This is a genomic window from Arthrobacter sp. 05T45, from assembly GCF_056395875.1.
On sequence record NZ_JBFTKI010000003.1, the window covers coordinates 1 to 56,580 of the forward strand.

Below are 56,580 nucleotides of genomic sequence, written 5' to 3' on the forward strand. Positions count from 1 at the left end.
CCACGGTTGATCGGGTTTATCACCGCCTACGCCTCCGGGACACAGCGGCCCGGTTCGTCCAACGTGAACTTCCTCGCCGGCCAGACAGTCGCGAACTCCGTCACCGTACCGGTCGGCGCCGACGGCAAGGTCACCTTGTTCAACCGCTCYTACGGCACCACGCATCTCATTGCCGACGTCTCCGGCTATTACCTGCCCGGGGCATCCAGAAACTCGGCTCTCACCTGGGGCGACAACCGCTTCAGCCAGCTCGGCAACGGCACGACGCCCTACCGTTCCACCCCGGCTGCCGTGAGCGGGCTGAGGGGAGTCAAAGTCCTTGCAGGGGCCGGGGGTACGAGTTACGCGCTGCTGTCCGACGGGACCCTGCGTGCGTGGGGCTCGAACGAGTACGGCCAGCTCGGCAACGGCACCACCAGCAGCAGCACAACGCCTGTCCAGGTCAGCGGCCTCACCGGCGTAACGTCCATCGCCGCCGACTGGTCCACGGCCTATGCGCTTCTGAAGGACGGGACCGTTCGATCCTGGGGTTCCAACACGAGTGGCGAGCTCGGCAACGGCTCGGTCTACGCGAGCAGCAGTCCCGTCCAGGTCAAGGGCCTCACCGGCGTTACCGCCCTCACCGCAGGCTCCGGCGCCGCCTACGCGCAGCTAAAGGACGGGACCGTCCGGTCCTGGGGCTACAACTGGGGCGGCCAGCTCGGCAACGGCACCACCGCCAACAGCTACGTGCCCGTCCAGGTCAAAGGGCTCACCGGTGTAAGGTCCATCGCTGTCGGGTCGTCCACGGCCTACGCGCTGCTGAACGACGGAACCGTTCGCGCCTGGGGGTTCGACAACGGGGGCCAGCTCGGCAACGGCGGCGGCGCAGACGACGGCCGCACTCCGGTCCAGGTCCAGGGCCTCACCGGGGTCACGACGCTCACGGCTGACGGTGGAGTCACCTACGCGCTGCTGAAAGACGGGACCGTCCGTGCCTGGGGCTATGGCTCGAGCGGCCAGCTCGGCAACGGCACCACCGGCAACAGCAACGTTCCCGTCCAAGTCAAAGGACTCAACGCGGTCGCTTCCATCACGGCCGGAGGAGGTACTGCCTACGCGCGGCTGTTGGACGGGACGGTCCGTGCCTGGGGCGGCAACTGGTACGGCCAGCTCGGCAACGGCACCACCGGCGACAGCAACGTGCCAGTCCAGGTCGACGGGCTCACCGGCGTTAGCGCCGTCACTGCCGCCATCGGCACCGCATACGCGCTGCTAAACGACGGGACAATCCGCGCCTGGGGCGGTAACCGAGTCGGCCAGCTCGGCAACGGCACCCACGCCGACCGCAACATCCCCGGCCCGGTCAAGACGATCTCCGGCGCCACCTCCATCACCGCCACTGCGTTCTCGGTCTTCACTCTGCTCGCGGACGGGACTGTCCGTGCCTGGGGCGACAACTACGACCGGCAGCTCGGCGTCAGTGGCACAGCGCCGTTTAGCAGCTTGCCTGTGGGCATTTCGGGGTTGTCGGGTGTGGCCATGGCCGCACAGGGCGCCGCTACCAAATATGCACTCCTGGCTGACGGCACAGTCTGGGCGTGGGGCAGCAACTCGAACGGCCAGCTCGGCAGCGGCATGGCCATCTACGACTCGAGTGTTCCGGTCCGGGTCCGGGGCATCACGGGAGCCGTGTCGGTCATGGCGGACGGCGGCACTGCCTATGCGCTGCTGGCGGACGGGACCGTCCTGGCGTGGGGAGAGAACTCCAGGGGCCAGCTCGGCAACGGCACAACGACCGACAGCAGCACGCCCGTCCCGGTTCAGGGCCTGGCCGGCGTCAGCTCCATCACGGCGAGCAACGGCACCGCCTACGCGCGGCTGTTGGACGGAACCGTCCGCGCGTGGGGCGGCAATCAATTCGGCCAGCTCGGCGACGGCACGACGGACCGCCGCAGCATCCCCGTCCAGGCCAAGGGTCTCAGCGGGGTGACGTCGTTGAAGGTCAGCCTGTCAGAGTATGTGGTGGTCTATGCGGTGCTGGGCGACGGTACCGTCCGCGCCTGGGGGAGCGGCACTTCCGGTGAGCTCGGCACTGGCACGATGACCGACAGCACAGTGCCGGTCCAGGTCGCCGGCCTCGCCGGCGTGGCCTCCATCGCGACGGGCAAAGGCACCGCCTACGCACTGCTGAAGGACGGAACGGTCCGCGTCTGGGGCAGCGGCGGGTACGGCCAGCTCGGCAACGGCACCAACGACGACGCCAGCACGCCTATCCCGGTCAAGGGCATTATTGGGGCCACCTCCATCGCGGCAGGAGAGTCCGCCGCCTACGCGCTGCTGCGCGACGGCACCGTTCGCGCCTGGGGCAACAATAGGCTCGGCGAGCTCGGTGACGGCACCACCAGCTACACCGGTGCCCCCGTCCAGGTCAAAGGACTTACGGGCGTGACATCCATCACGGTCAACGGACGCGCAATATTCGCTTTGATGAGCGACAAATCCGTCCGGGCCTGGGGTGCCGGCCCCCATGGGCAGCTCGGCAACGGCGCCACTGCCGGCACGAGCACGCCCGTCGAGGTCCCCGGCCTCATTGGTGTTGCGAGCCTCTGGCCCTAGGTGAAGCCGCCACGGACGTTGCCAACGGCCGGCCGCCGTCGGCGGTCTGGTCGCAGATTCGCGCAGAGCCTAGAATCGGGCTAGGCGCACCGGGCCAAGGCACCGGCCGGACACGCCCGCCGGAGATCACGTCCATGTTCCAGCGGTGCCGATAGGGGAGGCCCGCCATGGCAGTCATCAACAGGACCATCAGTTCGCTGCCGCGGGAACGCGCGTCCCGCGGGGAGTCCTGACCGCCATGGACACCATGGGAAAACTTGAAACGGAACAAAAGTACGACGCCGGGACCTCTGCGGCGCTGCCGGATCTGCAGGAAATCGAGGGTGTGGACCACGTCGCGGAGCCTGTGACGGATCAGCTTGAGGCTGTGTACTTCGATACTCCGGCCCTGGTCCTCGCGGCACGGCGCATTACCCTGCGGCGCCGCACGGGCGGGGCGGACGAGGGCTGGCACCTCAAGCTTCCCGCCGGGGCGGACCAGCGGGAGGAGATCCATGCGCCGCTGGGGCAGCCGGAGACCGTTCCGGAAGAACTGTCCGACCATCTGCAGGTCCTCATCCGGGGCGACGAACTCGTGCCCGTCGCCCGGCTGAGTACGCGGCGCACCACCTACCGGCTTTACGGGCCGGGCGGTGAGCATTTGGCCGACTTCGCCGACGACCACGTTCACGCCGAGGCCCTGCGGCCGCCGGGGCCGGCCGTCGACTGGCGTGAATGGGAGCTCGAACTCGTCCACGGTACAGCGGGGCTCTTTGAGGCTGCCGCCGCGACTCTGACGTCTACCGGAGCCGGCCACTCCGCTTATCCTTCCAAGATCGCCCGTGCCCTGGGCGATGCCTGGCCGGCCGAGTTCAGTCCCCGGACTCCAAAGCCCCGGAAGAAGGGACCGGCGGTCGACGTCGTGACCGCCTATTTAGACGCGCGGATTGGCGACTTCATCGCCAATGATCCGGGTGTGCGGATTGGCACACCGGATTCCGTCCACAAGATGCGGTCCGCGACCCGCCGGGCGCGCTCCGCCCTGGCCACCTACCGCAAACTCTTCAAACGCTCAGCGGTGCGGGAACTCCAGGCTGAACTGAAGTGGCTGGGCCAGATCCTGGGTCCGGCCCGCGATGCCGAAGTCATGCTGGAGCGGCTTCGCCAGCACATCCTGGAGCTCCCGGAAGAACAGAGGTCCGGCCTCTTGGCCCAGATGATCGATCAGGAGCTGGTCGCAGCCCACGACGCAGGCTACAGAAACGTCCTGGAGACCCTCCGGACCGGCCGCTACTTCCGTCTCCTGGGCTCCCTGGAGGACTTCCGGGACCACCCGCCTGCCAAGCCACGCGCCTTCCGGCCCGCGCGCAAGGTGACGGCCAAGCTGGTCAACAAGGCCGCAAAGCGGGTGGAGCGTGCCCGGAAGGCCGTCAAAGGCTCGGCCGACACGGCCGCGCGCGACACAGCGCTGCACGAGGTCCGAAAAGACGCCAAGCGCCTCCGCCACGCGGGTGAGTCGGTCTTGGAGATCCACGGCAAGCGCGCCGCCAAACTCACCAAAGCGGCCGGACGGCTCCAGACAGTGCTCGGCGACCATCAGGACAGCGTCATGGCGACCGCCCTCCTGCGCAGACTCGCGGCCACCCCGGACCGGCCCGCCGATACCGACCTCGGCTTCGAGGGTTTGCTGGAGATGGAAGAACGCATTGCCCGGAAGACGGAGAACAAAGCCCGCAAGGCAGGGAAGAAGCTTCGCCGCTTGCGGCTGCGACCCTGATCCTGGACGCGTCGAGCGTCGAGTGCTGCATCGCCGTCGATGAAGCTGAGGACCTCGCGGCCGTGTTCGTCCATGCCCAGTGCCTGGGGGGACCTCAGCGCCGCCAGCATTACTTTGTGCCCTCCGAAGATGGACCGTGACGTTCCACCGCCAGCGGGCGCATCCGTGTCAGGATCAGTCATGACCGACCGCCTGATGCTCCTCGACACCGCGTCGCTGTACTTTCGCGCGTTCTACGGCGTGCCCGACACGATCCGCCGCGCCGACGGCACCCCGGTAAACGCTGTTCGCGGGCTGCTCGACATGATCGCACGGCTCACCACCGACTACGGTGCGACGCATCTCGTCGCGTGCTGGGACGACGATTGGCGCCCGCAGTGGCGGGTAGACCTCATCCCGAGCTACAAGGCGCATCGGGTCGCCGAGGAGGTGGCAGGCGCCCCCGATGTGGAGGTGGTGCCGGACGCGCTCGAGGCGCAGATTCCGATGATCCGCCGCGTGCTCGAGCTCGCCGGCATCGCCGTCGTCGGGGCTGCCGACCACGAGGCCGACGACGTCATCGGCACCTACGCCAGCCACGCCGAGCTTCCGGTCGACGTGGTGACGGGCGACCGCGACCTCTTCCAGATCGTCGACGACGCCCGTCAGGTGCGGGTGGTCTACACCGCGCGCGGCATGAAGAACCTCGAAGTCCTGACCGACGCCGACGTCGTCGGCAAGTACCGTGTGCTGCCCGTGCAGTATGCCGACTACGCGACCCTGCGCGGCGACACCTCCGACGGGCTGCCAGGCGTCGCCGGCATCGGGGAGAAGACCGCCGCGTCGCTGCTCGGCGAGTACGGCACGCTCGACGGGCTGCTCGCGGCTGCCGCGGACGCAGGGAGCGGGCTGTCCACCGCAGTGCGGTCCAAACTCGCCGCGGCGGCGGACTACCTCACGGTCGCGCCCACCGTCGTGAAGATCGTGCGAGACCTGGAACTGCCGACGCTTGAGGAGGCAGGCGCGCAGTTGCGCCCTGTCTCCGGCGGTTCGCGGGCCGAGCTTGAGCGTCTCGCCACAGAATGGAACCTCGGCGGTTCGGTCAGCCGGCTCCTTGAGGCATTCGACCTGCGTCGCTAGGGAAGTCCCTGGGGTGTGTGGGCAAATGCCGGGGCGAAGGCGCGATCCGGACCGCACCTCCGCCCTCCGGCGGCCTGTTTTCAGTGTTTCTTGAAAGCGTCCTTGACCTTTTCGCCGGCCTGCTTCAGGTCTGCTTTGACCTGATGGCTCTTGCCCTCGGCCTTCATCTTGTCGTCGCCGGTGGCTTTGCCGGCCGCCTCTTTGCCTTTGCCGTGGAGTTTCTCGGCGGCATTGTGGATCTTGTCACTCAGGCCCATGATGAACCTCCTTATTTATGTCGCCCCCGCGACGTGAATGCCATGGAGGCCACACTTAATTGTAGGGACGGAACCGTGGAAAGCGGGGGCCATTTGGGTTGGTCCGGGCCATTCCCGGCGTCGGGACAACAATCCAGGTCAGGCGATCACGGTTCCAGAATACAAATGCCGCCATCCGGAGTTATTCGGGCACGGACCATTGGCAGCGGTGGCAGTGCGCCGGCAGAAGCGGCGGTGTTAGTCGGCAAGAATGCGGTAGAGCGCGCGGCGGGCGTCATCGATTACCGTCATTGCGGCACTGCGTTGTTCCTCGGTTGCCGAGAAGCGGAATTGGTGGATGACTCCCATGAGTTTTCCGACGCTTTGGTGAAACGCCGGCCCGGATCCCTCCGGGTCGGTGTTCCAGGCGTTCCCCAGCTCCTCGGCGTGATCGGCCACGTAGGCCTTGCCCGCATCGGTGAGGGTGAACTCGGTGCGGCGGCCATCGCCTACGGGCGCAATGAGCTCTTCATCGACGAGCTGCTGGAGCGTCGGGTAGACGGACCCCGGGCTCGGACGCCAGGCGCCCGAGGTTTTTTCCGCAATGGTCTTGATCAGCCCGTAGCCGTTGGACGGTGATTCGGCCAAGAGGGACAGAATCGCCGAACGAACATCGCCCCTGCTGGCCCGCCGCGACCCGCCGGGGCCAAAACCCGGTCCGAAGCCCGGTCCGAACCCGCGGCCCGGTCCGAAACCACCGTGTCCGTGGGGGCCGCGGCGGCTCCTGCCGCGCCCGAAGCGTGCCTGGGCGGGTCCGCCGTCCGTGAATTTTTCGTCATGCATGCCTTTCATAGCGGCATCGACCTTCCCAATCAGTTGAAATCAATAATGGTCGCCGATTGTTCGGCGATAATTAACGATATATCGGTGAGTATCGGCGGTCAAGAGTCGATTCACCCCGGCGTCCGCTGACTCACGGACGCTGCCAGCCGCTGCCGTACAGGTCACGGATACAGCAGGTCATCGAGCAGCCGTTGCACATGCTCGGGCCGTTCGATGTTCGCGAAGTGGCCGCAATGCGGGAGTGTCACCATCTGGACGCGTGGGATTATCGCGGCCAGCCGGAGCAGGTCGGAGGGTGGAGTGAACACATCGCTGTCCCCGCGGATCGCCAGCACTGGACACAAAATGCCCCGCCACTGGCCAAAATCGTAGTGCGCCGCGGCCCGGGCTGCCGCGGAGAAACATGCCGGCCGGGCGTCCTCGCCAAGCCCTCTAAGCACCCCCGCGGAGATGGATGCGGGTTCTGCGAAAAACGGGGACAACAGCGGCCGCATCACGGCGGTAGACCCGATTGCACGGACCAGCGCGGGCCCTGCCGGGCCGAGGGCTGCTGCGGCGCGCATGGCCAGCAGCATGCCCAGAAACATCGGGAACCGGAACAGGCTGCGCAGTGGCTTGCCGGCCGCTTCGGACACGCCGAACGTGGTCGCCGAAATCGCGGTCACGCTGGCGGTCCGCCCGGGCCACGCCGCGGCGATGTGCAATGCCAGGAAGCCTCCCATGGAGTGGCCCACCAGGTTCCACCTCCGGTAGCCGAGCGAGGTCAAAGTACCGGTGACGGCGCGTGCCATCGCTTCGATGCTCAAATTCGCCATCCGGGCGTCCTGCGTGGACTCGCCCCAGCCCGGCAGGTCTATCAGCACCCGGTCATGTGCCGCTGCCGGGTGAAGAAGCTCCCGGAAGGACGTCCAGGAGCCCGCGGCGCCGTGGAGGTAGACATCCGCCGTCCCGGATACGGCGTGCGGGCCTCCGGTGCCTTCCTGGACATGCACCGTGCAGGGGCCCAGCTCCGTGGCAAGGGTGCGCCGCCGCAGCGTGGCAGCCCCCGTACTTGCGGTTTCCTGCTGAACACCCATGGTCACCTTCTGTTCGTGGTCTTTGAAGGTGATTCGGAGCGGCGGGGGTGCAGGACCGGACGCGAGGCTCGAGGCGGTGGAGGCCGGTGCGGATCAGGGCCTCCGAGGCCGCCGTTATCCGTGGCTCGGGGGAGGCGGTGGTCCGGCCGTCGCGGCCTGGCCGAACGTGGGGACCGTTGTCACGGATCCCACGTTCGGGAGTGCGTGGCGGGTGGCGTGCTCGATTTCGTCGTGGATTGTGGCAAGTTCGCCCAGGTCGGTGATCGTGGTCAGGGGGATGGAGACCTCGACGTGAAGCCGGTGGCCGGACCAGCGCAGCCGGGATGTTGCGCCCGCGGGGGCGTGGGCAGTGACAACCGCCGCCAGGCGTTCCGTAAGGTTCGGGTCCACGCCGTCCATGAGCCTGCGCCCGATGTCGCGAATGGTTCCCCAGAGGAGCACGGCGATGGCTGCGGAGATGAGCAGGCCCACGATCGGATCTGCAAGCGGAAATCCGAGCCATATGCCGATGACTCCGGCGACGACGGCCAGCGAGGTGAAGCCGTCGGTGCGGGCATGAATGCCATCGGCGACGAGCGCGGCGGACCCGATCCGCCGTCCCACGCGGATCCTGTAGATCGCGACCAGTTCGTTGCCGGCAAAGCCCACGAGGCCGGCGGCGAGCACCCAGCCCAGGTTCTGGACGGGTTGGGGTTCGAAGAAGCGCCGGATGGATTCGACGGCGGCCACCACGGCGGAGAGCGCGATCATCGCCACAATGAACAGCCCTGCGAGGTCCTCGGCGCGGCCGAAACCGTAGGTGTACGTCCGGGTCGCGCGGCGGCGTCCGAGCAGAAAGGCGATCCACAGCGGAACGGCGGTCAGGGCATCGGAAAAATTGTGGACCGTGTCCGCCAGCAACGCCACGGAGCCACTGATGAGGACGATGACCAGCTGGAACAGCGACGTGGCCCCCAGTCCGAGCAGGGAGACCTTGACGGCGCGAATGCCCTGGGAACTTGTCTCCAGGACGGAGTCGATCGAGTCGGCCGAGTCATGGGAGTGGGGCACGAAGAGCTCCTGCAGCCACCCCTTGAAACCGGTCGCGTGGACATGGCCGTGCGGGCCGTGGTCGTGGTGATGGCCGTCGTCGTGGGCATGTCCGTGCGCGTGCGGGTGGACATCGTGGCCGGGGTGCGGGGGCCGGTTCATGCGCCGGCCTCCCTTGTGGGGCTGTGCGGGGCTGTGCTGTGATGCGGGGCCGTGCCGAGGGTGTGTTCGGCCTGGTGGATGGCGTCGGCCACGAGCTGCCAGGCGTGCCCGTCCTGCAGGCGGTAGTAGACCTTGGTGCCTTCCTGGCGGGTGGCGACCATGCGCGCCAGCCGCATCTTGGCCAGATGCTGGGAGACCGCAGCCGCCGATTTCCCGGCCTTTTCGGCCAGCACGTTGACGGGCAGTTCACCGTGGCGCAGGGCCAGGATGAGCCTGACCCGGGTGGCGTCGGCCAGCATGGCAAACACCTCCACGGCCAGCTCGACGTACTGGCTGTCCGCGGTGAGCGCGCAAGCCTCATTATCTGCATTCATACGCAGATACTTACATATAACCCCGCTCCACTCAAGACGATCGAATCAACGGGATACCGTTAGTGGCCATCAGGACGATTCCGGCGCGTCCGGATGCCGAAGGCTCAACTGCTTGGCGTGGAAGTCGAAATGAAGCGTGGGGTAGGCGTAAACATCGTTGAGCGTCATCAGCGGCGTGAAGAAGGGGTCCCACCTGTCGGGGAACGGCATCGACCTGGCGAGGGACTGCGGGTTCTCATGTTCGAGCCGGCGGGAGAGCGCGGCGATGGTTTTATCCAGTTTCCGGCTCATCCTGCGCCTGTTGTAGACGAGGGCGGCGGCCCGGGAGCCCCAGTAGTTCACCACATCAAAAGGACCGGTGCCCGCGTTGAGGACAGCAGCGAATGCCCGGCCCGCCGGGCGGGGGAGCCGGCTGACGACGTGGACCAGCGGAAGCAAGGCGCGGACCACCATGTAGCCGAAGACCATGTGGAAGAGCAGTTCCTCGTTGGTCCAGCGGGTGCCCGTACTTTTGCGGCCGAGGTCCTTGGGCGCCGCGTCCTGCAGCAGGGCGTCGAGGTGGCGGCGGGCGCGGCTGTACCCGGCCAGGATCTCTTCCTTCGTCGGGTCCACGATGTGCACTCCGGTGTCGCGGGCCCGGTCAGTTTCCAGCCAGCTCCGCATGCAGTTTCCGGACCCGGGCCATGATGTCGTCCCGGACCAGGCGCATGCGCTCCATGCCTTCGATGCCGCGTTCGGAGGGCTCGTCCGTATCCCAGAACTCGAGCCGCTGGCCCTCGCGGGGCTCGACCTTAGCCTGGTTGCCCAAGACGATGACGACGTCGGCCGCGTCCAGGACCTCGTCGGTGACGGGCTTGGGGTATTCGCCGGTGATGCCGATGCCGAGTTCATTCAGAGACTCCACGGCCTGGGGGTTCAGCGACTGACCGGGCTTGGTCCCGGCGGAGTGCACCGTGACGCTCCCATCGGCCAGATGGTTCATCAAACCTGCGGCGAGCTGGGACTTTCCGCCGTTCTTGCTGCAAACGAACAGGACGGTGGGCGTTTTCGTGGTCTCGGTCATGCGTTTGATTCTTCCTTCTCTGAGCTGGGTTGGTGGAGCAGTGATGCGGCCGGTCGGTCTTCGCCGGAGCGTCCGTGGGACAGTCCGGTGGGGAAGCCGACGAGCACCGGCTCGGGAGCGGCGCAGCACGAGGACTCTGATGCGGTGGCGGCGGCCGCCGGAACGTCGCAGCTGGTGCCGGCGTCGGAGGAGCAGACGCCGGTTTCGGGGAGTTCGAGCTGGACGGTGTCCGCGGCCTCGCGGTCGCCGGCCAGGGCCGCGGCGACGGAGCGGACCTGTTCGTAGCCGGTGGCGAGCAGGAATGTTGGCGCACGGCCGTAGGACTTCATGCCGACGATGTAGAAGTCCTTGTCCGGGTGGGCCAGGAGCCTGGCGCCGTGCGGTGCAACAGTGCCGCAGGAGTGGAACTCCGGATCGATGAGCGGGCCGAGCTCCACGGGTGCTTCGACGGCCGGGTCGAGGTTCAGGCGGAGTTCGCGCAGGATGTCCAGGTCCGGGCGGAAGCCGGTGCAGGGGACGACGACGTCGGCCTCGAGGGTGCGTCCGTCAACGGATTCCACGGTCACGCCGGAATCCAGGGCTTTGAGGGAAGCAATGCCGAAACCGCTGTGCAGTTCGATGGTCCCGGCCTCGACGAGGCGGCGCAGGCGGGCACCGAGCTGGCCGCGGGCGGGCAGCCCGTCAGCGTCGCCGCCGCCGTAGACTTTCTCGGCGGACGCGCCGCGGACCGCCCAGAGGATCCGGGTGCCCGGTTCGTCCTTGGCCAGGTCCGCGAGGCTGATCAGGGTGTTGGCGGCGGAGTGGCCGGCGCCGACGACCAGGACACGGCGTCCGGCGAAAGCGCCACGGTCACGGCCCGTCACGTCAGGGAGCGGCGAGGAGATCCGGTCCGCGGCGGAGTCCTCGCCGATGGCGGTAAGCCCGGAGGTCCCCAGCGGGTTGCGGGTGGACCAGGTGCCCGAGGCGTCAATGACCCCGGCCACGGTGTGGTCGCGGGTTCCCCCGTCCTGGTGCTGGACGCGGACGACGAACGGTGTGATCTCGCGGTTACGGGTGTGGGTCTTGTCCATGCCTGTGCGGGTGACGGCGATGACTCTGGCGCCGGTCTGCAGCCGGGAGCTGATGGCCGGGAGCGCGGCCAGCGGGGCCAGGTACCGATCGATGAGTTCCCCGCCGTAGGGCAGCGCGGTGGGCCGGGGCGCCTCCCAGCCAGCGGCTTCGAGCAGGCGAACGGCGGCGGCATCGATGTTGAACCGCCACGGTGAGAACAGCCGGATGTGGCGCCACTGCTCGATCGCGGCGCCGGCGGAGGGGCCGGCTTCGAAGATCAGCGGTTCGAGTCCGCGTTCGATCAGGTGGGCCGCGGCGGCCAGTCCCACGGGGCCGGCGCCGATCACGGCAACGGGAAGGTTCTTCGTCAAATCCATGGGTGTCCTCTTTCATCCGTTGTGGTGTTGCGGTTGTTTTCGGTTGGCCCTGCCGGCCGGGGTTGGGCCGGCAGGCGCCGGTGTTGGGTTAGCAGCAGTCCTGATCCTCGTCGTCGCAGCATCCGTCGCTGCAGCATCCGGTGTTCATTCAGCTCACCCCCTCTCCGTCCTCTGTCAGACGTGTGGTGCTGGCCCTTACTTGGCGGCAGGGGTCAGGGACTCGATCAGGTCCTCGATGCGGGTCTTGATCTCGTCGCGGATCGGGCGTACGGCTTCCACGCCCTGGCCTGCCGGATCCTCCAGGACCCAGTCCTCGTAGCGCTTGCCGGGGAAGTAGGGGCATTCGTCGCCGCAGCCCATCGTGATCACGACGTCGGATTCCTTCACGGCCTCCGTGGTGAGGATCTTCGGGATTTCGGCGGACATGTCGATGCCGAGCTCCGCCATGGCCTCCACGGCTGCCGGGTTGACCTTGTCCGCGGGCTGGGATCCGGCGGAGCGGACCTCGATCCGGCCCTCCCCGAGGGTGGTGAGGAAGGCGGCGGCCATCTGGGAGCGGCCGGCGTTGTGGACGCAGACGAAGAGGACGGAGGGCTTCTTGGCGGTTTCTGTGCTCACGGGGTTTCTCCTGGAATCAATGAGGTGAGTGGGCGATACAGTCTGGAGTCTTGCGCCCGGTTTGAAACTCTCAACCGAACATTGATGATGATCGATATAGAGAGTATCGGGCTATAGATTGATGAATGTCAATATTTGTTTTCGGCGGATTTCTGCGACGGACCTAGGCGGCGGTTACGCGGGGTGCAAGGTCATTGATGCGGCGGGTGATGTCGTTGAACGCCATGTCGAAAGCTTCTTTGGTGCCCGGGCGCAGCGGGTCCGGCACCGACCAGTGGATTCCAGCCAATCCGGGCAGTTCCTCGTGGGCCTTGTCGCAGACGGTCACGATGAAGTCGCCCTCGTCTGCCACCTGCTCCAGCCTGCGCGGAGGAAGCTCTGGGAGGTCCAGGCCATGACGGCGGGCGACGTCGATAGCGCCTTGGGCGATGCGGTCTGCGGGATGCGTTCCCGCCGACGTCGAGGGAATTTCACTGACCTGCTGCCAGAGAGCAACGGCCAGTTGGGACCTGGCGCTGTTTCGTGTGCAGACAAACAGGACGCGGCGCGCCCCGTGTTCGGCCCCCGGCACCAGGCCCTGCAGGGCGCCGGCAGCAAGCCGGATATAGCTGCGGCGCCTGTCGGCTTCGGAGCGGTGGCGGGTTGCCAGTCCGGCATCTTCCAGCGTGCGCAAATGGTGGGACAGCAGATTCGACGGCATCCCCAGCTCCGCCTGCAGCTCCGTCGGGGAGAAGTCCCCGAGGGTCAGCAGATCAACGATGCGCAGCCGCGCAGGATCGCCGAGGGCTGCGTGCCTGGCTGCCCGCGCCCGAAAGCCCTCTGCTGCCTCAATATTCATTGGTTCAATTTTGACTGAGCTAATTCTTTCGGTCAAGCTGTTGCCATGATTTCCAACCAGCCGCCGCTGTGGCGCCGCGCCATCGCCGAACTGCTCGGTACCAGCCTGCTCGTGGCCATCGTCGTCGGCTCCGGGATCGCCGCGCAGCAGCTCTCACCCAGTGACGTTGGCCTGCAGCTGCTGCAGAACAGCACCGCCACAGTGCTGGGCCTGACGGTGCTGATCCTGGTGCTCGGGCCTGTGAGCGGCGCGCATTTCAACCCCGTGGTCTCCCTCGCCGACTGGATCCTGGGCCGCCGCGCCGGTACCGGCCTGACCCTGCCGGAGCTGGGCACCTATGTGGTTGCCCAGACCGTGGGTGCGGTCAGCGGCAGTATGGTCGCGAACGCCATGTTTGAGGTGGGCACCTCCATCTCGTCCAAGGAGCGCGCAACACCGGGGCATCTCCTGGGTGAAGTTGTCGCCACTGCGGGACTGGTCCTGCTGATCTTCGCCTTGGCTGCCACCTCCCGCGGCGTCCTTGCCGCGCCGGCGGTGGGCGCCTACATCGGAGCCGCGTACTGGTTCACGTCCTCGACCTCGTTCGCGAATCCGGCAGTGACGGTGGGCCGCATCTTCAGCGACACCTTCGCCGGCATCGCACCGGCCTCAGTTCCAGGCTACGTTCTGGCGCAGCTGATCGGCGCAGCAATAGGAATTGGCCTTCTCCTCATCCTGTTCCCGGCCGCGGCCCGCATCGCGGACGGCGTCGTCCTGGCGCACAGTGCCGAAACCGCCCGCTCCTAGCCTTGGCCGGCGGCCGAACAATGCCGCCCCCACCCAAAGCGGATCTGCGCCGGGTCGACCGACCCGAGCTCCCGCGCCCATACATTGATGATTGTCAATATCAGGGCATAATGGGTACATGAAGTTGTTGCCTGTACTCGAGCCGGCCACGGATGAATCCTGCTGCACCCCGGCAGGGCCCCCTGCCCTGGGTGCCGAGGAAGCCCAGCAGAGGGCCCTGGTTTTCAAGGCGCTGGCCGACCCGAACCGGCTCCGGCTGCTCTCCATCGTCAAAGCTGGCGAGTCAGGGGAGGCATGCGTCTGCGACCTCACCGAGCCGCTGGACCTGGGCCAGCCCACGGTCTCCCACCACCTGAAGGTCCTGGTCGAGGCCGGGCTGCTGCACCGTGAAAAGCGCGGCACCTGGGCCTACTACTCCCTGGTGCCCGGCGCGCTCGAGCAGACGGCCAGGCTCCTGGCGACGCTGTGACCGCGCAACAGTCCGCGGTGACGATCCGCTCCATGCACGAGGACGATTGGGCGGCCGTCCGGGGAATCTACCGCGAAGGAATCGCCACCGGCCACGCCACCTTTGAGGCGGAAGTGCCGGACTGGGAACGCTTCACCAGTTCCCGGCTTCCCGCGCACCGCCTCGTCGCCGAGGCTCCCGAGGGCGGGATCCTTGGCTGGGCGGCCGTCGCCGCGGTGTCAGCGCGGCCCGTTTATGCCGGCGTGGTCGAACACTCCGTCTACGTCGCCGCGGAAGCCCGCGGCAAGGGAGTCGGGGCCGCGCTGCTTCAGGCCTTGGCCGCATCGACCGAACGATGCGGGATCTGGACGATCCAGGCCAGTGTCTTCCCCGAAAACGAAGCAAGCCTGAAGCTCCACCTCGCGAACGGATTTGCCGTCGTCGGCCGGCGGAACCGCATTGCCCGCATGAGCTACGGCCCCAGCGAAGGGCAATGGCGGGACGCGGTGCTGATCGAGCGGCGCTCCCCGGTCGTCTAGGACCCCGCCCCGCCGAACCGCTGGAAGGATGCGCTTTGCTGGGCAAGCCGGCGCATGGCCAGGAGTACCGGTTCCATCAGCAGTGTCCCAAGAACCACGTGCCTCATTGCGGCCTCGGCCGAATCGGTGGGGACACTTTCGAGGTCGGCCGCGGCGATGTCCCGCATTGCCGCGGCGTAGCGGTCCAAGAGCGCAGCCGGCGCATCGAACCCGGCATCTGAGAGCCCGCGCAGGGCCTCCACCAGGGCGGCCTGCGTATCGCGGTCGCATGTCTCCGCGCCCCATCCCCAGCGGTCCAGGAGCCGCTGTGCCGAGGAAAGGTCGACGTCGTCCGGTGCGGTCCGGGTGACCGCGTGGTGCGCAATTCCGAGCAGATCGTGGCCTGACTCCGGCGGGCTCTCCAGGCCAAGCAGCACCTGGCGGGTGGCGCTGATGCTGAGCCCGGCGGTCCCAATGAGTGCCCGGATGAGCTTCAGCCGCCGAACATGCGAGTCGTCGTAGCGGGCCTGCGTCGCGGACGTCAGCACGCCCTCGTGAAGCAATTTCTCCCGAAGGTAGTACTTGATGGTGGCCACCGGAATCTCAGTAGCGGCGGCCAGCTGTGAGATGCGCAAAGATTCTCCTTGACTTGGATAGTCGCACTCGCCAATATTGGGGAGTAGTGGTATCCAGTTAGGAGAAAAGTATGGCACGCATCAATGCTGGACGTTTCACTCACCGCCATTCCGGTGATTTGGTGGTCTTCCTCATCGGCATGCGCATCAACAGTCCCTGGCGTCCGGATCTCTGGCTGCCGGTGTTCCTTGCGATGCCCCGGATGCTGACCGAACTCTTCCGGGAGCCGGGGTCCGGCCTCCTTGGTTGCCGGTTTGCCCTCGGAGCCGGCGGGCCGGTCATTGTGCAGTACTGGGACTCGGTGGACAAGCTGTATGCCTACGCAAGTGCGCCCCAATCCGAGCACAGGCCCGCGTGGGCTGCCTTCAACCGCCAGGCAAGGAAGGCCCCAAAAGCTGTCGGCATCTGGCATGAGACCTTCCAGGTAAGCAGGGCCGAGAGCATGTATGTTTCTATGCCTACCGAAGGTCTCGCGCAGGCCACAGAGCTTCTGCCTGTTGGGCCCGGAAGCCAGCAGGCGAAGGACCGGCTGTCCAACCCGGGCTGAGATGACCGGTGCCTTTCCATGGGGATTTCCGGATCATGGTTTGGTCGGGGAATCCGGCATCCGGCAGCGGGCCGCGAGCCCCGAGAGCAGGATGGTGATTCCCTCATCCAGTTCGGCCATCCCGTCGTAGTCGGCGAGGACCGGGGCGAGGGCGCGGAGGCGGGGGAATTCCTTCGGTGGCAGGCGGTGCAGCCCCAGCCGGAGAAGGGCCTCATTCTCCTCGGGGTCGACGACGAATTCCTGCAGTTCGTTGAGGATGTGCCCGTAGAGGTATCCGTAGTAGGCGCGGTAGACGTGCAATGCGTCAACGGGGGCGAATCCGGCGTCGATCAGCAGGGACAGGATCTGCTCCAGCGGACGCAATGTTCCCAGCGGCCGCAGGCCCAGGGGTGTTGACAGGGGGCGGGTCACGAGGAGGGGCACGACGTTGGGGTGCCGGAGCGCCAGGAGCCGCAGGTCGTGGGCAATGCGCCGGAGCTGCGACTGCCAGTCGGGATCATCGGGAATGATGGCCAGTTCATTCAGCACGAGTTCTGAGACGCCGTCCAGCAGGGCTGCGCGGTTGGCGGCGTAGCGGTACAGGCTCATGGGATCCCGCCCGAGTTCCTGCCCGAGCCTGCGCATGGTGAGGGCGTCGAGTCCCTCGGCGTCCACCAGTGCCAGTGCCGTCGACAGGACAATCTCCCGGCTGAGGCGAGCCTTCTTGCCGGGAGCCGCAGGGGGCGCCGGGTGCTCTTCGGGCGACATGGTTTTCCGTTCGGGTCGATACAGAGTGGTTACAGTTCCGGGATGAAAAGCCGGTTGCTTAATGTGTAGTCTACGCCTAAAGTCTACATCGTAGAGAAGTTGCATTGGCTGGTTTCCGCAGGATGTGGACCGCCAGCCCAGTAACGCTTTATTCCCGGATCTGCGGTGACGCAGCAGTGCGGGATCTTGCGTCATCGCCCCGTGCATGGCCTTGACGCTCAGCTGCTGTAGCCACACGGCGGCACACAATGCACCGCGAAGAAACGAGCCACTCATGGCAACTTCCCAATACGACCAATTCCTGCAGGAAGCCACCACCCGGGACCCTGCATCCGACCACGCCCTGGGCCGGGACTGCCTCTACGGGCTCTACACCAGCTGGTGCTTCCTGAGCCAGACCGCGCCCCGCCCCGAAGATGCCTTCTGGGCGGCCATGAAAGAAAAGCAGATCCATCCCAAGCGCAACGGCCTCCGCATGAAAGGACCAGCCGCGGCGGACTACATCCTGGCCAGCTACCCGGGCCTGGTCTGACCCGGATGACAATCACGTCAAGCACGTACTTGCCCCGGGATGCCCACCAGCCCCGAGGGCGGCGGCCTTGGTGTGCGACATGTGAGACCGACCGGCACCTGCTCCTGGACTCTGTCGCCACCTTGAATCCGCAGCAGGAAACCCTCGCGGCCGCCATCAGCTGCACCAACTGCGGCAGCTCGCACGTGGTAGCTACGACTGCGGCGTTTCTCGCAATCATCCCGGCGCGGAACGGGAACAGCGGCGGTGCCATGCACCGGGAGGACGCCTACCGCCACTGCCAGGAGCCGATGTCCGCAGTGGACCCCGAGCGGCGAAGTGCCCACCGGGCGGTTTCCACACACGCCGGGAGCCCGGATGTTCTGGGCGACTACCTCCGGACGCGTGTTCTCCGGTGCCGGTGCGGGTTCCAGATGGAAATACCCCGCCCGTGACAGTCAGCACCCTCCGGGGTCTGTATCCAACAAAGTATTAGGGGCACACCGTTTTCAACCACAGCACTGCCACCACCGGAGCCTCCGCGGCCCACAATCAACGACCCGCGCTGATGGACATGGATCTGTCCCCGCAGGGACTCGCGGATGCCCCGGCGAACGAAGTCGACCCGGACAGCCTCGTCTACACCGGCAACAGCTAAGGGGCTGCACCCTTGGGGCCCCTCCGGCCGTAACCCCGGGGCGGGCTCACTTCGACGCACTTTCACCGGCCGCAGCCAAAACCGCTGAGGCCCACGTAGGAGAAAACATGAAGATCCCTGACGCGCGCGGACCCATAAGCCGTGGCCTTTTCCGGCTTCTGGCCGACGGGACCGGAGATGATTCCGCAGCCCAGGGCACGCTGCGCGATCTCACCGATCTCACCGAGCTCATCAACGGGCAGCTGGCACTCGCCGATGACATCATCGACGACGGCGATGTGCAATTGACCCTGTTCTGCCTCTACGAGCTGCACTACGGCGGCTTGGATGGGGTGGACGACCGCTGGGAATGGAACCCCGGGCTGATCGCACTCCGGCAGCTGCTGGAGGGACCGTTCGAGCTGGAGCTGCGGTCCGTGGCCCGCTCGTCCGCCGGATCAGTCCAGCCTGCTCCTGCCGCCGGCCTGGACAGCGACGCGGTGGCGGACATTCTGTTCGGGCTCGCGGGCCAGGACGGTGGACCGGGCATGTCCCGCCATGTGGCGAAGCTGGCCACCCTCGGGCAGCTCCGTGAATTCCTGGTCCACAAATCGATCTATCAGCTCAAGGAAGCCGATCCGCACACCTGGGCGATCCCGAGGCTGACCGGGCGGGCCAAGGCTGCGCTGGTGGAGATACAGGCTGACGAGTACGGCGGAGGCCGCCCGGACCGCATGCACAGCGCACTTTTCGCCCGGACCATGCGAGGGCTGGGGCTGAACGATGTCTACGGCGGCTATGTGGATGCCGTCCCGGCCATCTCTCTCGCCGCCGTCAACATGATGTCCCTTTTCGGCCTGAACCGCAGACTGCGGGGAGCCATCGCAGGGCATCTGGCGATCTATGAGATGACCTCCTCCCGGCCGAATCAGCTGTACGGCAACGGTTTCCGGCGTCTCGGATTCGGGGCCGATGTGACCGCGTACTTCGACGAGCACGTCGAAGCGGACGCCGTCCACGAACAGATCGCGGGCCGGGATCTCGCCGGAGGGCTCGTGGAGGCAGAGCCGGATCTCTTTCAGGACGTCCTGTTCGGCGCGACGGCGGTGCTCGCCATCGACGCCCGACTCACCGCGCACATCATGGGGGCGTGGGAGAGCGGCACGTCGTCGCTGAAGCCGCCTGTCCCCGCCGGGGTCTGACCCGGGCACGAACCCAGTCAGGGAGCATCTATGAACCAGAACCCGCAGGAATCGTCCAACGACGCCGCCATTGTTATTTGTCCCGACGGACCGATCCTGGTCCGCGGCGAGTTTGAGATCGTCACCCCGTCCGGGGGAGCAGTGCCGCGGTCGCGCAAAACAGTCGCCCTGTGCCGCTGCGGCGCGTCCGCGATCAAACCCTACTGCGACGGCACCCACAAATTGATCGGGTTCCGAACCGAATTCCCTGCCACCCCGGGGACGAGAGAAGCGACGTGAGGCACCCGGGAATGGTTGGGGATCTGTGGCACTTATCGCCGGATTCGTGGCCTCCGGTGACCGGAGTACGAACGCTTTGGCACCCGGCCCCTTACTCAAGGCGCCGGCGTCGTGCGCCGCAGTGTGGGCTGGGTGAGGGCGGCCGCGGCGCAACGAACAGGTAAACAGCGGGCGACTTGAAAAAGAAAGCATATTTTTTAGGAAATATTTGACTCAATCTTTGAGTCGTGGCACGCGCGCGGAGAGTTTGTGTAAGCGCTTACATCGACCGGGGTATGAGCCGTTTTGGTGTCTGAAATGTGGTTTTGAATCCTCGCCGGCACTGTCTACGGTGATGAACGTCCAGGAGGTCATCACCCTCCCGGGCCACCGACGGGGCCCTACCGAGGTCCCGTCCCCTCGACACGATGGCGTCCTCGATGACGCCTGCGGTGTCATCGGGGCTGCCGGAGTTTCGGGGAATGAGGGCATACGCCCGTCTTCCACGAATGGTCTCAACTCCGCGAGAAGAGCAAAAATGCACGAGCACCCCAATACACACCGGAAGCTGCGGTGGCGTTCTGTCGCCGCGGCACTGGCGGCGGCCGTGGCGGCCTCCGTCTTCCTTGCCGTTCCGTCAGCCCAGGCAAACACGCCCTCGGATCCGCCGAGCGGCGGGCAGATGCCGGCTCCGACACCCGGCTTCCCCCTGCCCACGAAGCACACCCAGCAGGCGTTCGATCCGGCCGCGGCCTTCACCTCCAAGTGGACGCGTGCCGATGCCAAGCAGATTATGGCCCAAAGCAGCACAAGCGTAACCCCGGGCCAGAACTCCATGAGCCCGAACGTCACCATGCCGGAAATCCCCCAGGATTTCCCGGCCATGAACGACGACGTCTGGGTTTGGGACACGTGGTCCCTGACCGACGAGAACGCAAACCAGATCAGCTACAAGGGCTGGGACGTGATCTTCTCACTCGTTGCCGACCGCCACGCCGGCTACGGCTTCGACCAGCGGCACTGGAACGCCCGGATCGGCTATTTCTTCCGCAAGACCAACGCCGATCCGGCCAAGGACAAGTGGAACTACGGCGGACACCTGTTCCTGGATAACACCTCCGTCGGCAACACCGAATGGTCCGGTTCAACCCGCCTCATGCAGGGGAACCACGTCAACGTCTTCTACACCGCAACGACGTTCTACGACGTTGCCGAGCGCAACGCCGGCGGCGGCGGAATCGCCCCGGATGCCGTGATCGCCAAGGCACTGGGCAACATCCACGCTGACAAGAACGGCGTGAGCTTCGACGGCTTCGAGCACACCAAACTCCTTGAGCCGGACGGCGTCATGTACCAGAACAAGGCCCAGAACCCAGGGTTCGCCTTCCGGGACCCCTACACGTTCGTAGACCCGGCGCACCCGGGCAAGACCTTCATGGTCTTCGAAGGCAACACCGGCGGCCAGCGGGGCGACTACAAGTGCACGGAGCAGGACCTGGGCTACCAGCCCGGGGACCCCCGCGCCGAATCCGCGAACACCGTCAACGCCACCACCGGTGCATGGTTCCAGACGGCCAACGTGGGCCTGGCCGTGGCGGACAACAAAGACCTGACCAAATGGCACTTCCTGCCGCCGATCCTGTCCGCCAACTGCGTCAACGACCAGACCGAGCGTCCGCAGATCTTCATCCAGAGCGAGGGCGGCAAGAACAAGTACTACCTGTTCACCATCAGCCACCAGTTCACCTATGCGGATGGAATGCGCGGCCCCGACGGAGTTTACGGCTTTGTGGGCGACGGCGTCCGTTCCGACTACCAGCCCATGAACAACAGCGGCCTGACGCTGGCATCCCCCACGGACCTGAATATGCCAGCCAATGCGCCCGAAGGGCCGGATCCCCGCCAGAACGGCCGCCAGTTCCAGGCCTACTCGCACTACGTGCAGCCGGGCGGGCTGGTGCAGTCCTTTATCGACAACGTGGACGGCGTCCGCGGCGGGTCCCTCTCGCCCACCGTGAAGATCAACTTCCGCAACGGAGTTTCGGCCGTTGACCGCACCTTCGGCCAGAACGGCCTGGGCCCGTTCGGGTACCTGCCCACGAACCTCAACGTCGGCGGTGCCGGGCTGTACAAGTAGTGCAGTAGGCAGTCATGAGACGGAAGCACCCGGATTTCCGGGTGCTTCCGTCCCACTGCAGGCCCTGGACCGACGGGCCATAGATGGGCAGGCCATAGATGGGCGGGATGGCTTCCACCAAGACCAGGAATGTTAAATCATGAAAAACCATTGGACGATCTGGATGGTGGCCGCCGTGGCCGCCGCCGCGGCCGTTCTGATCGCGGTGGCGCTGGTCCCTTCGCCGGGATCAAGCCCGGGTTCCCAGAGCCACGCCGGGCAGGCGCAGCCAGCTTTCGACCGGCCCGAGGGGGCATCCGAGTTCCGGCCGAGCTATCACATAACGCCCGGGAAGAACTGGATGAATGATCCGCAGCGTCCCATCCTGCTCGACGGCGTGTGGCACTACTACTACCTCTACAACGCCGGGTACCCGAAGGAGAACGGCACCGAGTGGTACCACCTGACCAGCACGGATCTTGTGCACTGGAAGGAGGAGGGAGTGGCGATCACCAAGTACAAAAACGGGCTGGGCGACATCGAAACCGGAAGCGCCGTGGTGGACCAGGACAATTCGGCCGGCTTTGGCAAGGGGGCTGTCATTGCGGTCATGACGCAGCAGGACCAGGGAATCCAGCGGCAGTCCCTGTTCTATTCCACTGACCACGGATACTCCTTCACCGCCTATGCGCAGAACCCGGTCATGGAAAACCCGGGCGAACCGGACTGGCGGGATCCCAAAATCATCCGGGATGCGGCCCACGGCCAATGGGTGATGGCCCTGGCCGAAGGCGACAAGATCGGCATGTATACGTCGTCGAACCTGTTGGACTGGCACTACGCCTCAGGCATCGAACGCAAAGGTCTGGGCGTCCTAGAGTGCCCGGACCTTTTCCAGTTGGATCTCGACGGTGATCCATCCAAACGGACCTGGGTCCTGGCCGCCAGCGCCAACGGGAGCGAAGAGGGCTTCACCACGGGCGTTGCCTACTGGACTGGCGAATGGGACGGAACCCGATTCACCCCGTCTGACGGGCCGCACCAGTGGCTCGACGCCGGCTCCGACTTCTACGCCGCCGTGACGTGGGATGATCCCAGGCTCACCGAAAGCCAGCGGATGTCCTCGCGGCACGCCATCGGGTGGATGAACAACTGGCAGTACGCCCGGCAGCTGCCCACTCAGGACTGGCACGGCGGCGCCGACTCCATAGTGAGGGACATACGGCTGCAAACAATCGCCGGAAAGCCAACGCTGGTGTCGAGCCCCACGACTGCCATGAAGTCCCTTGAAGGCCCGGCGGCAACCACCGGGGAACGTCGACTGACACCGGATGGCGCAGGACAACTGCCGGTCCCGGAAGGCGGGGCGTACCGGCTCGATGTAACTCTAGAGCGGACAGCGCAGGACGACGGTTCCGTTGCCAGGATCGAACTCGAAAGCGGCGGGGGCACGTTCGCCACCGTCGGATACGACTTCGCCACCGAGTCAGCATTCATCTCCCGGGAGTCCGATGTTGCCGCCACCGGCAAGGCAGAACTCAGCCCCGACTATCGGGCATCGCGGCGCGCAGCCAGCCCAGCGCGGAACGGGACGGTGGAGCTAACGATTTTCGTCGACTATTGCTCGGTGGAGGTTTTCATCAACGGCGGGGAAAAGACCATGACGTCACTCGTTTTCCCCGCTGCGGGGACGCCGGGGGTCAAAGCCGTCACGGCAGGGGGCACGCTGACGCTGAAGTCCTTCAGCTACCGGCGCTTAGCCTCCACCCAGTGATCAGCTGTTGCCCGCAGCGGCGGGGATCCGGACGGCCCTGCCGCTGACCACTATTCCGCCGGCAGCGGGAATGTCCACGGTGAGCAGGCCCGGACGGCCGACGTGCCGTCCCTGGTGGATGAGGACTCTCGACGGGGGATCGACCAGGCCCAGGATGCGCAGGTAGGCGCCAACGGCCGCCGCGGCCGCCCCGGTTGCGGGGTCCTCCGTGATGGCACCCACCGGGAACAGGTTCCGGGCTTCGAATTCGCCATCTGCAATCGGGTGCAGGACGGTCACCGTCGCGGCCCAGCCCTGTGCGTCCATCAGCCGGCGCACGGCCTCCGGATCGAAGGAAAAGGAGTCGAAAAGATAGCGGTCCGCGACGACCAGCACCGGATGCCAGTTCCCCGAATACGCGATCCGCGGCGGATAGGCCGGATCGAGATCGTCCAGACCGAAACCGAGCAATCCAAGAAGTTCAGCCAGGACGCCGTCGTCGAAGGCGGCCAGTTGCGGTTCAACGCCCGTGAACGATGCCGTGATCTCGGCACCGTCCCCCGCCGTTTCAATGCGGACGGGGCCGACGGGGGTCTCGAAGGTGAAGGCGCCCGCCCCGTCGCGTGCGCTCAGCGCAACGGCCAGCGCAATCGTCGCATGCCCGCAGAATGGCACCTCGGCGATCGGCGAGAAGTACCGAACCCGGCTCCGGCGCGGGTCGCCGTCGACACCCGGCTCCGTCACGAAAGCCGTCTCTGCGTACCCGATGGCGGCCGCCACCGCCAGCATCCCGGCATCATCCAGATCACGGGCATCCAGCACCAGGCCTGCAGGATTTCCGCCGTTGGGCGTCGTGGAAAAGGCCGCATAGCGCAGGACCTCCGGGGTGGTTTCCATACACCGATCCTCCCATGCCGGGCCACCGCGTCTGTGGGAGCCGCCGGCGGACCGGCCCATGAACTCACTACCGAAAGCCTTGACCGGGCAAACCTGCGGCGGCCATGCTGTGCTAACTGCTCAGCAGCATCGACGGGAAGGCCCACCATGTCCCTTGCACCCTTTTCCTCGCGTTGCCGGGTGATCCTTGCGGCCGCCGCAAGCTTCGCGCTGATGCTGGCCGGAACGCCGGCCCACGCAGCCGGGGCTGCGGGCCCGGGCAACGATGTGTCGTGGCCCCAATGCGGCAAAACGCTGCCCCGGGGCCAGACGTTCGCCGTCGTCGGCGTGAACAATGGGCTGGCCAACACCACCAACCCGTGTCTGGCGACGCAGCTGTCCTGGGCCGGGACGTCCACCGGCGGGACTGGCCAGCCCCTGGTCGCGCTCTACGTGAACACCGCCAACCCCGGTACTTCAGGATCCTGGTGGCCTACCAGCAACAACTACGGAGGAACCACCGTCGCCAACCCCTACGGACAGTGCACCGAGGGTTCAGTCGAGGAAGCCTGCTCCTACATGTACGGCTATGCCAAGGCCTACGACGATGCCAACATCCGGGGGATAAGCAACGCGGCGGCCTACACGTGGTGGCTCGATGTCGAGACCGGCAACAGCTGGTCAACCCGCCCGGCGGCGAACCGTGCCGATCTGGAGGGGATGGCGGCCTACTTCGCGAGTGTCGGAGCCCGAACGGGCCTTTACTCCGCCAAGACGCAGTGGACCCAAATTGTGGGAACGGTGCCGTCCTCGAGCAACCTTTACACGCTGCCCAGCTGGCTGGCCGGGGCGAAGTCACTCGCCGTGGCAAAACGCAAATGCTCCGAGGCGCCACTGACGGCCGGCGGGAAAGTCACCATTGCCCAGTACGTGTCGGGAGGATTCGACTACGACCATTCCTGTATCTGAGGGCCCAACGGGCACCGATTGGGACAAGACATGTCAGACCGCTAACACTTGACCTCAGTCCGGAGGTCGCGGATCGCGGCCTCGACGTTGGAGGCTTCGTCCCGGAGGGAATCAGCTGCTTGAGTCAACGTGGCATTGTCAGGCACCGCGGCGACTGCGGCATTGAACTTGGCTTCGGCGGCCATAACCGCCTCCGCCCGTTGCTGGGCGAGGTTCTCGCTTGCCTTGGCCAGCTCTTCATAGGTCTTGGAGACTTGGTCTTGGGCCGCGCGCACCTGCTCGATGGTGGCGTCCGGCTTGAGCGTGGCCTTGAAATTCGCCAGGGCCGCGGCATGGGCATCGGCAGCAGCGCAGATTTCCGACACGCTCGCGGGCGGGCTCGAGATGGCCGCGGTGGGGCTTGGGGTGGCAGCCGGCGGACTCGTGGGGCTGCATCCGGTGAGCAGTACGACGGCGGTCGCAAGCGCGATGGATCCCACGGTGATTGCGTGCGGTCTTGACATTTGGAGGCTCCTCTCCCAGCTGGGATCGCCCCCGAGCAGTGGGGCATCGAAGGGCATATCCATCGTCTGCCCGGACGCGCGTGCGGACCTCATCCGCCGGGGGTGAAATGGGCGGTAGTGCGCTGCCGGCCGGCACGGGCCCAAAGGCCCTTTTGGGACCTGCGGAACGCGGGTATTAATGGTTGTGCCACGGCGGGACGGGTCCTCCGCGACTGGTGTTGAAGCCGGGGCGGGCGGTCCAGGGCGGATGTTAAAAGCCTCCCTGGGCCGCCGCGGCGCTGAAGCAGATTTCCCGCTGTCTCGGGAACAGCTCAGCGGAACAGCTGAGGAACAGTTCATCGAAACAGGTCGCCGGGACAGCCCGGAACCATACCAAAACGACAGAGGCCCTGGCTCTGACAAATGGGAGGCGCGGCGGTGTCCGCCCGGACGTATGCTGTTTTCATCGGTTCAGCAGTGAGCTGCGTGCTTTGATCTCGAGCGTGGAACATGACCCAAGGAATTGCAGGAGACGGCCGGCAGGATCGTTATGCCTCCTTCTGGGAGCTGCACTTCAACGACCCGGATGTCGGTGCCTTCCTCAGCGAAGCCGTGAGCGAGTTTGTCGACGACATCGGTGGTCCCGGCCGTGGGATCAGCTGGGCAGTGACACTGGTCGGGTCCGCGGAGGCCCTCACGCTGACTGCGGGCAGCGCACCGGCGCGGGCCGCCGACGAGGCGCAGCGTTCCTTCGATGACGGGCCCGCCCGCACGGCGGTCCGAACCGGCGAATATGTGTTCGTGGGCGACACTTCCCTGGAGCGGCGCTGGCCCGGGTACGCCAGCGCCGCCGCAGCCTTCGGGGTCCGGTCCCTCGTATCCGTTCCACTGGCACCACAAGCGGTCTTCCATGCCGCCGTGAACCTGTACGCCGCGTGGCCGCACGTCTTCACCAGCGCAGACATCATCGCAGCGGCTCGGCTGGCCCGCTACATCTCCCGTGCACTGCGTTTGGTCCAGGAGTTGGCGCTGAGGTCCGGGGGCGGCGCAGATCTCTCCTCGGCGCAGCTCTCCCGGGCACTGGCAGGGCTGGCGCTGCGGACGCTGGTGCGGGAGTACGGGTTCAGCGAAGAAGGGGCGCTTGACTACCTGCGCAGCGTCGCGGGCGGAGCCGCGCGGGAATCATCCGGCGGCACGGTCCACGTCCTGGTCCCCGATTCCGTTCCGGACCAGAACGTGCCCCTGCCCAGTCCCTATGCCGCGGCGCCACACGGCGGAGACACGCCCCCCGTCCGGCGGCGGCGGCGCAGGACGGGGACTCCGGCGTAGGCGGACACCGGCACGCGGCCCGCGGGACGGCAAACCGGGCCCAGCCAGGGCAGGGGTCACGCCGCGCTGGCGTCTTCTGTTCCGTGGGCATGGCCCGGCCGGAGGACCTTCAGCGCGCCGGCCCACGCGATCACCTGGTCAAACAGGATCTGCAGGCTCTTTTCCGCGGCCGCCGTCGGGATGAATGTGCGGTAATTCGCGAACTCCGTGGCCAGGGGCAGCGCCACCTGGGCCCGGACGTCGGCCATCTGCAGCTCCGCGGACACTCCGCGGAAGTGTTCGACGGCGCGGATGCCGCCGCTGCTTCCGTAGCTGACAAACCCGGCCGCCTTGTTGTTCCACTCCTTGTAGAGGTAGTCCACAGCGTTCTTCAGTGCGCCGGGAATCGAGTGGTTGTACTCGCCCGTGACGAAGATGTAGCCGTCGAATCCGTCGACAGCTTCGGACCAGGCCTTGGTGTAGGGCTGGCTGTACCGGCCGAAGGAGGGTGGCAGCGGCTCGTCCAGCAGCGGAAGATCAAAATCGGCGACGTCGAGGACGTCAAAGGTGGCATCGCCGCGTTCTGATGCCCGGGCACTTACCCAGTCGGCGACGGCCTTTCCGAGGCGACCGGGCCGGGTGCTCCCGAGCACGATAGCGATGCGGATCATGGCGGGCTCCTTTCCGGAAGTAATGTTTGCCCACACTCAGAACAACAAAACGAAGGGCTCGAAACTTCCGCAACCGCCGTGGGCCCCGCGGGTTCAGGGGCTAACGCGCGGCACGTCGATGGTCCGCCAGGATCCGTCCGCCGCGCAGCACGGCCACGATGTCGAAGCCCGGGTCAACGGCGATGATATCGGCGCGCATTCCAGCCCGGAGGGCGCCGATCTCCGTCTCCAGGCCCAGGACCCGGGCCGGGACCAGGGTGGCCGCCGCGACAGCGTCGGCCGGACTCACCCCCGCCGCGATGGCCATGCGGACAACCTCCAACAGGGTCGCCGTGCCCCCGGCAAGGGCGCCGTTGCTCCGCAGGGTGGCCACGCCGTCGTGCACCACCACTTCCACGGGGCCGAGTTCGTAGTCGCCGTCGGGCAGCCCGGTTGCCGCCATGGAGTCCGTCACCAGCGCGATGCCCCCGGCTCCGACCAGGTCAAAGACCATCCGGACCGTCTCCGGGTCGAGGTGGACGCCGTCGCCGACGAGCTCGACCACGACCGTGCCGGCGGCCGCCAGCCGCAGGCACGCGGCCGCCGGTCCGGGACTCCGGTGATGCAGGGGAGGCATGCCGTTGAACAGATGGGTCACCGTGGGCCGGGCCCGCGGCCCGAAGACACCGGAAGCCGCGCCCCCGCGGATGAGGTCCGCGGCTTCCGCCAGTGAGGCCGCGGCAACGGGGGCAGCGGCATCGGTATGGCCCAGTGAGGGGATCACCCCGTGGTCCGTGAGGATCCGTAGGAGCTCACTCGCGCCGGGCAGTTCGGGGGCGTACGTCATGGTCCGCAGGGCTCCGCCGGCCGCCGCCACCAGCCGCCGGAGCAGCGCAGGGTCGGGGGCGCGGAGCCAGCGCGGGTCCTGCGCGCCGCACCGGGCGGCGGAGAGGAAGGGCCCCTCGGAGTGCACGCCGGCGATCAGTCCCTCGGCCGCCAGGACGTTGAGTACGCCGAGCGACCCCACCAGCTCATCTTCCGGGGCGGTGACGAGGCTCGTCAGGAGGGTGGTGGTCCCGTTGCGGTGCAGGAAGTCCACGGCCGCCCGGCAGCCCCGGTCATTGCCGGCCGGGAATCCGCCGCCCGCGGCGCCGTGGCAATGGAGGTCGACAAGCCCGGGAAGCAGGGAGCTGCCGGGCGGCAGCGGGAGCTCCTCCGCATCCGGGAAATGTGCGGCGTCAAAGCCGTCGCCGGGTCCCGCGTAGGCGATCCGGCCGCCGTTCACCGCCACCACGCAGCCCGGTGTGCAGGCGCCGTCCGTGATGAGGGCACCCCGCAGGATGTAGGCAGGGGCGGCGGCTTCGCGGTCCTCGAGGGGCAGGATCATGGTGCCAAACCTAGCGCAGCACGACGGTCCTGTTGCCCTGGAGGATGACGCGTCCCTCGCAGTGCCAGCGGACGGCATTGGAGAGTGCCCTGCATTCGGTATCGCGCCCGGCGGCCACGAGATCGTCCGGACTGAAAGTGTGGTCCACCTCCACCACTTGCTGGGAGATGATGGGCCCTTCGTCCAGTTCCGCGTTGACATAGTGGGCGGTGGCGCCGACCGTCTTCACGCCCCGGGCGTGCGCCTGGTGGTAGGGCTTCGCGCCCTTGAAGCTGGGCAGGAAGGAGTGGTGGATGTTGATGGCGCGGCCATCCAGCTGGCGGGTGAGGTTGTCGCTGAGGACCTGCATGTAACGGGCCAGGACCACCAGTTCGACGTCCATCCGGTCGATCAGTTCCAGAAGCCGCTGTTCGGCCGCGGGCTTGGTGTCCGGCGTGATCGGCACATGGAAGAACGGGATTCCGTGCCACTCGACGGTCCGCCGGTGGTCGGGGTGGTTGGAGACGACGCCGACGATCTCGATGGGCAGTTCTCCGGTGCGTGCCCGGTACAGCAGATCGTTGAGGCAGTGCTCGAATTTCGAGACCATGATCAGCACGCGCCGTTTGGTCCCGTGCCGCCGAAGCTCCCAGCGCATGCCGAATTTTTCGGCGACCGGCACAAATGCGTCCCGCAGCAAAGCCAGGGTGGTTTGGTCTCCGGCCGACGCGCAATGGACCCGCATGAAGAAGTGGCCGTCGAGCTGTGAGTCGAACTGCTTGCTTTCCAGGATGTCGCAGCCCTGGTCCAGCAGGAAACCGGACACGGCGTGGACTATCCCGCGCGTTTCCGGGCAGTCCAGTGTCAGGACGTGCTCAACGGTGTCGGGTGTCTGGTCCGGGACCATGGTCAGCACTCCACGACGTTCACGGCGAGGCCCCCGCGGGAGGTTTCCTTGTACTTGGTTTTCATGTCTGCTCCTGTTTCGCGCATGGTCTTGATTGCTTTGTCCAGCGAGACTTTGTGGCTGCCGTCGCCGTGGAGGCACAGGCGGGCGGCGTTGATGGCTTTGACGCTGGCGATCGCGTTGCGTTCGATGCAGGGGATCTGCACGAGCCCGCCGACGGGGTCACAGGTCAGCCCGAGGTTGTGCTCGATCCCGACTTCGGCGGCGTTTTCCACCTGCTCCGGGGTCCCGCCCAGCACTTCGCAGAGTCCCGCCGCCGCCATGGAGCAGGCGGATCCGACTTCGCCCTGGCAGCCGACCTCTGCCCCGGAGATGGAAGCGTTGATCTTGAACAGGATCCCGACGGCGGCCGCCGCCAGCAGGAAGCGGATGACGCCGTCGTCGTTGGCGCCGGGGACGAACTTGACGTAATAGTGCAGCACGGCCGGCACAATGCCGGCGGCACCGTTGGTGGGCGCGGTGACGATCCGGCCCCCCGCGGCGTTTTCCTCGTTGACGGCCAGCGCGAAGAGGTTCACCCATTCCATGGCGAGCAGCGGGTCGGCCGGGACCTGGACCGGCGATGGGTTCCGGGCGTCCGCCTCGGCGCTGACGGCGGATGCTGCCAGCGTCCGAAACAACGACGGGGCGCGCCGTTTGACGTTCAACCCGCCGGGCAGGATGCCCTCGGCAGCGCAGCCGTTGTCCACGCACTGGCGCATGACCGCCCACAGGGCCAAGAGCTTCTCCCGGAGGTCGGCTTCGGTACGCCAGACGAGTTCGTTGGCCAGCATCACGTCGGAGACGGACATATTCTCTCGGTGGCATATTTCAAGGAGTTCGTCAGCTGTTGTGAACGGGTAGGGCAGCACCGTGTCGTCGGCCACCACGTGGTCGGCGCCTTGTGCATTGCCATCGACGACGAAGCCGCCCCCAACCGAATAGAAGCTCCGTTCGCTGAGGACGTCGCCGGCGTGGTCGAGGGCCCGGAAGGTCATGCCGTTCGGATGGGCGGGCAGCGACTTGCGGCGGTGCAGGACCACGTCCTCATCCCAGTTGAAATCCACCCGGTGATGGCCGGCGAGCTGCAGCTCCGCATCCAGCGCAGCGGCAGCCACCTGGTCATCGGCAGTGCCCGTGTCCACTGTCTCGGGGTCCTGGCCCTGGAGGCCCAGGACGACGGCCTTGTCCGAACCGTGGCCCCGGCCGGTAGCGCCGAGGGAACCGAACAGCTCGGCCTGCACCCTCGCCGTGGAACTCAGCTGCCCGTCGCTCTTGAGCCCGTCTGCGAACCGCTTGGCCGCCCGCATCGGGCCGACCGTGTGGGAGGAGGACGGCCCGATGCCAACAGAAAACAGGTCGAGGACGCTGAGCGCCATCAGGGGACCTCGGTGGAGGCATATTCGCGCATGGCGTCGAGGAGCCAGCGGCCGAGGAACTCCGCGAAGGATGCCCGCGGGAAGATCCAGTAGGTCTCGTCCCCGGTCTTCCACAGAACGACGGGGATGCCGCCGATTTCCGTGGACAGGGCCGTTCCGGGCTGGAAGACGCGGGGGTGCAGGTCCAGGGCGCAGCCCTTCTCCAGCACGGCACTGGCCCGGGGTCCGGAGAGCTCGAGCGTGGTGCGGTTGGCGGACAGATCCACCACCTGGCCCTGGCCGTCGCCCAGTGCTGCGATGAGCGCCCGGGGGAGCTCACCGCCCAGGCTTTCGTGGGATTCGGCGGGGGCCACGAGCAGGAATTCTGCCGGGCCCAGCCACAGCACTGCGGTGTCGCCGCTGCCGCGGACTTCCCCGGAAGCGGAGGGCAGGCCACCCGTGAGGGCGCCCAGCCGCTGCCCTGCGTCGCCGGCAGGATCGACCCGGAGCCCTGCCATGGTCAGAAACGGCACCTCGCGCAGCTCCACGGTGCCCGCAACGGATCCCGCTTCAAAAGCCGTTCTCAGGAGTGATGCCGGACTCTTCCTGAGGGTCTGGATCTTCTTGGAATTTTCGAGTGCTGCGGTGTCAGCCATCTTTGCGGGCCCCTTCAGAGTCAAATAGTACGGTTTCTGCGACGATTACGTCCACGAGTTGGTCGCCGGCGGCGGCCACCAGGGTCTCGCCAATGCGGTTGCGGCCGTTCTTGATCAGGGCCAGGGCAAACGACCTGCCCAGCGCCGCACTGTGGTAGCTCGAGGTCACGAATCCCTGCATGGGCACGGGGCCGTAGGCGGGGTTGACGGTGATGCCCTGTTCCACCAGTTGGGTGCCTTCGGGGAGCCGGATGGTGCCGTCCACGGGGAGGACGCTGACCAGGTGTTTCCGGTCGGTGCGGCCGGCGTCCTTGCGGGTGTAGGAGCGTTTGCCGATGAAGTCCTTGACCTTGGACACGACCCATTCCATGCCGGCGTCCTGCGGTGTCACGGTCCCGTCAGTGTCCTGGCCGACGATCGGATACCCCTTCTCCGCACGCAGCACGTGCATGGTCTCGGTACCGTACGGGGTGATGTTGAACTCCGCGCCGGCCGCCGCCACGGCTTCCCAGGTGCTCAGCCCGTACCAGGACGGGATGTTGATTTCGTAGGCCAGTTCGCCGGAGAACGAGATCCGGCAGACCCGGGCCTGGACACCGGATGCCAGGGTGGTTTCCTTGAACGTCATGAACGGGAAGGCCTCGGCGTCCAGGCCGCCGTCGGCTGCCAGTTCCGGAGCCACTTTGGCGAGAACGGCGCGGGATTTCGGACCGACGACGGCGATGGTGGACCACTGCTCCGTGACGGAGGTGCAGTGCACATCCAGTTCCGGCCATTCGGTCTGCAGCCATTCCTCCAGCCAGTCCAGCACCTTGGCCGCGCCGCCGGTGGTGGTGGTCATGAAGAACCGGTCCTCGTCCAGGCGCAGGGTGACGCCGTCGTCGAAGATCATTCCGTCCGGGGTGCACATGACGCCGTAGCGGGCCGAACCCGGAGCGAGTTTCTTGAACGCGTTGGTGTAGATGCGGTTCAGGAACTCGCCGGCGTCCTTGCCGCGGATCTCGATCTTACCCAGGGTGGTGGCGTCCATGAAGCCCACGGATTCCCGGACGGCGGCGCATTCACGGAGCACCGCAGTGTCCATGTCCTCGCCGTCCTGCGGGTAGTACCAGGGGCGCTTCCACTGGCCGACGTCTTCGAAGAGGGCTCCCTGGGCGACATGCCAGGGGTGGATGGAAGTGAGGCGTGCGGGGTCGAAGAGTTCGCCGCGCTGGCGTCCGGCCAGGGCGGCAAACGCCACGGGCGTGAAGGGGGCGCGGTAGGTGGTGGTGCCAATGTCGCCGATCCCGCGGGACGCTTCGCCGGCTGTCCGGAGCGCGGCGGCGATGACGCCGATCGCATTCACCCCGGAGGTCTTGCCCTGGTCGTTGGCGGTGCTGATCGAGGTGTAGCGCTTGATGTGCTCCACGGACCGCATGCCGGCACCGGTGGAGCGGAGGACATCGGCCACGGACTGGTCGCGCTGGAAATCCACGAAGTGGTGGTGCCAGTCATCCGGGCCGCCGTCCTGCCCGGGTACCAGCCAGAGCTGGCGGGTGGGGGCGGCGGCGCGCGGCGGCGTCGGCGCAGACGGTTCAGCATCGGACTCAAAGCCCGCGGCGATGACCGCCGCGGCCCCGGCGGAGATGCCTTCGGCCACGCAGTCGTCGAGGTCGAAGCTGCCGCGTCCGGAGCCGGCCACCTGCTGGTTGGGGACCACGCTGTTGGGGACGAAGGCGGCGAGGTCTTCGTCCCAGCGGAGCCTGCCCTGGCGCTGGGAGTGCAGGTGCACCACCGGTGACCAGCCGCCGGAGACGGCCAGCAGGTCGCAGGCGAGGTGTTCGATGCCCGAGGTGAGTTCGCCGGCGTCGTTGATGCTCCGGACGGTGACGCCGAGGAGCCGACCGTCGCCGGTCACAGCGGCGGTGGTGTTGGCGACGGCGCTGCCGATCAGCACCCGCGTTCCCGCGGCCGCAGCTACCGCGGCGGTTTCGCTCAGCTGTGGGCGGGCGTCCACGACGGCCTCGACCTTGATGCCGGCGGCGCGGAGGTCGGCGGCCAGGGCGTAGGCGCTGTCGTTGGTGGTGCTGATGACCACCCGGGAACCGGCGGCGACGGCGTATCGGTTGAGGTAGCTGCGCACCGCGGAGGCCAGCATGATGCCGGGGCGGTCGTTGTTTTCGAAAACGAGCGGGCGTTCGTGGGCGCCCGGGGCCAGGATGACCTGGGCGGCGCGGATGTGCCAGATCCGCTGGCGGGACACGCCGGGCGCGGCCGGGGTGAGGAGGTGGTCCGTCCGGTTCTGGGCCGCGATGATGTAGTTGGAGTCGTAGGAGCCGAAGGCCGTGGTGCGGTTCAGTACCGTGCACTCGGCCGCGGAGATCAGTTCGGCTTCAACATTGGCCACCCATTCCAGGGCGGGCTGCCCTTCGATGCTCTCGACGAGGGCCGGATCCGTGGAGCCGGACAACAGCGAGCCGCCCAGTTCGGGCTGGTCGTCGATAAGGATGACCCGGGCGCCGGAGCGGACGGCCTCGCGGGCCGCGGCCAGGCCTGCCGGGCCGCCACCGACCACCAGGACGTCGGTGTGGACATACTTCTTGTCGTATTCGGCGTGGTCCTCGGCCGGGTCCAGCTTGCCCAGTCCGCTGAGCAGTTCGGCGCTGAGGCCGTCCACCAGGGACACCGTGGTGGCCGGGAGCATGGATTCGGCCACGTGGCCCGGGAACCGGGCCGCGACCTTGACCAGGGCGTTGGATTCCTCGACGCCGGCGGACATGATGCCGCGGGGCCGGCCCTCATACAGCGAGTCACCCGCGCGGAGCCGGCCGTTGGCCAGCAGGGCGGAGGCGAGGGTGTCGCCGGGGTGGCCAGTGTATTCACGGCCGTCCAGGGTGAAGCGCCACGTGACGCTGCGGTCGATGCGTCCGCCGGTGCTAAGACGCGCGGGCTGCGGCTGAGCGGTCATTTGACTGCTCCTTCCGGGGAGACGGGGCTGGTGACGGTGGGGGCTGTGGGGCCCGTGGCTGCGTTTTCCTTGTCAGGGCGCGGCTGGCCCATCGGATATACGGCCTGGATGTCGTAGGTGACGGTGTCGCGGAGCATGTTGAACCATTGCCGGCAGCCGGTGCTGTGCAGCCAGCGTTCGGCGAAGGCGCCCTTGGTGTTGTCGCGGTAGAACAGGTACTCGGCCCATTCGCGGTCCGTGAGCTCTGCCGGGTTTTCGGGGTAGGCCACGTGGGCCTGTCCGCCGTAGTGGAATTCGGTCTCGTCGCGGGGACCGCAGTTGGGGCAGGGAATCAGGAGCATGTCCTTACCTCTTTCTAATGGGCCACGGCGGCGGCGCCGTGTTCGTCGATCAGGGCGCCGGTTTCGAAGCGCTCGAGTGCAAAGGGCTTATTGAGTTTGTGCGGTTCTCCGGTGGCGATCGTGTGGGCGAACGTCAGCCCGGCCGCCGGTGTGCCCTTGAATCCGCCGGTGCCCCAGCCGCAGTTGACGAACATGTTTTCCACCGGGGTGGTGCCTACGATCGGGGAGGCGTCCAGGGTGGTGTCCACGATGCCGCCCCACGTCCGGAGCACGTGGGCCCTGGCGAAGATCGGGAAGAGTTCGACGGCGGCTGCCATTTGGTGCTCGATCACGTGGAAGGATCCGCGCTGGCCGTAGCCGTTGTACGAGTCCACGCCGGCGCCCATGACCAGTTCGCCCTTGTGCGCCTGGGAGACGTAGACGTGGACGTGGTTGGACATGACGACGGTGGGGTGGACGGGTTCGTGCAGTTCGGACACGAGTGCCTGGAGCGGGTGGGACTGGATGGGGAGCCGGAATCCGGCCATTTCGGCAAGCACCGAGCTGTGCCCGGCGGCGCAGAGTCCGACCTTTTCGGTGTTGATGGTGCCGCGGGTGGTCTTGACCCCGGTGACGCGGTTGCCGTCCTTGATGAAGCCGGTGACCTCGCAGTTCTGGATGATGTCCACGCCGAGCTCGTCGCATTTGCGGGCGAACGCCCAGGCGACGTGGTCGTGCTTGGCGATGCCGGCGCGCGGCTGGTAGGTGGCGCCCATGACCGGGTAGCGGATGTTGTCGTTGATGTTCAGGATGGGGCAGAGTTCCTTGACCTGCTGCGGGTCCAGCCACTCGGCGTCGACGCCGTTGAGTTTGTTGGCCCCGACGCGGCGGACGCTTTCGCGGACGTCACCCAGGGTGTGGGCCAGGTTCATGACCCCGCGCTGGCTGAACAGGAAGTCGTATTCGAGTTCCTCCGGCAGGATCTCCCAGAGTTTCAGGGCGTGCTCGTAGATCGCCGCACTCTCGTCCCAGAGGTAGTTGGAGCGGATGATGGTAGTGTTCCGGGCCATGTTCCCGCCGGCCAGCCAGCCTTTTTCCAAGATGGCGATGTTGGTCATCCCGTGGTTCTTGGCCAGGTAATACGCCGTCGCCAGTCCATGTCCGCCGCCGCCCACAATCACGGCGTCGTAGGAGGATTTGGGGTCCGGGTTGCGCCAGAGGAAGTCCGGGTGCTCCGGCAGGTGTTCGGTGGTCATTGTGCTGCTCCAATCAGTTCTGCCTCAAGCCCGGTCGCCGTCGTGCCGGTGCCGAGATGCGGGTAAAGGGGGAACCGGTCCGCGAGGGCGCTGACGCGTCCACGCAGTTCAGCGGCGGTTTGGTCGCTGAGTTCGTCCCCGGGCGCCTGCGAGATGAGGGCGGAGGCGATGATGTCCGCCACCTCGGTGAACTCCGCGGCACCGAAGCCGCGGGTGGCCAGGGCGGGGGTGCCGATCCGCAGCCCGGAGGACACCATGGGCGGGCGGGGATCGAACGGGACGGCGTTGCGGTTGACGGTGATGCCGATCCGGTGGAGCCGGTCTTCGGCCTGCTGCCCGTCCAGTTCCGAGTCCCGCAGGTCCACCAGGACCAGGTGCACATCGGTGCCGCCGTTGACCACGGAGATCCCGGCCGCCGCGACGTCGTCCTTAAGGAGCCGGGACGCGAGGATCCCGGCGCCTTCGAGCGTGCGCTCCTGGCGTTCCTTGAACTCCGGTGACGCCGCGATCTTGAAGGCCACGGCCTTGGCCGCGATCACGTGTTCCAGCGGGCCGCCCTGCTGGCCGGGGAACACGGCGCTGTTGATCTTGCGTGCGTACTCCTCCTTGGCCAGGATCACGCCTCCGCGCGGTCCGCCGAGGGTCTTGTGCGTGGTGGTGGTGACGACGTCGGCGTAGGGGACCGGGTTCGGGTGAAGCCCGGCGGCCACGAGGCCGGCGAAGTGTGCCATGTCCACCATGAGGTAGGCGCCCACGAGGTCGGCGATGCGCCGGAACTCGGCGAAGTCCAGCTGCCGAGAGTAGGCGGACCAGCCGGCCACGATCATCTTGGGCCGGTGTTCAAGGGCCAGGGCCTCCACTTCGGCCATGTCCACCAGGTGGTTGTGCTCGCTCACGTGGTACGGGACCACGTTGTAGAGCTTGCCGGAGAAATTGATTTTCATCCCGTGGGTGAGGTGGCCGCCGTGGGCCAGGGCCAGTCCCATGATGGTGTCGCCCGGTTCCAGGAGGGCGAACATGGCGGCGGCGTTGGCCTGCGCGCCGGAGTGCGGCTGGACGTTGGCGTACTCGGCGCCGAACAGGGCCTTGACCCGGTCGATCGCGAGCTGTTCGATCACGTCAACGTGCTCGCAGCCGCCGTAGTAGCGCTTGCCCGGGTAGCCCTCGGCGTACTTGTTGGTCAGCACCGAACCCTGTGCCTCCATGACCCCGGCGGGGGCGAAGTTCTCGGACGCAATCATTTCCAGGGTGGACTGCTGGCGCTTCAGTTCGCGCGCCACGGCCTCTTCGACCTCGGGATCGACTACGGAAAGTCGCTCGTTCAACTGCTCAACCACGGTTGCTCCTTTGAAATACCACTATTGCTATGACTGATATATCAGTGTGAGAACAATGGTATGATTGAGATCACACCAGAGTCAATAGCCGGAAGCCAAGTGGAACCAGGCTTCCGGTTGAAATCCAGGAACGTTGAAATCCAGATACGGAGCCGAGCTGTGAATGCACTCACCGTCCTGCCGCCCGCAGAGGACGAAGCCATCTCCCAGGCGGAGGCCGCGTACAGGCAGTTGCGCGACAAGCTGATCATGCTCGAAATCCGGCCGGGCGAACCCATCAATGACGGGCAGCTCGCCGCCGAGCTCGGGTTCGGCCGTACTCCCGTGCGCGAGGCGATCAAGCGGCTGGAAGTGGACCACCTGGTGGTTTCCTACCCGCGAAGGGGAACCTTTGCCACCACCGTGGACTTCACGGAGCTGGCCGACGTCTCGGAAATCCGGGAACTGCTGGAACCCCTGGCGGCGCGGCGGGCGGCAACGCGGGCCAACGCCGCCATGCGCCGCGAGCTGCTGGATGTCGCCAAGACCATTGCGGAACTGGCCCCGAGCCCAGCAGAGTCCCGGGAGCTGATGCGCTACGACCTGACGGTGCACCGCCTGATCTACCGGGCCGCGGCCAACCCGCATCTGGAAGACACGCTGATCCGCTACGACAACCTGGCCACGCGCATCTGGTGCCTGGTCCTGGACAAGGTCCCCTCGGTCAGCGGCCACATTAGCGAGCACGTGGAGCTGCTCAAGGCGGTGGCCGAGGGCGACGCGGACAGGGCCGGCGAACTCGCCCTGCACCACGTCACCAGCTTCGAGGAGACCATCCGCAAGGTCCTCTAGCCGCGGACGGGGGACCCTCCCGCCGAGATCGCGGGAAGCGTGCGGGCTCGCCCTAAGCTTCCGGCGAGCCCGCACGTGACCGGCGACTTCGACCACGACGGGCGCCCGAGTCACCGCCGCAGTGGATTGGAGTTCCGGAACTTCAGCCGTTTTTCTTCCAGCGCTTCGGCCACTTCACGTTCATCAGAAGCAGCCCCAGCAGGAGCGAGTCGACGGTCATGATTCCGGCCATGAGATAGGCCCACCCGGCCATCATGGCTCGTCCGCCGTCCGGCGGCCGGAAGTGCACGTGCGTACCAGAATGCCCAAGACGATCTCCTGACCTGGCCCCCCAGTCGCTCGATAGTTCACCAAGTCTCGCACTGCGGCGCCCCGGAGGGAACCGCGCCGCTGCCCAGCCCAAGCTTTTCACAAGGCAGCAGTTCGGGGGCGCATTCTACGCAACCACGTCTCGTTGAATGCAACCTTGGGTTCCAAGGTGGGCCGCTCCCGAGGCTGGCGCGCCCGGGCATCTACATTGACTTAATCCACAAGCCTGAAACAAAAAAGCATTGACTGTGTCATGCGTCACGCCTATTCTGGTGCAACAGCGTTGCACTGAATGCAACTCCAAAACACTTTGGTGGACACATGAGTAACGAAACTTCCTCCCCCGCCACTCTTGCGGGGCAGACCAGCCCGGAGTCGAATAGCGGGCATGGCAGTACGTCCTCGGGACAGACCACGTTGAGCGGCCATGCGGCCCCTGGCGGCCACGATCCCGCAGTCAGTAGGGAAACCCGACGGCGGGTCGTCGCCGCCAGCTTCATCGGAAACTTCGTCGAATGGTTCGACTACGCCGTCTACGGCTACCTGGCCGCAACAATCGCCGCGGTCTTCTTCCCCGAGTCCAATCCCCAGACGGCGCTTCTACTGACTTTCGCCCTCTTCGCCATCTCGTTCCTGGTGCGGCCGCTTGGCGGCTTCGTCTGGGGCCACATCGGTGACCGGGTGGGGCGCCGGACTGCCCTTTCCCTGTCTATCCTGATCATGTCCGGAGCGACCTTCTGCATCGCACTGATCCCGGGGTACAACTCCATCGGCATCTGGGCCCCGATCCTGCTCCTGGTGGTGCGCGTCGTCCAGGGCTTCTCCGCCTCCGGCGAATACGCCGGCGCGTCCGCCTTCCTGGTCGAGTACGCCCCGGCCAACAAACGCGGCCTGTACGCGGCGGTGGTTCCGGCCAGCACGGCCGCGGGCCTGCTGCTCGGCTCCCTGCTCGCGGGCCTGCTGACCGTCCTGCTCAGCGCCGAGGCGATGCAGAGTTGGGGATGGCGCCTGCCGTTCCTGCTCGCCGCCCCGATGGGCCTGATCGGACGCTACATCCGCACGAAGCTCGAAGACACGCCGGTGTTCCGCGAACTGGCAGAGGAGGACCAGGCCATCAAGGCCCCGGTATCCAGCCTCTTCCGGAAGCACTGGCGGTTGCTGCTGAAGGCCGTCGGAGCCGTGCTGCTCAACGCCGTCGGGTTCTACGTGATCCTCAGCTACATGCCCACATATCTGTCCTCGGAGCTCGGTCTCGGCGCGGCCGAATCCTTCCTGGCCACCACCATCGCCCTGGTGACGTACATCGGGTTCATCTTCCTGACCGGAATGCTCTCGGACCGCTACGGCCGCAAAAAGGTGCTGATCGCCGCATCCTTGAGCTTCATCCTGCTGACCGTACCGGCCTTCGCCCTGCTGGGCACCGGGAACTTCCTGGTGATCGTCCTGGTCCAGATCCTGCTGGGCGGCATGCTGACGCTCAACGACGGTACGCTCCCGAGCTTCCTGGCGGAGATGTTCCCCACCCGCGTCCGCTACAGCGGCTTCGCCGTCAGCTTCAATCTCTCCAACGCGCTCTTCGGCGGCACGGCGCCGTTCGTGGCGACCCTCCTGATCGCCACGACGGCCAATAGCCTGGCGCCGGCCTGGTACCTGGCCGGCGCCGCGGTCATCTCCCTGATCGCCGTAGCGCTCTCCCGGGAAACCAGTAAAGAACCGCTGCGCCACGAGTAGTCCCGGCCGACGCCCACATTTTCCCTCCTAAGAAATCAAACCGCAGAAAGGCACCACCATCATGACCATCGCAACGTCCAACAATGCTTCGTCCATCGCCGAACTGGAGCGACTGAAAGTCCTGCACAACGGGCAGAAGGAAAAGCTGACCTTTTCCAACGCCGAATTTGAGCGCCGGCTCGGCGGACTGCGCCGCATCATGGCCGAAAAGGACCTGGACGCCGTCGTCCTGACCAGCTACCACTCCATCAAGTACTACTCGGACTTCCTCTTTACCTACTTCGGCCGGTCCTACGCCATGGTGGTCACCAAGGACGACACCGTGACCGTCACGGCCAACATCGACGCCGGCATGCCGTGGCGGCGCAGCTATGGCGACAACGTGGTGTACACGGACTGGCGCCGGGACAACTACATCTTCGCCATCCAGGAGGCGCTGCGCACCCGCGGCATCAACCCCCGCCGGCTCGGCGTCGAAGACGATTCGCTCCCGCTGGACAACCGCAACAAGATCCAGGCGGCCTTTGCGGGGGCCACCCTGGTGGACGTGGCCCAGGCCGCGATGCGCCAGCGGATGATCAAATCGGCCGAAGAGATCGAGGTGATCAAGCACGGGGCCCGCATCGGTGACCTGGGCGGCGAAGCCATCCGCAACGCCATCACCGCCGGCATCACCGAATATGAGGTCGCCCTGATCGGCACCGAAGCCATGGTCCACGAAATCGCGCGGACGTTCCCGGACTCGGAAATCCGTGACACCTGGGTCTGGTTCCAGTCCGGCATCAACACCGACGGCGCCCACAACTGGGCCACCACGCGCAAGATCCAGGAACACGACATCCTGTCCCTGAACTGCTTCCCCATGACCTCCGGCTACTACACGGCACTGGAGCGCACCCTGTTCTACGGCGAACCCGACGCCCGCTCCCTCGAACTGTGGAACATCAACGTCGAGGTCCACAAGCGCGGCCTCGAGCTCATCAAGCCGGGGGCTGTCTGCAAGGACATCGCCGCCGAGCTGAACGAGATCTACGTCAGCCACGGACTTCTCGCCAACCGGACGTTCGGCTACGGACACTCCTTCGGCGTCCTGAGCCACTACTACGGCCGCGAAGCCGGACTGGAACTCCGCGAGGACATCGACACCGTGCTCGAGCCCGGCATGGTGGTCTCCATGGAACCCATGATCACCGTCCTGGACGGCCAGCCCGGCGCAGGCGGCTACCGTGAGCACGACATCCTGGTGGTCGGCGAGGACGGAGCCGAGAACATCACCAAGTTCCCGTTCGGCCCCGAATACAACATCATCGGAGCCTGAGGCGCCCAGACCCCCTGAAGGCAGGACCCAGAAGCGGCGCCACGTCCACCGTGGCGCCGCTTTTGGGCCCTCATGCGGAATGATGGTAGACACCATGACCCCAGCAGAATCTCCCGGGACCACCGGAAACGGCGACACCAAGGGCACCTCCGTCATCGTCAACGCCATCGCCGTGCTGCGAACCTTCACGGCGGACGAACCGTTGCTCGGGGTCACCGAGATCGCGAACCGGGTGGGCCTGCACAAGAGCACGGTTTCCCGGATCCTGGCCACGTTCGAACAGGAACACCTGGTGGAACGCGATCCGGAAACCCGCCGCTTCCGGCTGGGGCTGGGACTGATCGCCGTCGCCGGGCCGTTGCTGGCCGAACTGGAAGAACGGCGGGTGGCGTATCCCGTCCTGCGTGAACTTACCGAACAGACCGGCGAAACCAGCGCCCTCATGGTGTGGAACGGCGCAGAGTCAATGTGCGTGGAGCAGATCGCCAGCCACCACCAGATCAAGCACACCACCCCGCTGGGAGCCCGGTACACCGACGCCATGAGCGCCTCCGTGCAGGTCTTCCTGGCCGCAGCGCCCGTCGAACGCGTCCGTGTGCTCCTGCGCAGCGGGGCGATCAGCTACCCGGGGCTCGATGATGCGGGCCTGGATGGCTACCAGATCAAGCTCAAGGACGTGACGGCCCGGGGCTGGGCCATCAACTACGGCGAATCCTCCATCGATGAAGTGGGCGTGGCCGCTCCCGTCCACGACCACCGCGGCGATATCGTGGCGGCCGTCCTGATCTCGGCGCCGCGGTTCCGCGTCTCACGCGAAGGGCTGCAGGGCCTGGGCGAAGCGTGCGCCGCTGCGGCCGACAAGATCACCAGCCGGCTGGGCGGCCGGGCGTCCAGCAACGGCTGACGCGGCGCACGCCCGGACTAAGGCGCCGAGCGCACGTCAGCTGAGCCGGGCCAGCCGCGCGGCCAAATGCAACGCTGCGAGCCGGCCCGTCCGCCGGGGGTCGCCGCCGCACAGCTCGAAGATCCGCTGCAGCCGTTGATGCATCGATTGCCGCTCCACGTGCAGTTCCCTCGCCGCCTGGGCCGTGTTGCAGCCGGAATCCAGCCACATGGCCAGGGTGCCAAGCAGCCGGGAATTGCGTTGCGCATCATAATCCAGGAGAGCCCCCAGCTGCTGGCGCACGAAGTTCCGCCGTTGGCCAGGGTCCAGGCTTCCCACGGCAAGGCGTTCGACGGCGAATGCCTCGCAATCGATCACGGGACTGTGCGGACCTTGGGTTCCCGTATGTGGTTGCCCCAGCGCGCCCGCCAATTCCAGGGTCAGCCTGGCCTCCGACAAGGACCAGGGGGCCTCGGAAATCCCGGCGGCCAGCGGGCCGACGGCAACCAGCGTGTCTGACGGTGCCGGTAGCGCCCGCAGACCAGCCAGAAGTGCGTCCCTGCTGTCCAGCGGCCTGTCGCCCGGGAGGACCGCGACCGCCAGCAGCTCGGCATTATCGACATAGGTTGCGCTGGGCTGCGCCCCGCGGGCCAAGAGCTGCTCCACAGAAGCGCGGAGGTGTTGGAGCATGCCGGAGCGGACCACGATGGCCACGATTGTGGCACCCGGCCGAATCCCGGCCGCGGCAGCCAATTGCTGGAGCCGCCACGTTTGACTGCCGGAATCAATCGCGCGAAGCAGGGCCGCCCCGGCGACTTCCTTGAGCCCGGGGGACATTCGCTGCAGCAACGCCAGGGCAAGGATGTCCACAGAACGATTTCCGGCCGTCCGGGCCAGGTTCTGGTCCTCGTCCGCTGGGACCCGCAGCAACAGCTGAGCCGCAAGGATGCCGCGGATGGGCACGTCGATGTGGATCAGGCGTGCCTGCTCCTGCGGCCCGACGGTGGAGGCATCGGCGTCGGCGGCCTCGGCCCGACCATGGGTTGCACTAGCCAGGGTCGCGCCGGCTATGGACGTCAGCGTCACCTCGGCATTGATGATGCCGGCCAGCACGGCGAGGATCCGGTCCAGGCCACCGCCGTGCGCCAGTTCGACGGCCATCGCGTGACTGGCCTCATCGGCCCGCCGCAACTGCGATACCGAGTCGCTGACCAGCATCGAATTGATGGCCTGCGTGATTCCGACGAACGGCACCACCCCGCGAAGTTCGATCAGCGGAAGGCCGGCTGCTTCGGCGGCCGCCACCATTGAGGACGGCAGGGACGGCAGGGCGGACCCGGTTTCGATAGCTACGGCGGCAACGCCCCGCTCCGCCAGTTGGCGGATGTAGTTGACCTGCCGCTCCTCCGAGGCGAGGGCCAGGGCTTCTCCGCCCGTCAGCAGAAGTTCCCCGCCAGCCAGCAGGGGCGCGATATCAATGATTTCACTGGAGTGGATCCACCGCAGCTGCGCCCGGGCGGCGGCCCTGGCCGCGGCGCGGACAATGGGGTCGGCGGCCGCCATGGTCGGATGGTTCAGGACGTCTTGAAGAAGGATGGACATTACACTCCGTCGCGTTGCTCTGGGTATATTTAGACACATTGTATATAGTGGTATGTGGCCCACGACACATAATCTTGAGGAATCCCACACATCCTCGGAGGCTCCACATGCGTCAAAAATCCCCAGCGGCCCCTGCCGGCACCGCGCCGGAAGCGAGCGTAGACCACGAAGCGTGGCTCCAGCCCATCCCCGAATCACAACGGACCCGCAAGGTCTCCGGCCAGTTCTGGATCTGGGCCGGCGCCAATCTCGCCCCGATCAACTGGGTGCTCGGAGCGCTCGGCATCCAGCTTGGCCTGGGATTCGCGGACACCGTCACGGTTCTTGTCCTCGGAAACCTGATCGGGATGCTGCTCTTCGGCTGCTTCGTCCTGCTGGGCCAAAAGACCGGAGCGACCGGCATGGTGCTGGCCCGCGCCGCCTTCGGCCGGCGCGGCAACTACCTGCCCGCCGGCATCCAGGCTCTCCTGGTGATCGGCTGGTGTGCGGTCAACACCTGGATCATCCTGGATCTGGTCATGGCCTTGTTCGGAACGCTCGGCTGGGTTGACCCGGAGGCCAAGAACTACGCCTGGAAGATTGGCATCGCCACCTTCATCATGGCTGTACAGGTAGCCATCGCCTGGTTCGGCTATAAAGCCATCGCCGCCTTCGAGAAGTGGACCGTGCCGCCCACCATCATCATCTTGACCGTGATGTCGGCAGTGGCCTGGTTCGGCATGAAGATCAACTGGACCTACGCCGGCCCGGCGGGGCACATCCTGGAAGGCTCGGAACGCATCGCCGCGATGAGCGCAGTCATGACGGCCATCGGCATCGGCTGGGGCATCACCTGGTTCACCTACGCCGCGGATTACTCCCGCTTTGTCAGCACCTCGGTGCCCAAGCGCAAGGTCTACCTCGCCTCGGTGCTGGGCCAGTTCATCCCGGTCGTCTGGCTGGGCATCCTGGGGGCCAGCCTGGCGACCAACACGGGTGAAATTGATCCCGGCAAACTCATCGTCCAGAACTTCGGCGCGCTGGCCCTCCCGGTGCTGCTCATGGTCCTGCACGGCCCGATCGCGACCAACATCTTGAACATTTACACCTTTTCCGTCGCCACGCAGGCCCTGGACATCTCCATCAGCCGGCGCAAGTTGAACCTGTTCGTCGGCGTCTTCTCCCTCGCGGCCGTGATCTTCTTCATCTTCCAGGAGGATTTCGCCTCCGTGCTGGATGCCTGGCTGATTGGGCTGGTCGCCTGGGTGGCTGCCTGGGGCGGAGTCATGCTGGTCCATTACTTCTGGATCGAGAAGCGCTGGCCCGGCGACCCGTCCCGGCTCTTTGACGCCGTCGGCACCAAACGCCTGCCGGGCGTGAATCCGGCCGGTGTCGCTTCCCTGCTCATCGGCATCTTCGCCACCTGGCTGTTCATGTACGGACTGGTGCCGGCCATGCAGGGGCCCATCGCCGTCGCCCTGGGCGGATGGGACCTGTCCTGGCTCGCCGGGGGACTGGCCAGTGCCGCGGCTTACGCCGTCCTCGGTCCGCGGTTCCACAGGAAGTTCCTGGATGTCCCCACCCCCAGCGAACAGACCGCAGATTCACCTGACGCTACCGGCCTTGCGGTCACATCAACCACGCCCGCCGCCCTCTAGCAGGAGATCAACCCCGTGAACTTCCCCGCTTTCGCCGACACCGCCCATCCCATTACCTGGCCCGAAGGTCATCGTGCCGCGGCGTCCTTCACCTTCGACGTCGACGCCGAATCCTGCACCATCGCCCATGACCCGCAGAGCACCAGGCGCATGTCCCTCATGACGCACCAGTCCTACGGGCCCAAGGTCGCCGTCCCGCGGATTCTGCAGATCCTCGAGCGCCAGCAGATCCAGGCGACGTTCTTCGTCCCGGGTTTCACCGCCGAATGCTACCCGGACGTGGTCCGCCGGATAGCCGACGGCGGCCACGAGATTGCACACCACGGGTACCTGCACGAACCCATGCAAGGCATCGACGCCGCCACGGAGGCGCGGTACCTGGACCGGGGCCTGGATGCCCTGGCCAAGGCCGCCGGCGTCCGGCCGACCGGCTACAGGGCACCGTGGTGGGAGCTCAACTGGCATTCCCCGGCCCTCCTTGCCGACCGCGGGTTCCTGTATGACTCAAGCCTGCTCGACGGCGACGCGCCGTACCGCTTCAGCGTTGCCGAGGCAGACCCCCGCGATCTCGTGGAAATCCCTGTCGACTGGGCTTTGGACGACTGGGAGCAGTATGCCTTCTACCCGGGCGTCACCGGAAGCGGCGTCATCGAAAGCCCGGCCAAGGTCCTCGAAATGTGGACGCTGGAGGCCGAGGCCCACCACGCTGCCGGGAGCTGCTTCGTCCTGACCAACCACCCCTTCATTTCCGGCCGGCCGTCCAAGGCCGTGGCCCTGGAACAGCTGATGGACCGGGTCAAGTCGATGGACGGCATGTGGGTCACCACCATGGAGAAGATCGCGCAGCACACGCGCGACTCCGTCGAGGAGATCCACACCCACGCGCGCATTGCCGTGCCCGGATTCCCGGACACCGGCGCACAGTTCACACCGGCCGGCGTGCGGCAGCCCCAAGGAGCCACGGCGCGGCGCGGGGCCGGAATCTAGGGCACAAATTCGGCCCTGGCAAGCACAGGTCCCCGGCACGGCCCCTCGTCAGAAGGTGGCTGGGCCGGGGACCTTCCTGCGGGGCGGCCCGGAGCCGGCGGCGAAGCTGGTGTTTAGCCGGTCTTGGCCATCGCGTAGGCCACGGTGCCGTAGGCCAGGGCGCCGGACATTTCGGTGAGCAGTTCCGGGTTTGTGTTGGCGATCGTGTCGCAGGCCTCGTGGTAACAGGGATCCAGGTCCTTGCCCGCCACCCCGCCATAGGCCTGCGCCTGGGCCTGGGTCTTCCTCTTCTCATCCCCGGTGAACAGCCCGCCGCCGGGAATGCCGGCCGAGAGGAAGGCGTCGTAGTCCGAGCCCCCGTCAAAGGGCGTGGTCTCGGCCGGCAGCGCGTTCTCCTGGAAGTACCGGAACAGGATGTCCTCGATCGCCTTGGACCCGGCCGGGCCGGCGTCGCCGAAATCCGATCCGTCCCCGTCATGCACGGACCGCACACCGTTGGGCGAGGCCGCCATGTCCACGTTCAGGTTCGCGGCGGTCTGGCCGATCTCGGTCTGGCTGAGTTCGTCGACGTAGTGCTGGGACCCGTACAGGCCGTCCTCCTCGCCGCCCCAGAACGCGAACCGGACCCGGTTGGCCGGGGCGATCCCGGCCTCCTTCATCCACCGCGCGGTCTCCAGGACGGCCGCGACCCCGCTGGCGTTGTCGTTGATGCCCGGGCCCTCCTGCACGGAGTCCAGGTGCGCACCCACCACCACGGTGTGCCCGGCACTGCCCCCGGTGTCGGCGAGGATGTTGAAGGACTCCACCGTCTTGCCGCGGCGGCCGTCCTCTTTGAACGTGAAGCTCTGCCGCACCGGTTCATACCCGGCGGCGCGCAGCTGTTCCTCGACGTAGCGGGCCGACTCCTCATACCCCGAGGTGCCCGAGGCCCGGTTCCCGCCGTTGGCATCGGCCACCCGCTGCAGCGCCTGCAGGTGCCCCACCATGTCCCGGGACTTGAACGCCGCCAGCACCGTGCGCGCATCCACCGTGCTCGCCGGGGTTAGCTGCGGGACCGCAGCACTCGGGCTGGCGGACTCGGCGGGTGCGGCGGATTGGCTCGTCCCGCCGCCGGATTTGCTCGGTGTGCCACCTGAGGGTGTGCCAGATGGTGTGCCACCGGACGGAACGCCGGCCGACGGGATGCCAGCCGCGACACCGGAGGTACAGGCCGACGTCGAGAGCAGGACCAGGGCGAGGAGCGAGGGAAGTACGTGCTTGCGGAGAGTGATCATGCCGGGAGCCCATCACTAGTCGGTACAAGTTCGCTTGCTCCGGCTCGATTGGTCAGGACGCTCGCCACTGACGCTCCAGTAAGTCGCGGCCACCATCGCCCGGCAAATACTCCTATCAGGTCGAACCATTGTCGGCCCCGCGGCTGTAACTTCAATAGCGCCTCGCTGTGAATCTGCTGTGCAATTGGGTTGCATCAACCAAGGACCACCAGACCGGTCCGGCGCTTAACCGGGAGGGGGCGCCGCAGACAGGCTCTGCGGCGCCCCCTCCCGTGGCGGCCCTAACTGGCGGGGGTGGCCGTTAAGCGAGCAGTCCCTCCACATCCGCCGCTTTCGGGTACGCCGTTTGCGTCCCCTTCCTGGTCGCTGCCAAGGCCGCGGCAACGGACGCGAAGGCGGCAGCGGCCGGAAGTGAATCGCCGGCGGCAAGGCGCGCAGCCACGGCCCCGGTGAATGCATCGCCTGCACCGGTGGTGTCCTTGGCGTCGACCCTGGTGGGTTCAATGCGGGTGATGCGGCCCTCGGCGCCGGCTCCGGAGTCCAGGACGACGGAGCCGTTCGCCCCCAAAGTGACCACAACGCGGTGCAGTCCGCGATCGGCGAACTTGTCCCGGACCGGCGCCCACGCCGCGGTGTCAGCCCCGGCGTCGGGCACGGCGGCGCCGCCCAGGAACAGCGACGCCTCATGCGCGTTCACCAGCAGGATGTCGCAGAGTGCGGCCAAGCTCGACGGGATCTCGGCGTAGGGCGACAGGTTGAGCAGAACTGTCGCCCCGGCGTCGTGGCCCAAGCGGGCCGCGGCCTCAACGGTGTCCAGACCGACCTCGAGGCACAGGCACATCACGGACGCGCCCTCGAACAATTCGGCGGAAGCGGCAACATCCCCGGGCGCCAGTGTGCCGTTGGCTCCGGCCGAGATGATGATGTTGTTCTCACCGTGGGCGTCGACGGAAATGACGGCGACGCCGGTCGCAGCATCAGGCGTGCGGCGGACGCGGGAAATGTCCACCCCGGCCCCGGCGGTGGAGGCCAGAAGCATGGTCCCGTTGGTGTCGTCGCCCACCGCACCGATCAGCGCGACCCGGCTTCCGAGTTTGGCCGCCGCGACCGCCTGGTTGGCGCTCTTGCCGCCGGGATTGACCGCAAAGCCATTCCCGTGCACCGTTTCGCCGGGGAGGGGGAGCCTGTCGCAGTAGATGGTCAGGTCCGCATTCAGTGAACCGACGACGACGATCCGGCCAGAGTCCGGGCGGGTCATTTCGCCTCAGCTTCCAAGGGCTTGGGAATCAGGAGTGAGGCGGCGAAAGCCGCCACGGTGATGATCAGGCCCACCGTGATCGCGGTCAAGTAGGATGCCTGGGCATCGCCCAGTGCAGAAGAGGCCACCAGCGCTGCCGGCAGGACCAGGAAGCTCAGGCCGGCGCCCAGGTTGAACGCGCCGGCGTTCATGCCGGGGAGAAAGCCGGGGTTGCCAGCTGGGGAGAGGACAACGCCAAGGCCGTTCAGCATGATGTTGACCGTACCCGCGTACATGATGCCCAGCAACGCTGTTCCGGCAATCATCATGGGCAGGCTGCTGAGTCCGAAGAAGGCGATGATCGCCAGGGCCACGACGCTGCCGGCCATGCCGATCCGCAAAACTTTGGTGTAGCCGAAAACCGGGGCCAAACGGCCGCTGATGGGTCCGACAACCCAGCCCAGGAGGGCGTAGGGAGTCAGGATGATGAGTGACATTTCGGTCGGTCCCACGCCGAAGCCGGGAGCCGTGGCCTGCACGTAGGCGGGAACGATCCCGTTGATGACCGCGAAGACGCCGGTCATGGTCAGGATTGTGGTCAGCAACGGCGCCCAAGTGGAGCGCTGGCGCAGGTGGGCGGTCTCCACCATGGGCTGCCGGGAGCGCTTTTCCACCGTCCAGAACCCGAAGAAGGCGATCACTGCAACGGCGATGAGGGCAGTCGCCAGTGCGAGGGTGCCGGGGGAGAATCCGCTGACCAGTTTGGAGGCCTCGTTGAGGGCTGTGAGCAGGGCGCCGACCGCGATCACGATGAAGAAGACGCCGGGCCAGTCCATCTTGGTGCCCACCGCCGGCTTGCTCTCACCGGCCAGAACGGCGACCAGGCCCGCCGCCACGACGGCCAGCACCACCATGAGCCAGAAGATGCTGCGGAATCCGTAATGCTCGGCGAAGTAACCGCCGACAAAGGAGTCGACGCCGGCAACCCCGCCGTTGACGGCGGTGATGAGGCCCATGAGGGCACCGTACTTCCGCGGGTCACTGACGGCGGAGCGCAGCATGATCAGGCACAGCGGGACCGTGGGGCCGCTGACGCCCTGGATGATGCGTCCGACGAAGAGCCAGGTGATATCGGGAGCCATGGCCGCGATCACCGAGCCGACAGCCATCATCAACATCATGCCCAGCAGGATCTTCTTGCGCCCCACAATGTCGCTCAGGCGCGGCAGGAAGAGGGAAAACAGTGCTGCCGCGGTGAAGAACCAGGTCTGGGACAGGCCGATCACGGCCTGATCGGTGTGGAGTTCGTTGCCCATCGTGACCAGGGCGGGGCTGAGCATCGATGCGTTGAGCTGGAAGGCAATGCAGGCCGTCAACAGGGCCGCCGTGAGTGCAGCGACGCTTCGTCCCGTTGTCTTGGATTCGTAAGTCAGAGTGCTCATGAGTTGGCTCCGTTTCCTGCGCCGATGCTGACGGTGGCGGACGGGTCCACGTCGCCGATGCGCACCAGGGCGTCTGTGACGAGGTTCCAGAACTTCGCGTGATCGAGGTCCACAGCAACAGACGTGTGGCAGTCCTCCGGTGCCGGGGCGCGGAAATCGGCGACGGTCATGCCGAGCGTCAGTTGGCCCTGCAGTTCGATGTTCACGGGGACTTTGCGGGTGGTCATCACCGTGGGATCGATGACGTAGGCCACCGCGCAGGGGTCGTGGACGGGCGGGTAATCGAAGCCCTGGGCGTCCTTGTACGTCTTGGTGAAGAACTCCATCAGCTCCAGCACGAACTGGGCGGGCTTGGTACCCACGGCGGCGATTTTTTCCACGACTTCGGGGGTCGCGAGGGCCTGGTGCGTGAGGTCCAAGCCCACCATGACCACCGGCCACGGCTCGTTGAACACAATATGTGCGGCCTCGGGGTCGATGATGATGTTGAATTCGGAAACGGCGCTCCAGTTGCCTACGTGGTACCCGCCGCCCATGAGCACAACTTCTTTCACGCGCTCCACGATGCGCGGCTCCTTGCGGGCCGCCATGGCAATGTTGGTCAGTCCTGCCGTGGGCACCAGCGTCACAGTGCCAGGCTCGTGCGCCATAACAGTGTCGATGATGAGGTCGACGGCGTGGCGCGGGTCCAGTTCGATGCTGGATTCGGGCTGGGCGGGGCCGTCCATGCCGCTCTCACCGTGGATGTCGGGGGCGGTTTCGATGCTGCGGACCAAGGGCCGATCGCAGCCGGCGGCGAAGGGGACGCCGGTGATGCCGGCAATCGTGCCCACCGACAGGGCGTTGCGGGTGACCCTTTCGAGGGTCTGGTTGCCGACGACCGTTGTGACCGCGAGCAGCTCAATGTACGGATTGCCGTGAGCCAGCAGCATGGCCACGGCGTCGTCATGGCCTGGGTCGCAGTCCAGGATGATCTTCCTGCGTTCCGGTTTCAGGGTGATGGGATCCACGTAAATATCTCCACGTCGTTGGGGGTCCGCCGGGGCGGTGCGATAAAGCGTTCAGAGTGAGTTTGGCACTGTCAAGCGTCAAGCGTCAAGCGCTTAACGTAAGTGACGTCAAGCGCTTGATGTCTTGCGGCAGGTGCGATGCGTCACTCCCGGCTACGATCGAGGTATGGAATCCGGCGAACAAGTACACGAGCTTCGGGGGCGCACCCCGCGCGTCACTGCGGCGATGGTGGCTGCGCGGGCCGGGGTCTCCACCGCAACGGTCTCCCTTGTGGCCAACGGGAAGACCCAGGGGCGGGTCTCGGAGGACAACATTTCGCGGGTCCGGGAAGCCATTGCGGAACTCGGCTATGTGGTGGACAGTATTGGCAGTTCGCTAGCCAAGGGCATCAGTTCGATCGTCATTCTCGTGGCGCCGGACATCTCCAACCCTTTCTTCGCCAACGTCATTGCAGGTGTCCGCGGCGCGCTCGGCGCCGAATACCAGCTGCTGCTCTCCGTCACGGACGCCGGGGAGTTCCCGCGCGTCGACGACGTCCGCAGGCTCCTGGCTTTGCGGCCGGCCGGGCTGCTCGTAGATGCGCCCAGCGCGGAGTTCCTGGAGGATCTTTCCGTCGCTGGGCCTCTCGTTCTGCTGGACGCCCCCGGCTTGGAGTCCTTCGCCCCCTCGGTGAATCTCGACGTCGGACACGGCGCCCGCCTGCTGGCCCGGCACCTGGCGGACGCCGGACACAAACAAGCGGCGTACATGGACAGTGTGACCGGCACGGCGACCTTCGATATCCGGCGGGCGGCATTCCTAGAGGAGTCCGCGGCGCTGGGCATCACCGTGGCCACGGACCATGTCATCGGCACCACCATTGACGTCGGCGCCGCCGCCGGCGCGTTCGCCGCGGCGTGGCCGGATTGGCAGCGGGACGGTGTCACCGCCGTCGTCTGCGCCACCGATACCCATGCCTACGGCGTGCTGCAGGAAGCCAGGGTGGCCGGCGTCCGCATTCCGCAGGAACTGGCCGTGGCAGGCTTCGATGACCTGCCCTATTCGGCCACGTCCAACCCGGGCCTGACCAGCGTCCACCTTCCGGGCGACGCCCTCGGGGCCAGGGCCGGCGAACAGCTCCGCAGGGTCATGGAGGGCAAGGGCTTGGAACAGCACCAGCTGATCCTCCAGGGTTCACTGATGGTCCGCGGTTCCACGGAACCGGCCAGCACCTAGAAAACCGGACCGAGCCCACCCACGAACATCTCACCCGAGGAGTTGTCAGCATGACCAACGCAGACGCCCTGACCATCCACAATGCCCGGATCTTTGACGGACATTCGCCCGAGCTGGCGAGCGGATCCATCCTGTTCCGGGACGGGATCATCCAGGAGACCGGCGACGTCATCCCCGAAGGTGAGGTGATCGACGCCGGCGGCCGCGTCGTGGTGCCAGGGCTCATCGATGCCCACTTTCACGCGTACGCCGTGGGCTTGGGCGGCCTTGAGGTTGAGCGCTCGCTCCTGAGCTACACCGCACTGGTGGGGGCGCGCCGCTTGGGCGCCGCCGTGCGGCGGGGATTCACGACCGTCCGCGATGTGGCCGGCGGGGACAGCGGGCTGGCCCGCGCCATCCGCAGCGGCCTGGTCACGGCTCCGAGATACTACTACACGGGTCCGGCCCTCAGCCAAACCGGTGGCCATGGCGATCCCCGGTCCGCGGATCTGGATGTCTGCTTCGATCACGGTCACATGTGCGCCGTGGTGGACGGGGTGGACAACCTGCGCCGGGCAGTTCGTGATCGGTTCCGCACGGGAAGCCACGCCATCAAGATCATGACTTCCGGAGGCGTGGTCTCCCTGACTGATCCCATCCGGCTGCCGCAGTATTCAGCGGAAGAAGTCCGGGCGGTGGTGGACGAGGCCACCCGGCGCAAGAGTTACGTGGCGGCCCATGCGTATTCACCCGAGGCAATCAGGCATTCCGTGGAAAACGGGGTACGTTCCATAGAACACGGGAACCTCTTGGACCGGGACACGGCGCAGATGATGGCCGAGCACGGGAGCTTCCTCGTGCCGACGCTTGCCGCCTACGACGCCATGAGCCGAAGGGGAGCTGCAATGGGCCTGAACCCCGTTTCCCAGGCCAAGAACGCCGAGGTGCTTGAGGCCGGCAAAATTGCTGTGGAACTGGCCCTGCAGGCCGGAGTCAAGGTGGGCTTCGGATCCGACCTGATGGGGGACCTTGAGGATGATCAGCTTGTCGGCATTCGGCTGCAGATCGAGGCGGCAGGCGTCTTGGAGACGCTGAGATCCCTTACCTCAGTAAACGCAGAGCTCCTTCAGGACCCAGGCATCGGGAGCATCGGCGCTGGAATGGCGGGCGATGCCGTGATTCTGGACGGCGACCCCTTTATGGACCCGGCAGTTCTCTGGGACCACAACAGGTCGAGGACTGTTATCCACGACGGGCGCATCATTCGGTGACCCTGGAGATGCCCGGGCGGGCTCAGGATGGCCGGCGTTAGGGGAGCTCGCGGGGCAGAAATCTCGTTGTTTCTTAAAGCAATACAACTGTTGACTAGTGAGCAACTTCACAGTTACAGTTGCGAAACCGAAAAGCCGCCGGAAGGCGGACTCGAGATCTCCAGCTGGAATGGATGGCGCGCGCGAACCGCAGCTGTCACTTCTCCTTCTCTCTTCACTTCTTCTCGCTTCACTGCGTCACACGCACCCCGCCACGCCCGCAATCCTGCACGCCCTCTTTTGGCGTGCCCGCGTCTATGAGAGGCACTTCCCCCATGACAGCATTCCGTTCCACTCCCTTTGACCGCAGGCAGCTCCTCAAGGCGGCAGCGCTGACGCCATTTGCGGGTCTGGCGCTCTCCGGCTGCGCGGCGAAGCCCGCCGAAAGCGCCGCTGCCAACAAGACGGTGACCGTCACGTCCTATGGTGGCTCGTACAACGACCAGCTGACCCAGACAATCCTGGACCCGTTCTCCAAGCAGTCGGGGATCCAGACGACGCTGCTGGCCAACACCTCCCTGGCCGCGCTCAAGGCCCAGGTCCAGTCCGGCGACGTGCAGTGGGACCTCGTGGAAATCACGGCGCCGGAGTATGAGGTGGCCGTGGCCGAGGGCCTGCTGGAGAAGTTCGACTACGACATCATCAGCGACAAGGGCCTGCCCGGATACGCGAAGGCTGAATACGGCATCAAGTACCTGAGCTTCCTGTTTGTCATGGCCTGGGACCAGAAGGTCATTTCCGACGCGCAGGCCCCGAAAGACTGGGCCCAATTCTTCGACCAGGGCAAGTACAACACCAAGCGCTCGGTGTACAACCAGCTCTCCGACAGCTCCGTCCTGGAAGCCGCGCTGCTGGCCGACGGTGTCCCCTTCGACAAGATCTACCCGCTCGACGTCGACCGGGCCCTTAGGGTCCTGGGCCAGCACCCGGGCAAGGACCGGCTTCTGTACCACGCCGCCAACCAGGAGCCCATCCAGCAGCTCACCTCCGGCGAGGTCTCGCTCTCCACCAGCTTCAACAACCGCATTAACGCAGCCCGCAACGACGGCGCGAAACTGAACTTCTCCGCCGAAAACGCCGTCCTCGCCGGCGACTACTTCGTGGTTCCGAAGGGCGCCAAGAACAAGGAAGCGGCCTTCAAACTGATGAACTTCATGTCCAACGACGCCGAGGCCGGCGCGGCGTTCGACAAGGTCACCAACCTGACCCTGGCCAACACCCCGGCGCTGTCCAAGCTGCCGAAGGAAATCGCCGACACGCTTCCCACCAGCCCCCGGCTCGCGGACAAGATCCTGGTCCGCGACGACAAGTGGTGGTCGCAGAACCTGAAGAAGACCGAGCAGCAGTTCAAGCTCTGGCAGGCCAGCTGACATGAGCAACGCAACCCTCGAACGGCCCCGGCCGCGGGGCCGCGGCGCGCCTGCCTCCGCCGAGGCAGCACCCCGACGGCGGCGCAGCGGCTGGTGGCTGCTGCTGGCTCCGATCCTTGCCTTCGACGTCGTGCTGTTCCTGACGCCGCTGGGCAAACTGGTCGGCGCAAGCTTCGCCGACAACGCCTACCAGCGGGTCCTCGAGGACCCGCTGGTGATGCGCGCCCTGGTCAACACCCTGACCATCAGCCTGGCCAGCACCATTGTCACCGTGGTGCTGGGCTACATCATCGCCATGGTCCTGTGGCGGGCCGGCAACGTCACCCGGGTGATCCTGTTCGCCGTCGTACTCCTGCCGTTCTGGACCGGCATCCTGGTGAAGAACTTCGCCTGGGCGGTCCTGCTCCAGGACAACGGCATTGTGAACGCATTCCTGCAGGGAATCGGGCTGACCGGTGCGCCGATCCCGTTGCTGCACAACCGGTTCGCCGTGATCGTCGGCATGGTGCACTGTCTCCTGCCGTACGCGGTGTTCCCGATCTTCTCCTCGCTGACATCGATCGATGACCGGCTGGGGCTCGCGGCCCGCTCCCTTGGCGCGCGGGAAGGATCCGTCTTCCGCAGGATCACGCTGCCGCTGAGCATGCCCGGCATTTCCGCGGCCGGGCTGCTGGT

52 protein-coding genes (1 of these 52 only partly in view) are annotated in these 56,580 nt (G+C 66.5%); 24 read left to right on the forward strand and 28 right to left on the reverse strand.

All coding sequences use genetic code 11. From position 1 onward, the window contains the following. The 3 genes from AC1DGD_RS04540 to AC1DGD_RS04550 all read left to right on the forward strand — a co-directional run. Positions 1–2,598: RCC1-like domain-containing protein (locus tag AC1DGD_RS04540; RefSeq protein ID WP_476856047.1), on the forward strand; the 2,598-nt coding region annotated here is incomplete at its 5' end. A 247-nt stretch (positions 2,599–2,845) separates the two neighbouring features. Further along, positions 2,846–4,354, forward strand: coding sequence for a CYTH and CHAD domain-containing protein (locus tag AC1DGD_RS04545; RefSeq protein WP_476856048.1), 1,509 nt, complete (start codon positions 2,846–2,848; stop codon positions 4,352–4,354). A 180-nt stretch (positions 4,355–4,534) separates the two neighbouring features. Then, positions 4,535–5,473, forward strand: a complete 939-nt coding sequence (locus tag AC1DGD_RS04550) for a 5'-3' exonuclease (protein ID WP_230008465.1) — start codon at positions 4,535–4,537, stop codon at positions 5,471–5,473. A gap of 80 nt (positions 5,474–5,553) precedes the next feature. Here the strand turns inward: AC1DGD_RS04550 and AC1DGD_RS04555 are convergent, their stop codons facing one another. From AC1DGD_RS04555 to AC1DGD_RS04600, 10 genes are all read right to left on the reverse strand, one after another. Then, positions 5,554–5,730 (reverse strand): CsbD family protein, encoded by a 177-nt coding sequence (locus AC1DGD_RS04555; RefSeq protein ID WP_223914801.1) that lies wholly within the window; start codon positions 5,728–5,730, stop codon positions 5,554–5,556. Between the two features lie 237 nt (positions 5,731–5,967). Further along, on the reverse strand, positions 5,968–6,561 hold the full coding sequence (locus AC1DGD_RS04560) for a PadR family transcriptional regulator (protein ID WP_476856049.1): 594 nt from the start codon (positions 6,559–6,561) through the stop codon (positions 5,968–5,970). Positions 6,562–6,713: 152 nt separating this feature from the next. Further along, entirely contained in the window at positions 6,714–7,628 is a 915-nt protein-coding gene (locus tag AC1DGD_RS04565) for an alpha/beta fold hydrolase (protein ID WP_476849998.1), read from the reverse strand. 114 nt (positions 7,629–7,742) lie between these two features. Then, on the reverse strand, positions 7,743–8,819 hold the full coding sequence (locus AC1DGD_RS04570) for a cation diffusion facilitator family transporter (protein ID WP_476856050.1): 1,077 nt from the start codon (positions 8,817–8,819) through the stop codon (positions 7,743–7,745). Further along, positions 8,816–9,193 carry an ArsR/SmtB family transcription factor gene (locus AC1DGD_RS04575; protein WP_476856051.1) on the reverse strand — a complete coding sequence of 126 codons (378 nt, stop codon included), beginning with the start codon at positions 9,191–9,193 and terminating at the stop codon, positions 8,816–8,818. The genes AC1DGD_RS04570 and AC1DGD_RS04575 overlap by 4 nt, the downstream gene beginning before the upstream one ends. 69 nt (positions 9,194–9,262) lie before the next feature. Continuing rightward, positions 9,263–9,805 carry a DinB family protein gene (locus AC1DGD_RS04580; protein WP_476856228.1) on the reverse strand — a complete coding sequence of 181 codons (543 nt, stop codon included), beginning with the start codon at positions 9,803–9,805 and terminating at the stop codon, positions 9,263–9,265. 28 nt (positions 9,806–9,833) lie between these two features. Continuing rightward, positions 9,834–10,256, reverse strand: a complete 423-nt coding sequence (locus AC1DGD_RS04585; protein ID WP_476856052.1) for an arsenate-mycothiol transferase ArsC — start codon at positions 10,254–10,256, stop codon at positions 9,834–9,836. Further along, positions 10,253–11,683, reverse strand: a complete 1,431-nt coding sequence (locus tag AC1DGD_RS04590; RefSeq protein WP_476856053.1) for an FAD-dependent oxidoreductase — start codon at positions 11,681–11,683, stop codon at positions 10,253–10,255. The genes AC1DGD_RS04585 and AC1DGD_RS04590 overlap by 4 nt, the downstream gene beginning before the upstream one ends. A 195-nt stretch (positions 11,684–11,878) precedes the next feature. Next, positions 11,879–12,301 (reverse strand): arsenate reductase ArsC, encoded by a 423-nt coding sequence (locus tag AC1DGD_RS04595; RefSeq protein ID WP_476849994.1) that lies wholly within the window; start codon positions 12,299–12,301, stop codon positions 11,879–11,881. Positions 12,302–12,464: 163 nt separating this feature from the next. Beyond that, positions 12,465–13,139, reverse strand: a complete 675-nt coding sequence (locus AC1DGD_RS04600) for an arsenate reductase/protein-tyrosine-phosphatase family protein (RefSeq protein WP_476856054.1) — start codon at positions 13,137–13,139, stop codon at positions 12,465–12,467. 45 nt (positions 13,140–13,184) lie between these two features. Here AC1DGD_RS04600 and AC1DGD_RS04605 point away from each other — a divergent pair, with 45 nt between their 5' ends. From AC1DGD_RS04605 to AC1DGD_RS04615, 3 genes are all read left to right on the forward strand, one after another. Next, positions 13,185–13,925: an aquaporin gene (locus tag AC1DGD_RS04605; RefSeq protein WP_476849992.1), complete on the forward strand. Its 741-nt coding sequence runs from the start codon at positions 13,185–13,187 to the stop codon at positions 13,923–13,925. Positions 13,926–14,043: 118 nt separating this feature from the next. After that, complete coding sequence (locus AC1DGD_RS04610; protein ID WP_476856055.1) at positions 14,044–14,394, forward strand: ArsR/SmtB family transcription factor; 351 nt, start codon at positions 14,044–14,046, stop codon at positions 14,392–14,394. A 32-nt stretch (positions 14,395–14,426) separates the two neighbouring features. Next, positions 14,427–14,912: an N-acetyltransferase family protein gene (locus AC1DGD_RS04615; protein WP_476849991.1), complete on the forward strand. Its 486-nt coding sequence runs from the start codon at positions 14,427–14,429 to the stop codon at positions 14,910–14,912. On the opposite strand, the gene AC1DGD_RS04620 is transcribed toward AC1DGD_RS04615, so the two are convergent. Continuing rightward, positions 14,909–15,526 (reverse strand): MerR family transcriptional regulator, encoded by a 618-nt coding sequence (locus tag AC1DGD_RS04620; RefSeq protein WP_476849990.1) that lies wholly within the window; start codon positions 15,524–15,526, stop codon positions 14,909–14,911. The two genes, AC1DGD_RS04615 and AC1DGD_RS04620, sit on opposite strands and share 4 nt — an antisense overlap. Before the next feature lie 71 nt (positions 15,527–15,597). On the opposite strand from AC1DGD_RS04620, the gene AC1DGD_RS04625 reads away from it, so the two are divergent. Beyond that, positions 15,598–16,074 (forward strand): DUF4188 domain-containing protein, encoded by a 477-nt coding sequence (locus AC1DGD_RS04625; RefSeq protein WP_476856056.1) that lies wholly within the window; start codon positions 15,598–15,600, stop codon positions 16,072–16,074. A 33-nt stretch (positions 16,075–16,107) separates the two neighbouring features. Here the strand turns inward: AC1DGD_RS04625 and AC1DGD_RS04630 are convergent, their stop codons facing one another. Then, entirely contained in the window at positions 16,108–16,821 is a 714-nt protein-coding gene (locus tag AC1DGD_RS04630) for a TetR/AcrR family transcriptional regulator C-terminal domain-containing protein (RefSeq protein ID WP_476849988.1), read from the reverse strand. A gap of 274 nt (positions 16,822–17,095) precedes the next feature. Between AC1DGD_RS04630 and AC1DGD_RS04635 the strand changes: the two genes are divergently transcribed. The 5 genes from AC1DGD_RS04635 to AC1DGD_RS04655 all read left to right on the forward strand — a co-directional run bounded on the left by AC1DGD_RS04635 (position 17,096) and on the right by AC1DGD_RS04655 (position 23,319). Beyond that, a complete protein-coding gene (locus AC1DGD_RS04635) occupies positions 17,096–17,353 on the forward strand; it encodes a hypothetical protein (protein ID WP_230010808.1) in 258 nt (85 codons plus the stop codon). 744 nt (positions 17,354–18,097) lie between these two features. Beyond that, entirely contained in the window at positions 18,098–19,171 is a 1,074-nt protein-coding gene (locus AC1DGD_RS04640) for an iron-containing redox enzyme family protein (RefSeq protein ID WP_476856057.1), read from the forward strand. A 30-nt stretch (positions 19,172–19,201) separates the two neighbouring features. Further along, positions 19,202–19,450, forward strand: coding sequence for a CDGSH iron-sulfur domain-containing protein (locus AC1DGD_RS04645; RefSeq protein ID WP_476849986.1), 249 nt, complete (start codon positions 19,202–19,204; stop codon positions 19,448–19,450). Between the two features lie 517 nt (positions 19,451–19,967). After that, a complete protein-coding gene (locus tag AC1DGD_RS04650; RefSeq protein ID WP_476856058.1) occupies positions 19,968–21,566 on the forward strand; it encodes a glycoside hydrolase family 68 protein in 1,599 nt (532 codons plus the stop codon). Positions 21,567–21,705: 139 nt separating this feature from the next. Next, positions 21,706–23,319 (forward strand): glycoside hydrolase family 32 protein, encoded by a 1,614-nt coding sequence (locus AC1DGD_RS04655; protein ID WP_476849984.1) that lies wholly within the window; start codon positions 21,706–21,708, stop codon positions 23,317–23,319. Here AC1DGD_RS04655 and AC1DGD_RS04660 read toward each other — a convergent pair whose 3' ends face one another. Next, positions 23,320–24,195, reverse strand: coding sequence for a PhzF family phenazine biosynthesis protein (locus AC1DGD_RS04660; RefSeq protein WP_476856059.1), 876 nt, complete (start codon positions 24,193–24,195; stop codon positions 23,320–23,322). A gap of 147 nt (positions 24,196–24,342) precedes the next feature. On the opposite strand from AC1DGD_RS04660, the gene AC1DGD_RS04665 reads away from it, so the two are divergent. Then, positions 24,343–25,143 (forward strand): glycoside hydrolase family 25 domain-containing protein, encoded by an 801-nt coding sequence (locus tag AC1DGD_RS04665; RefSeq protein WP_476856060.1) that lies wholly within the window; start codon positions 24,343–24,345, stop codon positions 25,141–25,143. A gap of 41 nt (positions 25,144–25,184) precedes the next feature. On the opposite strand, the gene AC1DGD_RS04670 is transcribed toward AC1DGD_RS04665, so the two are convergent. After that, entirely contained in the window at positions 25,185–25,646 is a 462-nt protein-coding gene (locus AC1DGD_RS04670; protein WP_459383551.1) for a hypothetical protein, read from the reverse strand. 489 nt (positions 25,647–26,135) lie between these two features. Here AC1DGD_RS04670 and AC1DGD_RS04675 point away from each other — a divergent pair, with 489 nt between their 5' ends. Further along, complete coding sequence (locus tag AC1DGD_RS04675) at positions 26,136–26,954, forward strand: GAF domain-containing protein (RefSeq protein ID WP_476856061.1); 819 nt, start codon at positions 26,136–26,138, stop codon at positions 26,952–26,954. Between the two features lie 56 nt (positions 26,955–27,010). On the opposite strand, the gene AC1DGD_RS04680 is transcribed toward AC1DGD_RS04675, so the two are convergent. From AC1DGD_RS04680 to glyA, 9 genes are all read right to left on the reverse strand, one after another. Then, complete coding sequence (locus tag AC1DGD_RS04680) at positions 27,011–27,604, reverse strand: NADPH-dependent FMN reductase (protein WP_476856062.1); 594 nt, start codon at positions 27,602–27,604, stop codon at positions 27,011–27,013. Between the two features lie 100 nt (positions 27,605–27,704). Next, positions 27,705–28,970, reverse strand: a complete 1,266-nt coding sequence (locus AC1DGD_RS04685; protein WP_476856063.1) for an N-acetylglucosamine-6-phosphate deacetylase — start codon at positions 28,968–28,970, stop codon at positions 27,705–27,707. A gap of 10 nt (positions 28,971–28,980) precedes the next feature. Beyond that, a complete protein-coding gene (gene purU, locus AC1DGD_RS04690) occupies positions 28,981–29,856 on the reverse strand; it encodes a formyltetrahydrofolate deformylase (protein ID WP_476856229.1) in 876 nt (291 codons plus the stop codon). 2 nt (positions 29,857–29,858) lie between these two features. Then, entirely contained in the window at positions 29,859–31,274 is a 1,416-nt protein-coding gene (locus tag AC1DGD_RS04695) for an L-serine ammonia-lyase (RefSeq protein ID WP_476856064.1), read from the reverse strand. Continuing rightward, complete coding sequence (locus AC1DGD_RS04700) at positions 31,274–31,909, reverse strand: sarcosine oxidase subunit gamma (RefSeq protein ID WP_476856065.1); 636 nt, start codon at positions 31,907–31,909, stop codon at positions 31,274–31,276. Before AC1DGD_RS04700 ends, AC1DGD_RS04695 begins: the two co-directional genes overlap by 1 nt. Then, a complete protein-coding gene (locus AC1DGD_RS04705; protein WP_476856066.1) occupies positions 31,902–34,856 on the reverse strand; it encodes a sarcosine oxidase subunit alpha family protein in 2,955 nt (984 codons plus the stop codon). The genes AC1DGD_RS04700 and AC1DGD_RS04705 overlap by 8 nt, the downstream gene beginning before the upstream one ends. Continuing rightward, complete coding sequence (locus AC1DGD_RS04710; protein ID WP_223914768.1) at positions 34,853–35,197, reverse strand: sarcosine oxidase subunit delta; 345 nt, start codon at positions 35,195–35,197, stop codon at positions 34,853–34,855. Before AC1DGD_RS04710 ends, AC1DGD_RS04705 begins: the two co-directional genes overlap by 4 nt. A gap of 14 nt (positions 35,198–35,211) precedes the next feature. Beyond that, positions 35,212–36,432, reverse strand: a complete 1,221-nt coding sequence (locus tag AC1DGD_RS04715) for a sarcosine oxidase subunit beta family protein (RefSeq protein WP_026539064.1) — start codon at positions 36,430–36,432, stop codon at positions 35,212–35,214. Further along, a complete protein-coding gene (glyA, locus tag AC1DGD_RS04720) occupies positions 36,429–37,769 on the reverse strand; it encodes a serine hydroxymethyltransferase (protein WP_476856067.1) in 1,341 nt (446 codons plus the stop codon). The genes AC1DGD_RS04715 and glyA overlap by 4 nt, the downstream gene beginning before the upstream one ends. Positions 37,770–37,928: 159 nt before the next feature. Here glyA and AC1DGD_RS04725 point away from each other — a divergent pair, with 159 nt between their 5' ends. The 4 genes from AC1DGD_RS04725 (at position 37,929) to AC1DGD_RS04740 (ending at position 42,862) form a co-directional block, all read left to right on the forward strand. Next, positions 37,929–38,600, forward strand: a complete 672-nt coding sequence (locus tag AC1DGD_RS04725; protein ID WP_223914767.1) for a GntR family transcriptional regulator — start codon at positions 37,929–37,931, stop codon at positions 38,598–38,600. A 630-nt stretch (positions 38,601–39,230) separates the two neighbouring features. After that, positions 39,231–40,640 carry an MFS transporter gene (locus AC1DGD_RS04730; RefSeq protein WP_476856068.1) on the forward strand — a complete coding sequence of 470 codons (1,410 nt, stop codon included), beginning with the start codon at positions 39,231–39,233 and terminating at the stop codon, positions 40,638–40,640. Positions 40,641–40,701: 61 nt separating this feature from the next. Then, positions 40,702–41,958, forward strand: a complete 1,257-nt coding sequence (locus tag AC1DGD_RS04735; RefSeq protein WP_476856069.1) for an aminopeptidase P family protein — start codon at positions 40,702–40,704, stop codon at positions 41,956–41,958. 94 nt (positions 41,959–42,052) lie between these two features. Further along, entirely contained in the window at positions 42,053–42,862 is an 810-nt protein-coding gene (locus AC1DGD_RS04740) for an IclR family transcriptional regulator (protein ID WP_476856070.1), read from the forward strand. A gap of 36 nt (positions 42,863–42,898) precedes the next feature. Here the strand turns inward: AC1DGD_RS04740 and AC1DGD_RS04745 are convergent, their stop codons facing one another. Then, entirely contained in the window at positions 42,899–44,443 is a 1,545-nt protein-coding gene (locus AC1DGD_RS04745) for a PucR family transcriptional regulator (protein ID WP_476856071.1), read from the reverse strand. 107 nt (positions 44,444–44,550) lie between these two features. Between AC1DGD_RS04745 and AC1DGD_RS04750 the strand changes: the two genes are divergently transcribed. Next, the gene (locus tag AC1DGD_RS04750) at positions 44,551–46,080 is read left to right on the forward strand and encodes a purine-cytosine permease family protein (protein ID WP_476849969.1); all 1,530 of its coding nucleotides are present in this window, start codon (positions 44,551–44,553) and stop codon (positions 46,078–46,080) included. Positions 46,081–46,095: 15 nt separating this feature from the next. Beyond that, positions 46,096–47,067 carry a polysaccharide deacetylase family protein gene (locus tag AC1DGD_RS04755; RefSeq protein WP_476856072.1) on the forward strand — a complete coding sequence of 324 codons (972 nt, stop codon included), beginning with the start codon at positions 46,096–46,098 and terminating at the stop codon, positions 47,065–47,067. A gap of 113 nt (positions 47,068–47,180) precedes the next feature. Here AC1DGD_RS04755 and AC1DGD_RS04760 read toward each other — a convergent pair whose 3' ends face one another. The 4 genes from AC1DGD_RS04760 to uriH all read right to left on the reverse strand — a co-directional run bounded on the left by AC1DGD_RS04760 (position 47,181) and on the right by uriH (position 52,030). After that, positions 47,181–48,341 (reverse strand): M20/M25/M40 family metallo-hydrolase, encoded by a 1,161-nt coding sequence (locus AC1DGD_RS04760; protein ID WP_476856073.1) that lies wholly within the window; start codon positions 48,339–48,341, stop codon positions 47,181–47,183. Between the two features lie 301 nt (positions 48,342–48,642). Further along, positions 48,643–49,599 (reverse strand): ribokinase, encoded by a 957-nt coding sequence (locus AC1DGD_RS04765; protein ID WP_476856074.1) that lies wholly within the window; start codon positions 49,597–49,599, stop codon positions 48,643–48,645. After that, positions 49,596–51,020 carry a uridine transporter UriT gene (gene uriT / locus AC1DGD_RS04770; protein WP_243178258.1) on the reverse strand — a complete coding sequence of 475 codons (1,425 nt, stop codon included), beginning with the start codon at positions 51,018–51,020 and terminating at the stop codon, positions 49,596–49,598. The genes AC1DGD_RS04765 and uriT overlap by 4 nt, the downstream gene beginning before the upstream one ends. After that, on the reverse strand, positions 51,017–52,030 hold the full coding sequence (uriH, locus tag AC1DGD_RS04775; protein WP_476856075.1) for a uridine-preferring nucleoside hydrolase UriH: 1,014 nt from the start codon (positions 52,028–52,030) through the stop codon (positions 51,017–51,019). Before uriH ends, uriT begins: the two co-directional genes overlap by 4 nt. Positions 52,031–52,196: 166 nt before the next feature. On the opposite strand from uriH, the gene AC1DGD_RS04780 reads away from it, so the two are divergent. The 4 genes from AC1DGD_RS04780 to AC1DGD_RS04795 all read left to right on the forward strand — a co-directional run. Beyond that, complete coding sequence (locus AC1DGD_RS04780) at positions 52,197–53,246, forward strand: LacI family DNA-binding transcriptional regulator (RefSeq protein ID WP_243178260.1); 1,050 nt, start codon at positions 52,197–52,199, stop codon at positions 53,244–53,246. Positions 53,247–53,296: 50 nt separating this feature from the next. Continuing rightward, positions 53,297–54,496: a metal-dependent hydrolase family protein gene (locus tag AC1DGD_RS04785; protein ID WP_476856076.1), complete on the forward strand. Its 1,200-nt coding sequence runs from the start codon at positions 53,297–53,299 to the stop codon at positions 54,494–54,496. 314 nt (positions 54,497–54,810) lie between these two features. Then, positions 54,811–55,905 (forward strand): extracellular solute-binding protein, encoded by a 1,095-nt coding sequence (locus tag AC1DGD_RS04790; RefSeq protein WP_018775012.1) that lies wholly within the window; start codon positions 54,811–54,813, stop codon positions 55,903–55,905. Position 55,906: 1 nt separating this feature from the next. After that, positions 55,907–56,580 carry the 5' portion of an ABC transporter permease gene (locus AC1DGD_RS04795; protein WP_476856077.1) on the forward strand. Its footprint extends 214 nt past the window's final position, so 674 of the gene's 888 nt are visible here — the first part of the coding sequence; its start codon is at positions 55,907–55,909; the stop codon falls past the right edge of the window.

Coding starts and splice junctions, on each gene's coding strand:
- AC1DGD_RS04560 (WP_476856049.1), bottom strand. CDS start 6,561: ATGAAAGGCATGCATGACGAAAAATTCACGGACGGCGGACCCGCCCAG.
- AC1DGD_RS04660 (WP_476856059.1), bottom strand. CDS start 24,195: ATGGAAACCACCCCGGAGGTCCTGCGCTATGCGGCCTTTTCCACGACG.
- AC1DGD_RS04760 (WP_476856073.1), bottom strand. CDS start 48,341: ATGATCACTCTCCGCAAGCACGTACTTCCCTCGCTCCTCGCCCTGGTC.
- AC1DGD_RS04680 (WP_476856062.1), bottom strand. CDS start 27,604: ATGATCCGCATCGCTATCGTGCTCGGGAGCACCCGGCCCGGTCGCCTC.
- AC1DGD_RS04575 (WP_476856051.1), bottom strand. CDS start 9,193: ATGAATGCAGATAATGAGGCTTGCGCGCTCACCGCGGACAGCCAGTAC.
- AC1DGD_RS04780 (WP_243178260.1), top strand. CDS start 52,197: ATGGAATCCGGCGAACAAGTACACGAGCTTCGGGGGCGCACCCCGCGC.
- AC1DGD_RS04570 (WP_476856050.1), bottom strand. CDS start 8,819: ATGAACCGGCCCCCGCACCCCGGCCACGATGTCCACCCGCACGCGCAC.
- AC1DGD_RS04695 (WP_476856064.1), bottom strand. CDS start 31,274: ATGGCGCTCAGCGTCCTCGACCTGTTTTCTGTTGGCATCGGGCCGTCC.
- AC1DGD_RS04645 (WP_476849986.1), top strand. CDS start 19,202: ATGAACCAGAACCCGCAGGAATCGTCCAACGACGCCGCCATTGTTATT.
- AC1DGD_RS04765 (WP_476856074.1), bottom strand. CDS start 49,599: ATGACCCGCCCGGACTCTGGCCGGATCGTCGTCGTCGGTTCACTGAAT.
- AC1DGD_RS04730 (WP_476856068.1), top strand. CDS start 39,231: ATGAGTAACGAAACTTCCTCCCCCGCCACTCTTGCGGGGCAGACCAGC.
- AC1DGD_RS04650 (WP_476856058.1), top strand. CDS start 19,968: ATGCACGAGCACCCCAATACACACCGGAAGCTGCGGTGGCGTTCTGTC.
- AC1DGD_RS04790 (WP_018775012.1), top strand. CDS start 54,811: ATGACAGCATTCCGTTCCACTCCCTTTGACCGCAGGCAGCTCCTCAAG.
- AC1DGD_RS04710 (WP_223914768.1), bottom strand. CDS start 35,197: ATGCTCCTGATTCCCTGCCCCAACTGCGGTCCCCGCGACGAGACCGAA.
- AC1DGD_RS04635 (WP_230010808.1), top strand. CDS start 17,096: ATGGCAACTTCCCAATACGACCAATTCCTGCAGGAAGCCACCACCCGG.
- AC1DGD_RS04715 (WP_026539064.1), bottom strand. CDS start 36,432: ATGACCACCGAACACCTGCCGGAGCACCCGGACTTCCTCTGGCGCAAC.
- AC1DGD_RS04685 (WP_476856063.1), bottom strand. CDS start 28,970: ATGATCCTGCCCCTCGAGGACCGCGAAGCCGCCGCCCCTGCCTACATC.
- AC1DGD_RS04590 (WP_476856053.1), bottom strand. CDS start 11,683: ATGGATTTGACGAAGAACCTTCCCGTTGCCGTGATCGGCGCCGGCCCC.
- AC1DGD_RS04555 (WP_223914801.1), bottom strand. CDS start 5,730: ATGGGCCTGAGTGACAAGATCCACAATGCCGCCGAGAAACTCCACGGC.
- purU (WP_476856229.1), bottom strand. CDS start 29,856: ATGGTCCCGGACCAGACACCCGACACCGTTGAGCACGTCCTGACACTG.
- AC1DGD_RS04655 (WP_476849984.1), top strand. CDS start 21,706: ATGAAAAACCATTGGACGATCTGGATGGTGGCCGCCGTGGCCGCCGCC.
- AC1DGD_RS04610 (WP_476856055.1), top strand. CDS start 14,044: ATGAAGTTGTTGCCTGTACTCGAGCCGGCCACGGATGAATCCTGCTGC.
- AC1DGD_RS04550 (WP_230008465.1), top strand. CDS start 4,535: ATGACCGACCGCCTGATGCTCCTCGACACCGCGTCGCTGTACTTTCGC.
- AC1DGD_RS04670 (WP_459383551.1), bottom strand. CDS start 25,646: ATGTCAAGACCGCACGCAATCACCGTGGGATCCATCGCGCTTGCGACC.
- AC1DGD_RS04740 (WP_476856070.1), top strand. CDS start 42,053: ATGACCCCAGCAGAATCTCCCGGGACCACCGGAAACGGCGACACCAAG.
- uriT (WP_243178258.1), bottom strand. CDS start 51,020: ATGAGCACTCTGACTTACGAATCCAAGACAACGGGACGAAGCGTCGCT.
- AC1DGD_RS04625 (WP_476856056.1), top strand. CDS start 15,598: ATGGCACGCATCAATGCTGGACGTTTCACTCACCGCCATTCCGGTGAT.
- AC1DGD_RS04605 (WP_476849992.1), top strand. CDS start 13,185: ATGATTTCCAACCAGCCGCCGCTGTGGCGCCGCGCCATCGCCGAACTG.
- AC1DGD_RS04700 (WP_476856065.1), bottom strand. CDS start 31,909: ATGGCTGACACCGCAGCACTCGAAAATTCCAAGAAGATCCAGACCCTC.
- AC1DGD_RS04785 (WP_476856076.1), top strand. CDS start 53,297: ATGACCAACGCAGACGCCCTGACCATCCACAATGCCCGGATCTTTGAC.
- AC1DGD_RS04585 (WP_476856052.1), bottom strand. CDS start 10,256: ATGACCGAGACCACGAAAACGCCCACCGTCCTGTTCGTTTGCAGCAAG.
- AC1DGD_RS04630 (WP_476849988.1), bottom strand. CDS start 16,821: ATGTCGCCCGAAGAGCACCCGGCGCCCCCTGCGGCTCCCGGCAAGAAG.
- AC1DGD_RS04735 (WP_476856069.1), top strand. CDS start 40,702: ATGACCATCGCAACGTCCAACAATGCTTCGTCCATCGCCGAACTGGAG.
- AC1DGD_RS04565 (WP_476849998.1), bottom strand. CDS start 7,628: ATGGGTGTTCAGCAGGAAACCGCAAGTACGGGGGCTGCCACGCTGCGG.
- AC1DGD_RS04545 (WP_476856048.1), top strand. CDS start 2,846: ATGGGAAAACTTGAAACGGAACAAAAGTACGACGCCGGGACCTCTGCG.
- AC1DGD_RS04705 (WP_476856066.1), bottom strand. CDS start 34,856: ATGACCGCTCAGCCGCAGCCCGCGCGTCTTAGCACCGGCGGACGCATC.
- AC1DGD_RS04640 (WP_476856057.1), top strand. CDS start 18,098: ATGAAGATCCCTGACGCGCGCGGACCCATAAGCCGTGGCCTTTTCCGG.
- AC1DGD_RS04615 (WP_476849991.1), top strand. CDS start 14,427: ATGCACGAGGACGATTGGGCGGCCGTCCGGGGAATCTACCGCGAAGGA.
- AC1DGD_RS04600 (WP_476856054.1), bottom strand. CDS start 13,139: ATGAATATTGAGGCAGCAGAGGGCTTTCGGGCGCGGGCAGCCAGGCAC.
- AC1DGD_RS04665 (WP_476856060.1), top strand. CDS start 24,343: ATGTCCCTTGCACCCTTTTCCTCGCGTTGCCGGGTGATCCTTGCGGCC.
- AC1DGD_RS04675 (WP_476856061.1), top strand. CDS start 26,136: ATGACCCAAGGAATTGCAGGAGACGGCCGGCAGGATCGTTATGCCTCC.
- AC1DGD_RS04745 (WP_476856071.1), bottom strand. CDS start 44,443: ATGTCCATCCTTCTTCAAGACGTCCTGAACCATCCGACCATGGCGGCC.
- AC1DGD_RS04750 (WP_476849969.1), top strand. CDS start 44,551: ATGCGTCAAAAATCCCCAGCGGCCCCTGCCGGCACCGCGCCGGAAGCG.